Raw genomic sequence first — 52,355 nt, 5'->3', positions numbered from 1 at the left:
GGAAATCCCGGAATCTTCCGATATCCGGTTTCTCGGGAGCGATACGGCACGATCAGGATTTAATCCGGATCGGGCCGTGAGAGAATGGGCGCTGCAGGATTTGAACCCGCGGCAGCTTGGTCCGAAGCCAAGTACTCTGTCCAGGCTGAGCTAAGCGCCCGACGCGCGTCCCTACTCCGTACGACCTTTTAACTCCCGCGATCTCCGCCATCGGGGGTCGTGAGTCCGCGCCCTTTAACTCGCGGGGCCGGACATGGGCGTGCATGTCGTGGCGAAGTCGGGCTCGGGGGTTGCTCGAGCTGACCCGGCCGGGGAACGCGGTCGCGGCGGGCGTGCTCACGTTCACGGGGGCGTTCGTCGCGGGGGCGACGGTCGCGGACGCGGGGGCGGTCGCGGCCGCGGTGCTCGCGACGGCCTTCGCGACGGGGGCGGGCAACGCGGTCAACGACTACTTCGACCGGGAGATCGACGCGGTGAACCGACCGGACAGACCGATTCCGCGAGGTGCGGTGTCGGCGCGGGAGGCGCTGTGGTTCTCCGGCGCGCTGTTTGCGGGTGCGGTCGCGACGACTGCGGTCCTCCCGGTCACGGCGATCGCGATCGCGGTGTTCAACCTCCTGTTGCTGTTGGCGTACACGAAGCTGTTCAAGGGGCTGCCGGGGGTCGGCAACCTCGTCGTCGGCTTCCTCACCGGGTCGACGTTTCTGTTCGGCGGGGCCGCGGTCGGCGCGCCGCTCGGCGCGTGGGTGCTGTTCGTGCTGGCGGGGATCGCCACGCTCACCCGGGAGATCGTCAAGGACGTCGAGGACGTGGCCGGCGACCGCGAGGAGGGGCTCAACACGCTCCCGATCGCGATCGGCGAGCGACGGGCGCTGTGGGCGGGGGCGGTCGCGATGGCGGTCGCGGTCGTCGCGAGCGCCATCCCCTTCGTGAACGGAACGTTCGGGCCGGTCTATCTGGCGTTCGTCGTGCCCGCGGACGCGGTGATGCTCCGTGCGACCGCACGGTCGTTCTCGGCACCGGAGGTGGCACAGAGACACTTGAAGGCGGGCATGCTGATCGCGGTCGTTGGGTTTATCGCCGGGCGGGTCGTCGTACTGCTGTAACCGCGGGTCTCGGATAGGGCGATCAAAAAGAATATTATCCGCACAGAGCATGTTCACACCAGTTGATGACTCCCGGTAGGATGGTGCGTCCTTCGACCGTGCCTCGACAGGCCGCGGGTCCGACGGTGAGGCCCCTACATGTATGACCTCCGTCCGCGCCTCGACGCGGAGGTCGAACCGGGGACGAACCTGCTCCTGACCGGTCCTCCGCTGACTGGCAAGCGCAGCCTCGCGCTCGACCTGCTCGCCGAGGGAACCGAGGGCGGGGACGCCGCCATCGTCGTGACCACGAAGGACTCCGCCGACCGGATCCTCAAGGATTACGCCAAGCGCGTGAGCTACGAGGGCAAGCCCGTCGCGGTCGTCGACTGCGTCACGCGCCAGCAGGGGGTCAGCGACGTCCGCGACGACGACCGCATCAAGTACGCCTCCTCGCCGGTCGACATGACCGGGATCGGGATCAAGCTCTCGGAGTTCCTCGAGGCGTTCTACCGCAATCAGGGGATCGAGCGCAACCGCATCATGGTTCACTCGCTGTCGACGCTGTTGATGTACGCGGACCTCCAGACCGTGTTCCGGTTCCTGCACGTGTTCACCGGCCGCATCCAGAGCGTCGACGGGCTGGGGCTGTTCTGTATCGACTCGACCGCCCACGATGACCAGACGATGAACACGCTCAAGCAGCTGTTCGACGGCATCGTCGAGACCCAGGAGGACGGGGAACCGACGATCCGGCTGGCGCAGTCCTGATCGGCGCCGGACGGCGCGCGGAGCACCTTTTTGTCCACGTGCGCCGAACTCCAAGCCATGAGTACCAGCGACGACCCGACGGACGTGGCCGACGACACGATCCGCAAACTGCTGCGGGCGGACACTATCGCGGTCGTCGGCTGTTCGACGATCCCGGGAAAAGCGGCTCACGACGTGCCGAAGTATCTCCAGGAGCAGGGTTACCGGATCGTGCCGGTGAACCCCCACGCCGAGGAGGTACTGGGGGAAACGGCGTACGACCGCGTGAGTGACGTACCGGAGGACGTCTACATCGACGTTGTCGACGTGTTCCGGCCGAGCGAGGAGGTGTCGGGAATCGTCGACGACGCCCTCGCGCGACGGGACGCTGCGGGTGACGTTGACGGGCTCTGGCTCCAACTGGACATCGTCGACGACAAGGCGGCCGCGCGCGCGGCGGCCGAGGGAATCGCCGTCGTCCAGGACCGGTGTCTGAAGGTGGAACACGGGCGACTCGGGGACTGATACGGGACGAGAGACGGAGGGGTCTCCGAACGCGACGGCGGACCGGCTGCCGGCCCGAACGTCTTTCTCGCCAGCGTTCGTGGCTCCGGGCATGGTCGAGATCCGGACGCGCGACGACGTGGAACTGGAGTCGCCGACGCTCGTCGAGGGGCTGCCGGGCGTCGGCCTGGTGGGCAAGATCGCCGCCGACCACGTGGTGGACGAACTGGACATGGTCGAGTACGGCGAGATAACCAACGAGGGGCTTCCGCCGGTGGCGGTGTTCGAGAACGACGAGCGCGCGGTGAAGTCGCCGATGCGGCTGTTCGCGGCGCCCGAGGCGGATCTCGTCGTGTTACAGAGTGCGGTCCCCATCGAGGCGGTGCAGGCCGACGTACTGGTGGAGGCGTTCACCGACTGGGTCGTCGAGAACGACGCGACGCCGATCTACCTCGCGGGCGTCGCTGAGGAACGCGAGCCGGGCGAGGTACCCGACGTACACGGCATCGCTACCGGCGAGGCCGGGGCGCTCCTGGACGACGCGGAGGTTCCGCCGCCGGCACAGACGGGCATGGTGCAGGGGCCGGGCGGGGCGTTCCTTCAGGAGGCGAAGGAGCGCGACGTGGACGCCGTGGGGCTGCTCGTGCAGTCGGACCCGCGGTTCCCCGACCCGCAGGGGGCTCAGAAGCTGATCGACGCGGGGATCGAGCCGATCGCGGGCGCGTCGATCGACACCGACCGGCTGGTCGAGGAGGCCGAGGAGATCGTCGAGCAACGCGAGGCGCTGATGCAGCAGCTTCAGCAGGCGGCCGAGGAGGGCCAGCAGGTGTCGACACGGGGGATGTTCCAGTAGGCGGGCGCGCTACGCCTGTGCGGTGACGGCCTCGTAGGCGTCCTGCATGATCGCGATGGCCTCGCGGAGCTCCTCCTCGTCGGTCGCGTAGGAGATGCGCGCGTACCCCTCGCCGGCCTCGCCGAACGCCTCGCCGGGAACGATGACGACGCCGCGGTCGATGCACTCGTCGACGAACCCCTCGGGAACCTCCGGCATGGCGTAGAAGGCTCCGCGCGGCGTGGGGACGTGGATCCCGACCGCTTCCAGCCCGGAGACGAGCAGGTCCCGCCGGCGCTCGAACGACTCGGTCATCTCCGCGACGATGGACTGGTCGCCGGTCAGCGCCGCCTCCGCGGCGTACTGTGCGGGCGCGGAGGCACAGGCCTGCACGTACTGGTGGACGCGGAGCATGCGCTCGACGCGCTCGGAGGTCCCCGTCACCCAGCCGAGCCGCCAGCCGGTCATCGAGTAGAGCTTCGAGGAGGAGTTGACGATCACGGTGTTGCCGCCGTCGTCGAACTCCGCGGGCGAGCGGTGTTCGCCGTCGAAGACGGTGTACTCGTACACCTCGTCGGAGACACAGAGGATGTCGTGCTCGCGGGCGATGCGCGCGAACTCCCTGATGTCCTCGGGGGGCGACACCGCGCCGGTCGGGTTTCCGGGTGAGTTGACGACGAACGCGGCGGTGTCGTCGGTGATGGCCTCCTCGACGTCTGCGGGGTCGAGCGTGAGGTCGTCGCGGAGCGGGACCGGAACCGGCTCGGCGCCGGTCAGCTTCGTCAGCGCGTCGTAGGAGACGAAGCCGGGGTCGGGGATGATCACCTCGTCGCCGGGGTCGGCGTGCGCCTCCAGCGCGATGTGGAGCGCCTCGCTCCCCCCGGCGGTGGCGATCACGTCGTCGGGGTCGATGTCGATCCCCTGGTCGCGCTCGTGTTTGGCGGCGATGGCCTCTCGGAGCGGGAGGATTCCCTTATTACCCGTGTAGGCGTCCGTCTCCCCGGCGCGGATCGCCTCGACGGCGGCCTCGCGCGCGTGGTCGGGGGTCGGGAAGTCGGGCTGGCCCAGCCCGAGGTTGATCGCGTCCTCGCCGGCTGCCTCGAACACCTCGCGGATCCCGCTGATCGAGATCCGCTCGACGCGGTCGGAGAACTTCGGCATGGAAGAGAGACGGGCGGCCGGCGAGATAGTTCTTGCCACGTGCGGCCGCGGCCGGCGCGGTCCGCCGAGCGACCGTGTCGCCGACGACGCCCTTTTTACGCGGCCGCGGCGTACGGCTCGCGTATGAGCGGCAAGCCGACCGTCAGCGAGTACATGACGCGGGACGTGCAGACGGTCGCGCCGGACGACACCGTCGCCACGGTCTCCGAGCGGATCGTCGACAGCGACGGCCACAACGGCTTCCCCGTCACGGAGGGGCGGCAGGTCGAGGGGTTCGTCAGCGCCCGCGACCTGCTGTTGGCCGACGCCGACGCGCAGATCTTCACCGTGATGAGCGACGACCTCGTGGTCGCGCATCCGGCGATGGCGGTGACGGACGCGGCGCGCGTCATCCTGCGCTCGGGCATCCAGAAGCTCCCGGTCGTCGACGATGCGGGCAACCTCGTGGGGATCATCTCGAACACGGACGTGATCCGGTCGCAGATCGAGCGCGCGACGCCGGGGAAGGTCGGCAAGTTGATGCGGACGCTCGAGCAGATCCACGACGTCTCCCTCGACCAGAACCGGCGGACCGTCCGCCTGTCCGCGCTCACGCCGACGCAGGGACGCGTCTACGCCGACGAGCTGGAGGGACGGCAGTACGAGCTCGAGCGCGGACTCGCGGAGCCGCTAGTCGTCATCGACAACGGCGGCACGCTCTACCTCGCGGACGGCCACCATCGCGTGATGGCGGCCGCGGAGCTGGATATCGAGGAAATGGACGCGTACGTCATCGTCCTCGACGAGCCGGTCGACCTGGGAATGGCCAGAACCGCCGAGAAGGAGGGCCTCGACGAGCTCTCGGACGTGGAGGTCGTCGACTACGCGCGGCACCCGCTCGTGGAGCGGACGGAGCGGCTGCAGTAGTTCGCGGTCGACTCGGGCGCTCACACCGGCGAGGGCTTCGACAGCGCCGCCGGTCACGCTGGCTCGGCGAACGCCTCGCGCCACTCGGCGGCGAGGGCCTCCGCGCGGTCCTCGTCCGCGACCGACTCCCGGCGGTAATCGGGGCCGTCGGCCGCCTGTTCGAGCACGTCGATCCGGACGACGAATCCGGTTCCGCCGCCCTTCTCGCGGACCCGCACCGTCGCGAGTCCGTCGCCTCGTTCCCACTCGGTCACGCCGTCCCGGTCGCGGCTGACGCCCCAGTCCATGTCCGGCGGTCAGCCCGCCGGCGAGTAAAAGGGCGCGGTCCCCACCGGAGGCGCCGACGGCACCGGTGGTCCGCTCAGCGTGTATCGCCCCACTCGAAGGCGCCGTCGGCGGCCGGGAGCTCCGCGTCACGCTCGCCGCTTGACGGCGTCCACATCGGTGCCGAGGCCGGCGCGGTCGAGCGACTGCAGACGGGACAGACCGCGTAGCCGAGCGCGTCGTAGTCGATCCGGTCCGTGCTAGCGCGCGTTCCGCAGGCGAGACAGTCGAACGCCGGCGCGTCGGTGCTCATAGGTGTCGGTGACGCACGACTCCTACTTGGGTAATTGCCGCCTACCGGCCGTGAAACAGGGGTTCGATGGTGGTTCGAAACCGACCGAATTCCTCACCCCCGGCATCGTCGGAGCGATCGCCCGGCACCGTCGGAGATAAGCGCCGGCCGCCACAGCGACGACGTATGAACGAGACGGACGCGGACGACGGGACCGAGACGGACGCGGACGGCGAGACCGAGGCGGCACTCCGACGCCGGCGCATCGAGGACGCGCAGCGCGCGCTTCGGGCGGGCGCGGGCGACGCGCTGGTGCTGTTCCCGAGCCGGAACCTCCAGTACCTCACCGGCTTTGCGGAGTCGCCGGACGAGCGCCACCTGCTGTTCGTGGTCCCTGCGGACGGCGACCCGGCGTTTTTCGCCCCGGCCCTCTACGAGACGCAACTGCGTGAGGAGACCGCCGTCGCGGAGGTCCGGACGTGGAGCGACGGCGAGGATCCGGTCGCGGGCGTCCGCGACCTGCTCGCGGACCGGGCCGTGCGCGGCGGCCACCTGCTCGTCGACGACACGATGTGGGCGACGTTCACGCAGGACCTCCGCGCGGCGGCGCCCGCGGCGTCGTTCGGCCTCGCCAGCGAGGTGCTCTCGGAGCTGCGGGTCCGGAAGGACGCGGCCGAGCTGGACGCCATGCGCCGCGCGGCCGCGGTCGCGGACGCCGTCGTCGGCGACCTTCGGGACCTCGGCCCGGACGCGGTCGGGATGACGGAGGCGGAGCTTTCGGCGTTCATCGAGGACCGGCTCACCGAGCGGGGCGGGAGCGGCACCTCCTTCGAGACGATCGTCGGCTCGGGACCGAACGGCGCCAAGCCGCACCACGGCCACGGCGACCGCGAGATCCGCGCCGGCGAGCCGGTCGTCCTCGACTTCGGCACGCGCGTCGACGGCTACCCCTCCGACCAGACCCGGACGCTCGTCTTCGACGGCGAGCCCCCGGCGAGATACCGCGAGGTCCACGAGGTCGTTCGCGAGGCCCAGCAGGCCGGCGTCGAGGCCGTCGGTCCGGGCGTCCCCGCCGAGGCGGTCGACGCGGCCGCCCGCGCGGTGATCGAGGCGGCGGGCTACGGCGACGCGTTCTTTCACCGGACCGGCCACGGCGTCGGCCTCGACGTTCACGAGGAACCGTACGCGGTGGCCGGCAACGAGCGCGAGTTGGAGCCCGGGATGGTGCTCTCCGTCGAGCCCGGGATCTACCTGCCCGACGAGTTTGGCGTCCGCATCGAGGACCTGGTCGTCGTGACCGAGGACGGGTGCGAGCGTTTGAACGACACCGACCGCGACTGGCACTGCTGATCGCGATGGATGCGGTTGGACGGTCGAGACAACCCTCGCTACTACTGATCTGGATCTGTCTCCGCTGTTCCTGCTGATCTGGACAGTAACGCCCAGAAAGCCCCAGCCGGCTCGACCGGCCGTCGTGAGACGGTCCGGGCTGCCTGCAGTAGCGGGCTGCCGGGCCGCGACTCACGGGCTCCCGCTCGTTCCTCGCGGGAACGCGGCACACGCTGCGCTCCTCGCTCCCCGCACAGCTCGCTGCGGTGCTTACGGTGCCGGGGCCGGATCGAGCCGGCTGCCCCTTTCAGTCCCACCCCGCACCGCGACCGCACAGCAGCCTCTGACCTCCCCAACCTCGGCCGCGGGCCGGCCGCGAAACCGCACCGCAGGCGGCCGCCCCGCGACCTCCCTCGCGCGGTCGCGGCGACGCGCTTCGCGGTCGCCGCGGCGCGCGCCGACAGCACAGCACCGCGACCGCACCGCCGGCGGGTGAACGTTTTTCGCGGATCGGGCGGAACTCCCGCCGTGAGTGCAGCCTGATCGATCGTGGAAGAATACGCCATAGATCGCCGTGACACCGGGTTTAAACCGCCGCCCGACGAACGTCGACCGATGGGAACGCTCACAGACCTGTTCACGCCCGACCGGGTGGCGGTGGTGGGCGCGACCCCCCGCGAGGGGTCGATCGGTCGCGCGATCACCGAGAACCTGCTCGCCGACTTCGACGGCGAGACGGTCCCGGTCAACCCGAACTACGACGCGGTGCTGGGCGAACCGTGCGTGCCCGAGGTGGCCGACGCCGACGCGGACCTGGCCGTGGTCGTCGTCCCGCCGACGATCGTCCTCGACGCGGTGGAGGCCTGCGGCGAGGCCGGCGTCCGGAACGTCGTCGTCATCACCGCCGGCTTCGGCGAGACCGGCGGCGAGGGAGCCGCCCGCGAGAGCCGACTCGCGGAGTTGGCCGACGAGTACGACCTCAACGTCGTCGGGCCGAACTCGCTGGGGGTCATGTCCACGCCGTCGGGAATGAACGCCACCTTCGGACCGGAGAACGCCCTCCCCGGCGGACTCTCCTTCATGAGCCAGTCGGGCGCGTTCATCACCGCGGTGCTGGACTGGGCCAACGACCAGGGGATCGGCTTCAAGGACGTGGTCTCGCTGGGCAACAAGGCGGTCCTCGACGAGACCGACTTCGTCGAGCACTGGGGCGACGACGAGGAGACGGACGTGATCATCGGCTACCTCGAGGGGATCGAGGACGGCCGCGCGTTCATCGACGCCGCCCGCGAGGCGACCGCCGACACCCCCATCGTGCTCGTCAAGTCCGGGCGGACGAGCGCGGGCGCGCAGGCGGCCTCCTCGCACACCGGGACGCTCGCGGGCTCGGAGAAGGCCTACGAGGCCGGCCTCGACCAGGCGGGCGTCCTCCGCGCGGAGTCGACCGAGGAACTGTTCGACGCCGCGGGGATCCTCGGCAGCCAGCCCCTGCCCGAGACCGACCGCGTCGCCGTGATCACCAACGCCGGCGGGCCCGGCGTGATGGCGACGGACGCGGTCGGGGACGCCGAGTTGGAGATGGCCTCCTTCTCCGCGGAGACGACCGAGCGCCTCCGCGAAGCGATGCCCGAGGAGGCGAACGTCCACAACCCGGTCGACGTGATCGGCGACGCTGACCTCGACCGCTTCCGCGAGGCGATCGAGATCGTCCTCGACGACGAGAACGTCGGCGCTGCGCTGGTGCTGTCCGCGCCGACCGCGGTGCTCTCCTTCGAGGACCTCGCCGAGAGCCTCGCGGAGATACAGGCCGACGCCGCGGTCCCCGTCGCGGCCTGCCTGATGGGCGGCGACCGCACCCGCGAGCCGAAGCGCCGCCTGCAGGAGGTCGGCGTGCCGTGCTACTTCGACCCCGCGAGAGCGGTCCGGAGCCTCGACGCGCTCGTCCGCTACCGGAAGATCAGCGAGCGCGAGTACGCCGAGCCGACGACCTACGACGTGGACCGCGAGCGCGCGCTCTCGGTCCTCCAGCGCGTCCGCGAGCGGGACGACAACCGTCTCGGCGTCGAGGCGATGGACCTGCTGGACGCGTACGGAATCCCGACGCCCGACGGAGAGATCGTCGACTCCCCCGAGGACGCGGAGACGGTCGCGGAGGGAATCAGCGGCGACGCGGTCATGAAGATCGTCTCGCCGGACATCCTCCACAAGTCCGACATCGGCGGCGTGGAGGTCGGCGTGAGCGCCCGCGACGCCGCGGACACCTACGAGACGCTGATCACCCGCGCCCGGAACTATCAGCCGGACGCGACCATCCTCGGCGTGCAGGTCCAGGAGATGGTCGACCTCGAGGACGGCGTCGAGACCATCGTCGGCATGAACCGCGACCCGCAGTTCGGCCCCCTGCTGATGTTCGGCCTCGGCGGCATCTTCGTGGAGGTGATGGAGGACACCACCTTCCGTGTCGCGCCGGTCTCCGACCACGAGGCCCGAACGATGACCGAGGAGGTGCAGTCGGCGCCCCTGTTGCGCGGCGCTCGCGGCCGCGAGCCGGTGGACGTCGACGGCGTCGTGGAGACGATCGGCCGCCTCTCCCAGCTCGTCACCGACTTCCCGGCGATCGTTGAACTGGACGTGAACCCCCTCGTGGCGCTCCCCGCGGCGGACGCGGACGGCGACGCGGCCGGCAGCGCGAGCGCCGACGCCGCCGAGGGCGAATCGATCGACAGCGGTGCTGGCGGAGCGGCGAAACCGGCTGGCGGCGACCGCGGTGTCGCCGCCGTCGACGTTAGACTTACCGTCGACCCCGCGGAACTCCCCGACAATGACTGACACGACCCTCGTCACCTCGACCGGCGACGGCACCGGCAAGACGGCCATCACGCTCGCGCTCGCTCGGCTGGCGCGCGACCGCGGCGCGACGGTCGGCTACATGAAACCGAAGGGCACCCGCCTCCAGTCGAGCGTCGGCAAGACGCTTGACCGCGACCCGATGCTCGCGCGAGAGGTGCTCGGCCTCGACGCCGAGGTCCACGAGATGGAGCCGGTCGTCTACTCCCCGACGTTCGTGGAGGGCGCGGTACGGGGTACCGAGGACCCCGACGCGCTCCGCGACCGCGTCCGCGAGTCGTTCGACGCCCTCGCGGCCGACGCGGACGCGATGTTCGTCGAGGGCGGCGGTCGGTGGACGACCGGCGGCGTCGTCGACCTCACCGACGCCGACGTGGCCGAACTGCTCGACGCGCGCGTCGTGCTCGTGACCGACTACGACGAGCCGGGGGACCTCGACGAGGTGCTGGCGGCGGCGGACGCGCTGGGCGACCGGCTCGCGGGCGTCGTCTTCAACCGCGTCGCCGACGCCGCCTTCGACGGGCTGGAGGCGGACGCCGTCCCGTTCCTCGAGGGACGGGGCGTCCCCGTGCTGGGCGTCCTCCCCCGCGTCCGCGAACTGGCCGGCGTGACGGTCGGCGACCTCGCGGACGAGCTCGGCGCCGAGGTGCTCACCGACGCCCCGACCGACGGCTTCGTCGAGCGCTTCCTCGTCGGCGCGATGAGCGGCGAGGAGGCGCTGCGCCACTTCCGACGCGCCCGCGACGCCGCCGTGATCACCGGCGGGGACCGCGCGGACGTGCAGACCGCGGCGCTCGACGCCTCCGGCGTCCGGTGTCTGGTGCTCACCGGCGGTCAGCGCCCCTCGGGTGCGGTGCTCGGTAAGGCCGCGGAGGCGGGGGTCCCCGTCCTCGCGGTCAACGCCGACACCGCGACGACCATCGGGCGTGTGGAGTCGATCGTCCGGGGAGGCCGCACACGGGACGAACACACCGTGGAGACGATGGCCGACTTGCTGGCGGACCACGCGAACGTCGACGAGCTGGTGGGCTGACCCTCGGGTCCTCATTTTTGCGCTGCCTCGCCGACGCGGACCAGCGACTGTTATGTCGTTGGGCGAATACCTAGCGAGCGATGGACACGCGGCAGACGCTGCTCGCCGTGGGCACGGGCGAGCGTACCCGGCTGATTCACGAGGTTCTTCGGACACGACACGGGTACCGTCTCGAGTCGGTGAGCGGCCCGAGTGAAGGCCCCGAACGCCCGGAACTGTTGGGCGCTGTGACCGAGGGCGCGCCGACCGAGATGGCCGGCGTGCTCGTGGCGCCCGCGGCGGGCACGGCGGGCGTGCGTGCGGTTCGCGACCGCGCCCCCGACCTCCCGGTCGTCGCGCTCCACGAGGACCCGGGCGAGGTGGGCGCGACGCTGACGGCCGGCGCGACGCACGCGGTCCGGCTTCCGACCGGCGGAACGACGGACGTGACCGGAGACGCGCCCGCAACCCCTCTCCGCAACGCGGCGGACGAGGTCGCTTCCGCGTTCGACGCCCTCGCCGACGCACCTGGTTCCGACACGGGAGAGTCGGATACGGACGCTGTGCCGCGGGTCGAGGGATCGACGGCGGCGTTCGAGAACGGCGCGTCGACCGCGTTCGACGAGTTCCTTCCGGCGGCGGTCGACCGACTACCGGACCTGCTCTACGTCTACGACCCGGACGGCACATTGCTGTCGTGGAACGCCAGACTGGTCGAGGTGACGGGCTACGACCCGGACGAGATCGCCACGATGGCACCGACAGCGTTCATCGCACCGACGGACCGTGACCGCATCGAGGCGGCGGTCGACCGGACGGTCGAGACCGGGAGGACGCAGGCCACGGCCGACCTACTGACCGCAGACGGCAAGCGGATTCCCTACGAGTTCACCGGGGCGGCCCTGGAGACGGACGACGACCGAACCGTGATCGCCGGGATCGGCCGGGACATCACCGAGCGGCGCCGTCGCGAGCGCGTGCTGGAACGGCAGGCCGACCGCCTCGAGACGCTTAACCACATCAACGCGGTGATCCGCGAGGTGAACGAGGCGCTCGTCCGGACCGAGACGCGCGAGGGCATCGAGACCGCGGTCTGCGAGCGACTGGCCGACGCCGAGCCGTACCGGTTCGTCTGGATCGGCGAGTTCGATCGCGGCGGGAACGGCGTCGTCCCGCGCTCGCACGCGGGCGAGGGAGGGGAGTACCTCGCGGAGCGCGCCGAGGCCCCCTCGGAGTGGGCGACCGCCGCGGCGGCCATGCGCGACGGCGAGGTGAAGGTCGTCGATCGAATGACCGCCGACGCGGAGAACGCGCCGCGGCCTGCCGAAGCCGTCGAACACGGTCACCACTCAGCCGCGGGGGTCCCGATCACGTACCGCGGTCGAACCTACGGCGTGCTCTGTGTGTACGCGCCGCGTCCGGATGCGTTCGACGAGCGCGAGCGCGAGGTGCTCCGCGAGCTCGGCGAAACGATCGGGTACGCGATCAGCGCCGCGGAGCGGCGTCACGCGCTACTCACCGACGCAGTCACCGAAGTCGAACTCGCGCTCGAGGCCCCGGGAGCGACGTACGTGGACGCCTCAGCGGCGATCGACGACACCGTACGGCTGGACGGTGTCGTCAAGGGAGACGACGGACTCGTCGAGTTCCTCCGAATTCCCACCGGCCGCGTCGAAGACCTCCGGTCCCACGCCGCCGAAGTGGACCTCGCGGTTACGCCGGTGGTGGAGCGGGACGACGAGAGCGTTGTGCGGGTCCGCCTCGACGAGCGCTCGCTGGCGGCCGTCGTCGCCGACTACGGCGGCACGCTCACGGGTGGAACCGCCGAGTCCGGTCGCGGATCGGCGACCGTGGCCCTGCCGACCGGGACGAGTGCCCGCGGCCTCATCGACCGGATCGACGAGACGTACGACGGCCGGGTTTCCCTCCGAGCCCAACGGGAGGGCGAACCGGTTGGCGTCTCGGGACTGCGGTTCCGGGAGGGGCTCGACGAGTCGCTGACCGCCCGCCAGCGGGAAGCTGTCGAGACCTCCCATCACGCCGGCTTCTTCGAGTGGCCCCGCGTGTCGACCGCCGAAGAGGTGGCCGACTTACTCGACATCACCGCGCCGACGTTTCACGAGCACCTCCGACACGCACAACGAAAACTCGTCGCTGCCTACCTGAAGAGCGACGGAACCCAAACATCATAGGGCTGTCTCTTATTCGTGGTCCCTTCTACTCTGCTTCCGAGGGCGGTCATCAGAGGCACCCTCCTCCGCGCCGGACACCGGTGCCGTCGGTGTCCACGGACCGTTCCGGCTCTCAGACGCCATCGATCGCCGACAGCGCCGTGGCGACCGCATTTTTCCCGTCGGCGTCGAGCGTCGATAGCGGCGGCCGGACCGCGTCGTCCTCGAGGACGCCACGATCGACGAGGGCGGCCTTCGTCGCGGGCGCAAAGCCCCCGTCGAGGCAGGCGTCGAACAGCGTGCCGACAGCCTCGTGGAGAGCGACGGCCGTGTCTCCGCCCGCGTTCTCCGAAACCGCCTCCGAGGCGGTCGCGGCCGCGTAGAGGTCTACGAACGCTTCCGGGACCGCGTTCGAGAGCGCGTGGACGCCCCCATCAGCGCCGACCCGCAGCGAGGGGTACAGCAGGTTGTCGAACCCCTGCAACACCAGGAAGTCGTTGGGCGCTTCGCGAACCAGCCGACAGAAGCTCCCGAAGTCGCCCGAGGAGTCCTTCAGCCCGACGACGTTCGGGTGTTCCGCGAGCGCGAGCGCGGTCGCGGCCGGAATCGTCGTCCCGGTACAGGAGGGAATGTCGTAGAGGAACACCGGCAGCGGCGCCTCGTCGGCCACGGTTTCGAAGAACGACCGGAGGCCGTCCCCCCGGCTCGCCTCGGGCCCGCCGTTCGGCCCGTGGAAGTACGGCGGCGTGACGACGACCGCGTCCGCACCCGCGTCGGCCGCCCGGTCGGCGTGTGCGAGCACGTCCGCGACCGCGGTGTCGGCCACGCCGGCCAGCACCGGAACGTCCGCCGGCGCGGCCGCGGCCGTCGTCTCGACGACTGCGGCCCGCTCCGCGTCCGTGAGACTGGCAAACTCGCCGGTGGTGCCGTTCGGGAAGAGGCCGGCGACGCCGCCAGCGACCGCGTGCTCGACGAGCGCGGTCAGCGCGTCGTGGTCGACCGCACCGTTCGAGAAGGGAGTGACGAGCGGCGGGGTGACGCCGCGCAGTCGGTCGGTGAGCTCCATGCCCTTCGATCCGGTACCGGCGCCCTAACCGTTTGTGTTGCGGTGAATGACGCGGCTCTCAGAGGTCGTAGCGGGCGACGACCTCCTCCAGCTGCTCGCGACGCCCCTCGACCGCCTCCTCGCGGAGCGCCTCCTCGGCGGCCGTGGGACACTCCAGTTCCGGAACCGAGGCCGGCTCGCCTCGCTCGTCGAGCGCGACGAAGGTGAAGTAGGAGGTGGTCGTGCGCCGCTCGTCGCCGGTCCGCGGGTTCTCCGCGCGAACGTCGACTTTCACGTCGAGGCTGGTGTGTCCGGTGTTGAAGACGTACCCCTCCACGACGGCGACCTCGCCCATCTCGATGGGCGTGATGAAGTCGACGTGGTCCATCGATGCGGTGACCACCTGGCGGCTCGCGAAGCGCATTCCGGCGATCGCGCCGCAGATGTCCATCCAGTGAAGCACGGCGCCCCCCAGCGCCCGCCCGAGGTTGTTCGTGTCGTTCGGCAACAGCAGCTCCGTCATCTCCGTGTGTGAGTCGGACAGCGTCGCGGAGTCGGCCATGGGCGTCCTCGGCGCGGCCGGGGCAAGAATGTGGGCGATCGCCGCGGCGCTCAGCGACCGAAGGGGTCGTCGGGGTCGTTCCCGAACGCGGGATCGTCATCCTCGTCGCCGCCGAAGCCGTCGAGTTCGTCCTCAACGTCGAACCCGATCGCCTCGGGGGGACGCCCCGCCTCGTCGACGACTTCGTCGCTGACGACGATCTCGCACTCGCTCCGGACTGCGAGCGCCAGCGCATCCGAGGGGCGCGCGTCGAAGACGAACCGCTCGGCGCGCCCGTCGTCGTAGCGCTCCACGTCGACCTTCGCGAAGAACGTCCCCTCGGAGAGGTCGTCGATCCGAACCCGGTCGACCGCGCCGCCGAACTCCGTCAACACCTCCGTCAACAGGTCGTGGGTCAGCGGCCGGTCGAACGGTTCCCCGCGGAGCACCATGCCGATCGAGTGGGCCTGACTCGGCGTGACGAAGATGGGGAGGACCTCCTCGCGGACGGCGAGGACGACCGCCGGAACGCTGTCACCCTCCGCACTCTCGCCGGCGCCGATGGCGACGACCTCCGCGTCGTGGTTCATACCCTATTCTGTGACCGCAGACGGGTATAGTTACGCGTCACACCGCTTTGCTCATGGTTCGTGCACGGAGCGACGCGCCCCGCCTACGGCGCCCGTGGCAGGTCCCGGCGGTACCAGTAGGCCCACGCGAGCGTGAACACGAGCGCGGCCCCGAGGAAGAAGACGATGCCCGGTTCAAGCAGGGAGACGGCGTGTTCGGCGGCCAGCTCCGCCCGCTCGGCCGCGCTCCCGTCGAACACCACCTCGAACGTGCCGCCGTCGCCCGCGGTCGAGGCCTCCTCGGTCATGGCGGGCGTCTCCTCGGCGGAGATCCCCGCGTCGTCTCCCCCCGATCCGGCGTCGGCCGACTCCGCGCCGCCGTCCGTCGACCGAACGTCGTAGCCGTCGGCGCCGGCCTCGCCGCGGGGGACCGTCACGGAGAGCACCGACTGGGCGGCGAGCGCCGCGAGTCCGAGGATACCGTAGCCGCCGAGCAGGCGCTTGAGAGCGGTCTTGAGGCCGCCGGAATCCGTCGAGCGCCCCGCGAAAAGGACCAGGGGTTCGTCGGCCGGGGCGTAGACGCTCATCTCGCGGCCCTTCTCGGAGTAGACGGTGTCGACGACCTCCACGAGGTCGGCTTCGCGGAGGTTGCCGAGGTGGTACTGGACGTTCTGGAGCGAGGTGTCCAGCTCGTCGGCCAGCTCGGAGGTGGTCGCGGGCTGGTCGTGGAGGGCGGTCAGCGCGTTCCGGGCGGTCTCGGAGGAGAGGGCGGCGATGAGCTCGTCGGCGTCCTCGTCCTCGACGCCCACGACGCGGGGGTCGCGGTCGCCGAGCGAGAGGTCCGGCGGGGAGGGCAACAGCCGGGACATAACCGACTCTCGGTCGTGCACCGTAACAAATCTGTTGGACGGATGAGGGGGAGATTTCGGAGCGGTCGGCCGCCCGACCGCCCGCTCCCGACCGTGTCACCGGTTCGCGTCCGACTCACAACCCCTATACGCGGGGGAGCAGTAGCGGACGCCAATGACCGAGACGCCGGACGACCCGGGCGCGGACGGTCCGCCCCCCGGTCCGACCACGGACGCCGCCTCCGCGAACGCGGCCGCCGCGCGCGACGGGGACGGCTCCGTCACCGTCGTCGGCACGGCACACGTCTCCGCCGACTCCGTGACCGAGGTCGAGGAGGCCATCGAGCGGGAGCGCCCCGACGTGGTCGCCGTCGAACTCGACGAGGGGCGGTACAGACAGATGCAGGGCGAGACGCCGGAGGACCTCGACGCGAGCGACCTGCTCCGCGGGAACACCGTCTTCCAGTTCCTCGCCTACTGGATGCTCTCGTACGTGCAGGCACAGCTCGGTGAGCGGTTCGACATCGAGCCGGGCGCGGACATGCTGGCCGCGGTCGACACCGCGGAATCGCTCGGCATCGACGTGGCGCTCGTCGACCGCGACATCCAGACCACGATCCAGCGCTTCTGGGCTCGGATGACGATTCCCGAGAAGCTCCGCATGATCGGGGGGCTCGCCTTCGGGGTCACCGACCCCCGGATCGTCGGCGTGATGGCCGGGCTGTTCGTGGGTATCGCTCTCGGCCCCGCCATCGGCCTGTTCGGCGGCTACCTCGGCGTCACCGACGCCCTGCTGACCAGCGTCACGGCGGGAGTCGCCGCGGGCGTGCTCGTGGGAGTCGTCGTCGAGAAGGCCGGCGGAGTCGCGCTCGAACCGGACGCCCGCCTCTACGCCGGGGTCGGGGCGGGCCTCGCGACCGGGGGCGTCGTCGCCCTCTCGGGCGCCCTCGATCCCCTCGTCGCGGCGTATATCGGCGATTTCGCGATCCGTATCGTCGGGAGCCTCGGACTGGGGCTCGCCGGCGGGCTCACCATCGGCCTGCTCGCGGCCGGCCTGATCGGACTTGTGGGCACCGGGCCGGAGCCGACCGACGCGGGGGGCATCGAGGAGCTGGAGATGTCCGACCTCACCGACACCGACGTGGTGACGATGATGATGGAGGAGTTCCGGCAGTTCTCGCCCGGCGGCGCGGAGGCGCTGATCGACGAGCGGGACGCCTTCATCGCCCACCGCCTCGTGGCGCTCCGCGAACAGGGGTTCGACGTGCTTGCGGTCGTCGGCGCGGGCCACCGGCAGGGGATCGAGGGCTACCTCGCGGACCCGGCGAGTCTCCCACCGATGGACGACCTGGTGGGTGAAGAGACCGGCCGCGGCTTCCCGTGGGGGAAGGCGCTCGGCTACGCCATCGGCATCGCGTTCGTGACGTTCTTCGTCCTCCTGGCGATGGCGGGCGTGCAGGACGGCTTCCTGCTCCGGCTGTTCGGCGCGTGGTTCCTGATCAACGCCGTCTTCGCGTTCGGCTGTGCGAAACTCGCCGGCGCGCGCTGGCTCTCCGCCGGCGTCGGCGGCGCCGTCGCGTGGATGACCTCGATCAACCCGCTGCTCGCGCCCGGCTGGTTCGCGGGCTGGGTTGAGCTGCGTCACCTCCGGGTCAACGTCGGCGACATCGGGACGCTCAACGACCTGCTCAGCGACGAGACGCGGCCCGTCACCGAGATCCTCTCGGAGATGTTCGACGTGCCGCTGTTCCGGCTGATCATGGTCGTGGCGATGACGAACGTCGGGAGCATGGTGGCGAGCTTCCTGTTCGCCGTCTACGTCCTGCCCTTGTTCGGCGCGGAGCTGGGCGGCGTCGGGGCCGTCTCGCGGCTGATGGTCGAGGGGGCCAGAAACAGCGCGGACCTGATCTGGAGCGTGGTCGCGGGATGAGCACCCGATCCGGGCTCGAGGTCGCCGGACTCCGGTTCAGCGAGACCGAACTCCGCGACCTGCTGATCGCGTGGCTCGCGCTCGGCGTCGCCTTCGCCGTGTTCTTCGAGGGCGGCGGCGTCGCGGCCGTCACGGGCCTGCTGTCGCCGACCGGCGTCCTGCTGCTCGTCGTCAGCCTGCTCACCGCGGGCGTCGCGTTCCTGCTCCACGAGGTGGCACACAAGGTCGTTGCGGTCCGCTACGGGCAGATAGCGGAGTTCCGCGCCGACCGCGGGATGCTGTTCCTGGCCGTGATGTCCGCGATGATCGGCTTCATCTTCGCGGCCCCGGGTGCGGTCCACCACCGCGGTCGGCTCACCGCCGAGGAGCACGGCCACATCGCGCTGGCGGGGCCCGCGGTCAACGTCGCGCTCGGCGTCGTCTTCCTGCCGGCGTTCGCGGCGGGACTGGCGGTCTCGTCGCCGCTGCTTGCGCTGATCGGCGCCCGCGGCGTCGCGATCAACCTGTTCCTCGCGGCGTTCAACCTGATCCCCTACGGGCCGCTCGACGGGAAGACCGTGGTCGGGTGGAGCAAGCCGGTGTGGGCGGTCTCCTTCGCCGTCTCCGCGGCCGCGACCGTCGGGTTCCTGATGGCCGGCGGTGCGGCGTACGCGCTCTGAGGCGGAGTAGCCGTCCCGATCCAAGAACGTGCCTTTTCTGTCCTCGTCTAGGCGTAGACCTGTAGATATTCGTGCTGATACCGACGCGCTTTAGTCGCACGGCGGCAGCCTCACGGGCATGAGCGAAGGCGACGGGGAGACCGAAGAAGAGGAGGGGCTCACGTACGCGGAGTCGGGCGTCGACATCGAGGCGAGCGAGGCCGCGACGGCCGCGCTCGTGGGCGCGGTCGGTGCCGGAGACGGAGACGGCAGCGACTACGCCGGCCTGCTGGACATCGGCGACCGCTACCTCGCGCTGGCGACCGACGGCGTCGGGACCAAGCTGCTGGTCGCGGAGGCGCTGGGCGACTACTCGACGGTCGGGATCGACTGCATGGCGATGAACGTCAACGACCTCGTCGCCGCGGGCGTGCGCCCGGTGGCGTTCGTCGACTACCTCGCGGTCGAGGAGCCGGATGAGGCGTTCGCGGAGCAGGTCGGCGAGGGGCTCGACCGCGCGGCGGAGCTCGCGGACGTGGAACTCGTCGGCGGCGAGACCGCCGTGATGCCCGACGTGATCAAGGGCCTGGATCTGGCCGGCGCCTGCGCGGGGCTGGCCGCGAAGGACGGCGTCTTCGACGGCGCGGCGGAGCCGGGCGACGCGCTCGTCGGCTGGCGCTCCTCGGGCGTCCACTCGAACGGCCTCACGCTCGCCCGCGAAGCCGTGACGCGCGACCACGACTACGACGATCCGTGTCCCTTCGACGGCTACGACACGCTGGGCGAGGCGCTGCTGGAGCCGACGCGCATCTACACGGACCTCCTGACCCCGATGCGCGATCACGGCGTCCGCGGCGCCGCACACGTCACCGGCGGCGGCTGGACGAACCTCGAACGGCTCGGCGACCACCGATACGTCGTCGACGACCCCTTCGACGCGCAGCCGATCTTCGAGTTCGTCCAGTCCGAGGGGAACGTCTCCGACGAGGAGATGCACCGGACGTTCAACATGGGCACGGGGTTCGTGGCGGCGTCGGACCCCGAGGCGGCCGCGGCGCTCGCAGAGGCGACGGACGGCCGCGTGATCGGCCGCGTCGAGGACGGCGAGGGCGTGGCGATCCGCGGGCTGGAGCTGTAGGGCCGCGGACGGTACGCGGAGCCGCGGCTGGCGGTACGGATGGCGAACAGGCGGCGCGTGTCCTGGTCGTCGCGTCGGCGCGCCGCGCTCCCGCCGTGACCGACGCGGGCCGTTCTCAGACCACGCGCCGGGTGGCGCGCTTCCGTATTTAGGTGTCCGGGTGGCGCCGTCGAGGCGAATCGCCGGGAGGGCTTTCACCCCGGCGTTCCAACCGTCAGGTCATGAGCCCCCGCGACGACGCCGACGGTCCGCAGGACGCCGGCGACGATTCCGACCGACAGCCCACGGAGGCGGAGTTGGCGGCGCGCCTCGACGAGTTGGAGGCGACGCTCCGCGACCTCCGGGCGGAACTCCGCGATGTGGAGGGGGAGCCACGACGTGACCACGACCGACGCGGCCCGCCCACCACAAGCCCCCTCCCACGCCCCCCGAGGCCGCCGGGGATACCGCGTCCGCCTCGGCTCTCCGAGCTCCTGCGGTTCACCGAACAGTACACCATCCCGACGCTGATCGCGACCCTTGAGGCGACGATCAAGTCGCTGGAACTGCTTCGGGCGACGCTCAGACTGGTCGACCCCGAACGCGACCTCCGCGAGTCGGGGGACGACGCGCGCTCGACCGGCGGCGTGCTCGGACGAGCGGCCACGGACGCGACGCGCGAGGGGCTCGCGGACGTGCGCTCGGAGGCCGAACGCGGGTTGGCGCGGTCGCTCGCCGAACTGCGGCGCGCGCTCGAGGAGACGGACTTGCCGGAGGACGAGGCTTCACGGACGATCTTGGACGACGCCCGCGACCTCTCCGCCGAGATCGAGGCGCGGGTTCGGGAGGAACGAGAGCGGGGGAGCGGACGCGGACCCGAGGATGACCGCGGCGGAAGCGGTGGTCTCCGCGACACCGGCCCGGTGACCATCGACGTCCGCGACCCCGACGAGGCAGGCGACGAGAGGAACGAAAGTGAGGACGCGGCCGAGGACGCTGAGGCGGACGACAGACCGGCGGTCGATGTCGAGTCCGAACTGGAGTCGATAAAGGACGAACTCGACCGCCGGAAGAGGGACCGCGAGGACGGGACGGTCGGCGGGGCGGACGGAGGTGACAGAAACGGCGATGCTGACGAGGGTGACAGAAACGGCGATGCTGACGAGGGTGACAGAAACGGCGATGCTGACGAGGGTGACAGAAACGGCGATGCTGATGAGGGTGACAGAAACGGCGATGCTGACGACGCGGACCCGGGCGCCTGACCCGCGCTACTCGACCGGCTCGAACCGGAAACCGTCCCAGTCCTGACTCGCCGGCTCGCGGATGCCGGCGCCCGGTTCGCGCAGTTCTTCCGCGTAGGTCGGGGTGACCGCATCGCCGATCTCCACGCCTTCGCCCTCGACGACCTGGCCGAGCGCGCGCACCGGCGGGCCGTCGTAGTCGTCGCCCATCTCGAACTCGACGATGGCGAGCGTGTTCGGCTGGCGGACGCCCGGCGGTGTTGCGGTCGACTCCGTCCACGTGATCACGGTCGCCTCGCGGTCCGAGAGGTCCACGGTCCCGACGCGCTCGGTACCCTCGGGCCCGACCGGATGCGGCGGGTACGACACCGCGCCGCTGGCGTACTCGGCGGCCTCGAAGACGGGGTCGTCGCTCATCGGTGCCCCTCCATCACCGCGGTGGTGACGCAGTTGCCGAACCCGCCCACGTTACACGCCAGCCCCACGTCGGCCTCGACCTGTCTGTCGCCCGCCTGCCCGGTGAGCTGGGCGAATATCTCGTACACCTGCGCGACGCCCGAGGCGCCGAGGGGGTGACCCTTCGACTTCAGGCCGCCGGAGGTGTTGATCGGGAGGTCGCCGTCGCGGTCGGTGACGCCCTCCTCGACCGCCTTCCACCCCTTCCCCTTCTCGAAGAAGCCGAGGTCCTCGCTCTGGAGGAACTCCAGGATTGTGAACATGTCGTGCAGTTCCGCCACGTCCACGTCGTCCGGACCGAGGCCGGCCATCTCGTAGGCGTCGTCCGAGGAGTCGGCGACGCCGCCCATCGTCGTCGGGTCCGCGCGCTCGTGGACGACGTGGGTGTCCGTCGCGCCCCCGATCCCCTCGATCGTCACGTAGTCGTCTTTCGGGACGTACTCCTCGGCCACGTCCGCCGGACAGAAGAGGAGCGCCGCGGAGCCGTCCGTGATCGGACAGAAGTCGTAGAGTCGGAGGGGGTCGGCCACGATCGGCGACTCCAGCACCGTCTCGAGGTCGACCTCCTTCCGGAACTGCGCGTGGGGGTTGTCCACGCCGTTCCTGTGGTTCTTCACCGCGACCTTCCCGAGGCTCTCGCGCGGGGCGTCGTAGGTGTCGAGGTAGAGCCGCGCGGTCATGCCCGCGAAGGAGGGGAGCGTGACGCCGTGTTTGTACTCCGCCGGGTGCGTCAGCGAGGCGATCACGTCGGTCGCCTCGGCGGTCGTCCGGTGGGTCATCTTCTCGCCGCCGACGAGCATCGTCAGGTCGGACGCGCCGGAGGCGACCGACTGCCACGCGGCGTAGACGCCGGCGCCGCCCGACGAGGAGGTCTGGTCGATCCGGGCGGTGTACGCCGGCATCGCGTTCAGATCGTGTGCGAGCGCGTTCGGGACCCCGGTCTGGCCCTCGAACTCGCCGCTCGCCATGTTCGAGACGTAGAGGTGGTCGAGGTCGGAGCCGGCGACGCCCGCGTCCCGCAGGCAGGCTTCCCCCGCCTCCGCGAGGAGGTCGCGGACCCAGCCGTCCCGCTCGCCGAAGCGCGTCATCGACGCGCCGATGATCGCTACTCGTTCCATGTCCCGGCGTTCCGAGGCGGTCGCCTAAAGCGTACCCTTCCGGCGAGGAGCCGACGCCCGTGTCGGCGGCGACAGACCGATACTGCTCGGGGCCGAACGCCGGGCATGTTCGGCAGCGGCTGGAACGAGACGGACGTGCCCGACCTCGACGGCGTCACCGCGGTCGTGACCGGTGCGAACAGCGGCATCGGCTACGAGGCGACCCGGACCCTCGCGGACCACGGCGCGACGGTGGTGATGGGCTGTCGGAGCGTGAGCCGCGGCGCGGACGCGGTCTCGTCGATCCGCGACGCGACGCCGTCCGGCACGCTGGACGTGCGCGAGCTGGATCTCGCGGACCTCGACTCAGTCGCCTCGTTCGCGACCGTCGTCAACGAGGCGTACGACGGCCTCGACCTACTCGTGAACAACGCGGGCGTGATGGCGATCCCCTACGAGGAGACGGCAGACGGCTTCGAGTACCAAGTCGGGGTGAACCACGTCGGCCACTTCGCGCTGACGGGGCGACTACTGGAGGGCCTTCGCGCGGGGGCGGGCGTCCCCGGATCGGCGGCAGACGCGCGAGGTCCGAGCCGCGTCGTCACGGTCTCCAGCGCTCTCCACGAGCGCGGCGACACGGACTTCGACGCGGTCGAGGGTGGCGACGGTGTGGCGAACGACTACGACCGCTGGACCGCGTACGGCCGAAGCAAGCTCGCGAACCTGTTTTTCGCCTACGAGCTCGACCGCCGACTCGCGACCGCGGGCGCGTCCGTCCGAAGCTTCGCCTGTCACCCCGGCTACGCGGACACGAACCTCCAAGCCCGCGGACCCGAGGCGGACGGGTCCCGCGTGAAGCGGCTGGCGATGCGGGCCGCCAACGCGCTGTTCGCCCAGCCCGCCGCCGCCGGCGCGCTCCCCACCGTCTACGCGGCGACCGCGCCCGACCTGTCCGGCGGCGAGTTCGTCGGTCCGGGCGGCCTGTTCGGCATGCGCGGCGCGCCCGAGGTCACCGAGTCGAACGAGCTCTCGCTCGACCGCGAGGCCGCGACGGAGCTGTGGGAGCGGTCCGAGGCGTGGACCGGCGTGGCGTACGACCTTCCCGAAGCACGCTGATTCTCTCCCGACTCAAGCCCACGGCAGTTCCGAGAACTCCCCATCCTCGATCTCGCGTTCGATCTCCGCGAGGGTGTCGTCGTCGACGCTCACGAGGTGGCAGAGGGGATGCCCCGGCGCGGCGACCGGGTTCTGTAACACGCCGACCAGCAGGCCGGTGAACGGGGCGCGGACCGTCTTCTCCCGTGTCGAGAAGTGGTCCGAGACGGTACAGATCGCGTCGCCCTCGTAGACGAGAGGGTGTTCGTACTCCATCTCCACGAGCCCGCCGGCGTCCGCGCGCACCCACGTCTTGTCGGCGGCCGCGTCGATCGTCTTGAACCAGCCGGGCCACGCTACCGGCTCGTCCGGGAGCACGTTCACCTCCGCGAGCACTGACTCGACGCCGTCGAGCGCGCGCTCGATCAGGGGGAGCTGGAACCGGTGTGCCTTCCCCATCTCGACGGTGATCGTCGGGATCCCGTTCGCGGTCGCGGCCCCCCGCAGGCTCCCCGGGTCCGACTCGCCGGAGAGCACGAGGTTCGCGCCGAACGCCCGCGCGATGCGTTCCACTTCCGGGTTCCCCATGTCGGCGCGCACGTGGTACATCGTCGTCCGGTTGCGCGTCGAGGTGTGGAAGTCGAGGCCGTAGTCGCACTGCGAGATGAATCGGGAAAATATCTCGTTGGCCATCCGCTCGGCCGTGTTCGACCGCGCGCGTCCCGGGAACGACCGGTTGAGGTCCTGGTCGTAGATCGGGAGATACCGCTGCTGTGCGAGGTACCCCGGCACGTTCGCCACGTGGATCAACACGAGCGTGCCGTGGATCGCCGCGGGGTCGTACTGCGCCGCGACCTCTTGGAGCACCTTCACGCCGTTGAGTTCGTCGCCGTGGATCGCCGCGGTCATGAACACCGTCGGACCGCCGCGTTCGCCGTTGACGACCGTCACGGGGATCTCGACGGGGTCGCCGAGGTACGTCTCGGACACCTCGTACCTGAGGTGCCGCTTCTCCCCCGGGTCGATGTCCCGGTCGAACCGGAATGGTTCGGGGCCGTCGCCTCCGTCCGGTCCTCGCGGACCGCCGCTCCCGCCCCTTCGTTCGCCGCCGTCGTCGCTCATACCCGTGAGACCACCGGCATCCGGTTAACCGTTGCCCGGTTGCCCGGCGGTCGACTCGCGGACCCCCGACCGGCGGCCACCCGGCCGCCGCCCGGCGGCTATCCGACGACGCCCGAACCCTCAAACCGGATGCCGACGTACGGCCGGGCATGGCGAACGGAGCCGACTGTCCGGTCGAGGAGTGCGGGTTCTCCGACGTTCCCTCGCTCGTGGCCGCACACGTCAACGGCACGGACGACGACGCACACGACTGGGACCGGCTCCCCTACGCCGGACCGGGGGCGTTTCTGTCAGCGGTCCGATCGGGCGAGACCGAGGCGCGGAGCGGGCCGTCGGGCGTCGTCGACGCGCCCGACGGGGTTGAACACGACGCCGATGAGGGGGAAGACGACGCCGACGAGGACGAGGCGGACGGCTCCGCGTCCGGATCGACCCCCGACCGCGTGCGCTGTCCGGTCGAGGGGTGCTCGTACGCCGGCCCGCCGAAATCGGTCGCGGCACACGTGAGCGGCAAGCGCGACGACGACCACGACATGCGCCGGCTCGAGTACCCGAACGCCGCGGCGTTCCCGCCGGCGCCCGGAGCGGAAGATGGGACCGACGCCGTCGGCGGGGGCGAACCGGACCACCCGTTCGACCCCGAACCGGCGTTCCGCGCGGCCGCGGTCGCCGAGGGGCGTGCCGAGGGGGTCGAGTCGCTCGACGGCCTCGGGACCGAGGACCTGGTCGACCTGTTCGTGGCCTTCTCGGTGCTGTCGAGCCGTGCGAGCAGCGTCCGAAGCGACGTGCGGGCCGCGATCATCGACCGCGTCGAGGAGGAGGCGGAACTAGAGGGCGACCTCGGGAGCGTCGACCGGTCGACGGGGACGCGGCGCTCGCTCCGTGACGACGGGACGGTTCGGCGCGCGCTCGCCCGGGCGGGAGTCGACCCACACGAGGCGGAGGCGTTCGACCCGGACCGCGTGGCCGACCTGGCCGAGGCGGCCGACCTCGAACCGGAGGCGGTCTTCGACCTAACCGACTCCGACCACGTCCGTCGAGCGAGCGTCGACGAGGCGGCGTTCGACGCCCTGCTCGGCGAGGAGTAGCGATCCCCGCGAGGAGCGCCGACGCGACCGCCGTCTCCGGGACGTTTATTGTGCGAGCCCCCGGAGGTGGCGTCGTGAAGCGTCTGCTCTCGTCCGACCTGGGCGTCTACCTCCTCTCGGGGGCGTTCAGCTTCGTTGTCTTCGTCGTCGGACTGATCGTCTTGGACGCGACGCTGCCCGACGGGCTCGACCGCGGTCGCCTCGTGGGGATCGTCACCGGCTACCTGCTGTTCCTCGCGGTGTACGTGGTCGCGATCTGGATCTACCGGGGGATCGAGTCGAGAGAGGGGAACGTCCGCGAAAAGGGAAACCAGTAGACCCGGCGAAGCGAACGGTCCGCACCGCGGCGGGTAACCGGTCCGCGCCGCGATCCGCAACCTTTTGAGCGCCGCCGGAGAGTCGGGGACCATGCCCGGCGTGACAATTGCCGACATCGAACGCGCAGCCGAGCGGGCGGCGGATGCGGAGATCGTCCAGCGCACGTCGACGGAGCGGAGCCGGTCGCTGAGCGAGCGGTGCGGCGCCGAGGTCGTCCTGAAGATGGAACACCTCCAGCGCACGGGGTCGTTCAAGACGCGCGGGGCGTACAACGCCGTCTCGCGGCTGGTCGACGGGCGGAGCACCGAAGACGGCGAAACCGACGGTGCGGCGGAGCCGCCGGTCGAACGCGTCGTCGCCGCGAGCGCGGGCAACCACGCGCAGGGGGTCGCCATCGCGGCGCGGGAGGCCGGCATCGACGCGACCATCGTCATGCCCGAGTCCGCGCCGGGGACGAAGATCGAGGCCACGCGCGGCTACGGCGCCGAGGTCGTCCTCCACGGGAGCGCGTTCCCGGCCGCGATGAGTCACGCGCGGACGCTCGCTGACGACCCGGCGGTGCGGTTCATCCACGCCTTCGACGACCCCGACATCGTCGCCGGACAGGGGACGCTCGGGCTGGAGATCCTCGAGCAGGTGCCGGACGCCGACACCGTCATCGCGCCCATCGGCGGCGGCGGGCTGATCGGCGGCATCGCGACCGCGGTGAAGGCTCGGAACCCCGACGTGCGCGTGGTCGGCGTCCAGACGGAGGGCGCCTCGACCGTCGCGGCGAGTCTGGAGAAGGGCGAGCCGGTCTCCCTCGCGGAGCCGGACACGATAGCGGACGGCATCGCGACCGGCGGCGTGAGCGAACTGACGCTCGGCCTCATTCGAGAACACGTCGACGAGGTGGTCGAGGTGTCCGACGACGACGTGGCCGCCGCGATCCTGCTGCTGCTCGAACGCGCCAAGCAGATGGTCGAGGGCGCGGGCGCCGTGAGCGTCGCGGCGCTGCTGTCGGACGCCCTCGACGTGGAGGGAGAGACGGTCGTCCCGGTGCTGTGCGGCGGGAACATCGACATCACGTCGCTGCAGGAGGTGTTGACCCACGCGCTGGTCGACCGCCGCCAGCTCGCGGAGGTCACCGTCCGGATCGACGAAGGGCCGGGGAAGATGGGCGAGATATCGACGGTCATCGGGGCCGAACGCGCCAACATCAGGACGGTGCGTCACGAGCGGAGCCGTCCGGACCTCCCGGTCGGCGACGCCGACCTCGTCTTCGAGGTGGAGACGAACGGCCCCGCCCACACCGAACGCGTGCTCGCGGCGCTTCGGAGCGAGGGGTTCGACGTGCGCCACACGACGGCGGAGGAGGAGAGCGTCCGGTAGCGCAGGGCGAGTCCCGCCTCCGCCCCCGCGATCCGACGCTTTCAAAGTTCGCGGGCGGGTACGCTCCGGCGATGACCCTGTCCGTGACCAACACCCTGACGGGCGACCGCGAGGAGTTTTCGGCCGACGACGAGGTTCTGCTGTACGTCTGTGGGCTGACGGTCTCGGACGACCCGCACCTGGGCCACGCCCGGCTGTGGTTCCACGCGGACGTGCTGCACCGCTGGCTCGCCTACCGGGGCTACGACGTGCGCCACGTCGAGAACGTCACCGACGTGAACGAGAAGATCACCGCCCGCGTCGGCGAGCGCGAGGCGTGGACCGGCGAGGCGGACGTGGCCGAGACGTTCACCGCGGAGGTGTTCGAGTCGATGCGCGGACTCAACCTCCTCCGCGCGGAGGTGTACCCGCGCGTCTCCGAGCACGTCCCGGAGATCGTGGAACTGGTCGAGCGGCTGGTGGAGGCCGGCTACGCCTACGAGTCGAACGGCTCCGTCTACTTCGACGTGACCGAGTTCCCGGAGTACGGCAAGCTCTCCAACCAGGACGTCGAGGAGCTGGAAGCGCAGGGCGAGCCGGACGAGCGCTCCGAGAAGCGCAACCCGGCGGACTTCGCGCTCTGGAAGGCGGACGGCGTGAGCGAGACCGCCGTCCGCGAACACGCCAAACACGACCACGGCGCGGAGACGCCGAAGGGACAGACGTGGGACTCCCCGTGGGGCGAGGGGCGGCCGGGCTGGCACGTCGAGTGCTCGGCGATGTCGACCACGCACCTCGGTGAGACGCTGGACATCCACATGGGCGGCCGCGACCTCGTCTTCCCCCACCACGAGAACGAGATCGCGCAGTCGGAGGCCGCCTCGGGCGAGACGTTCGCGCGCTACTGGCTCCACTGCGGCCTGCTCTCGATGGAGGGGGAGAAGATGTCCTCCTCGATCGGTAACTTCTGGACCGTCCCGGACGCGCTGGAGGAACTCGGCGTCAATGTCCTCCGCACCTTCTACGCGGGCGCCGCCTACCGGTCCGAGCAGGCGCTGACCGACGAGACGGTCGCGGAGGCCGAGGAGCGCTGGGACCGGCTCTCGCGCACCTACGACCGCGCGGTCGCGGCGGTCGACTCGGTCGACGCCCGCGCGAAGGTGACCGACGAGGACCTCCGCGAGGCGGTCGCTGCGACCCGCGAGGAGTTCGAGCGGGCCATGGACGACGACCTCAACCTCCGGGAGGCGACCGCGGCGCTTCTGGACCTGACCGACGCCGTGAACAGACACGTCGACGCGGTGGAGACGGCCGACGAGGCGGAGGGGGCGGACGACGCGGACGCCCTCTCCGGCTACGACTACCGCGGCCTTCGCGAGGCCGTCGAGGCGTTCGAGAAACTCGGCGGCGACGTGCTCGGGCTGCAGTTCGGCGCGGCCGGCGCCGAGGCTGGCGGCGAGGTCGAACTGGCCGAGGAGCTGGTCGAGCTGGTACTCGACCTTCGCGAATCGGCCCGAGAGGCGGGCGAGTACGAGCGCGCGGACGAGCTCCGGGACGCGCTGGAGGCGGTCGGCGTGACCGTCGAGGACTCCTCCGAGGGACCGACGTACCGCTTCGAGTAGCGGGGCGCGTCCCGTCTCCTCCCGGCCGGACGAACTGTCGGCGTCGACAGCTACTTGAGGTGAGCCGGGCTATCGGACGACAATGATTCGGGCGCGTCTCGCTCGCTGGTGGGCGCAGCTCCGGCGCCGGCTCGATCGATGGGCCGAGCGGATCCGGACGGAGCTCCGACGCGCCTTCGCGGACGAGTACTCTTCGGTTGAGGTCTCGCGGAGCTTCGCGCTCGGCGTCTTCATCACGATGTTGCCGACGCTCGGGACGGGCGTGCTCCTGTTCTTCCTCATCGCGTGGCTCTTCGAGCGCGTCTCGAAGATCGCGCTGTTCGCCTCGGTGCTGGTGTTCAACCCCGCGGTGAAGTGGGGCGTCTACGGCGCGAGCTTCACCCTCGGCACCGTCCTGCTCGGGCCGGTCGAGGGAGCGACGCCGACCGCGCCGACCCTCTCGGCGGCCAACGACGTGGTGATCCGGCTGGTGGTCGGCAACGTCATCCTCGCGGTCGTCGCCGCGGTGCCGAGCTACTTCGTCTGCCACCGCGTCGTGAAGGCGTTCCGCGCCGCGGACCTCGCCATCGTCGAGAGCGTCGAGGGGATCGTCGAGGGCGACGAGGACGCCGCAGAGGAGTAACGGCGGGGTCGAACGTCTGGCGGTTCCTGATCAGGTCGTGAACAGCTCGGTGTCCTCGGGCACCTCGAACAGCCCCATCCGGACGCCGGCGTCGAGCCAGCCGTAGCCGTACGAGTACGACGCCAGCGCGTTCACGGGGTCGTCGGCCTCGCGGAAATGCCGGCCGTCCGCGAGGTAGGACTCGGCCATCTCCGCGCAGTCCGCGGCCGCCCGCCCGAGGTGCGTGTCGGCAGGGGGACGCGGCTCGGCGGCGTCGAGCGCGTCGGCCAACATCCGCTCGTAGCGGTCCGTCTTCTCTTCCAGGTCGGCGCTCATGCCCGTTCGTGCGGCGGCGGAGGGAAAAAGCGCCGCGGTCGCCGCGGCGTGAGACTACGGCGCGATTTCTGTTCCGGTTGCTGCGGGGCGATTTCTGTTCCGGTCGCTGTGGAGAAATTTCTGTTCCGATTGCGACGGGGCGGCTCCCGTTCCGCGCTCAACAGACCGGCTTCGGGTCCACGCCGAGCGACTCGAGCGCCTCGACGTGGGCCTCGTAGGCCGCTTCGACGGCCTCGACCGCGGCGGCCTCGGCGCGCTCCCAGTCCGCCTCGGTCTCGCAGACCGCGTCCAGCAGGTCGAGCGCGCGTTCGCGTTGTCCTTCGAGGTCGCCGCGGAGATCGCGGAAGACGGCGGCGCTCTGCGGGTCCGCGTCGCCCACGAAGTAGCCGACGTACTGCGACTTCGACTCGTCCGCGACCAGCACGCGACCGAGGAATCCCCCGGCGCGTGCGACCGTGTCGTCGAGGCCGCGGAGGTGGGCCGCCAGTGCGGGTACCCCCTCCTCGTCGGACGCGCCGGCAGCCTCTCCGGCCGCGTCCCCGTCGAGCTCCTCGCGGACGCGCTCGGCGTGCTCGCGCTCCTCCGCCGCGGTCTCACGGTATGCGGCCGCGGCCGTCTCGTTCGCCTCCGCGTCGGCCCACGCCTCGAACGTCTCCGCGGCGGCGCGCTCGGCGGTCTCGGCGGCGCGGAACACCGTCTCGGCGTCGAGGTCTCCCCCGGTGTCGGCGTACAGCGCCTTCGAGGAGCCGAGTCTGGACAGCTCCGTCGCGGTCGCCTCGCGAACTCCTTCGAGCAGCGCGTCAGCGTTCATAAATGGACTCACGGCGCGGTCGCTCCTAAGTCCGGCGGGGGCGCCAGAAGGTGGCGGGAACGACCGATGGGACCGCGGAAATGCCGGGGGATCGGCAGGGCCGACGGTCAGAGCGACCCGCTTACGCGCCGTCGCCCGTCTCGATGGGCGCGTCGACGAGGTTGCCCCACTCGGTCCAGGAACCGTCGTAGTTGACGGCGTCGTAACCGAGCAGTTCGTGGAGCGCGAACCACGCGACCGAGGAGCGCTCGCCGATGCGGCAGTAGGCGACGGTGGTCTCCTCGCCCTCGATGCCCTCCGCGGCGTACAGCTCCGCGAGCTCGTCGCGGCCCTTGAACAGGCCGTCGTCGTCGGTCACGTCCGCCCACGAGATGTTCTTCGCGCCGGGGATGTGGCCGCCGCGCTGGGCGGTCTCGTTGAGTCCCGGCGGGGCGAGCACCTCGCCGCGGTACTCCTCGGGCGAGCGCACGTCGACGAGCGGCACGCCGCGTCGGATCGCCTTCTCCACGTCGTCGCGGTACGCGCGGATGCTCTCGTGGGGGCCGGCGGCGTCGTACTCGACCGCGGAGAACTCGGGCGCCTCGTCGGTCGTCGGGTAGTCGTTCTCGACCCAGTACTCGCGGCCGCCGTCCAGCAGGCGCACGTCGTCGTGGCCGTAGTACTTGAACTGCCAGTAGGCGTACGCCGCGAACCAGTTGGCGTTGTCGCCGTACAGCACGACCGTCGACTCCTCGGAGATGCCGTGGGAGCCGAGCAGCTCCTCGAAGTCGTCCTTCTCGAGGATGTCGCGCTGCGTCTGGTCCTGGAGCTGGGTCTCCCAGTTGAACCCGACCGCGCCGGGCGCGTGGGCCTCGTCGTAGGACTCGGTGTCCACGTCGACCTCCACCAGTCGCAGGGCGGGGTCGTCGCTCTCGAACTCGTCGAGACGCGCCTCGACCCAGTCGGCGGACACGAGCACGTCGTTCGCGTATGAATCGTCGACCATACGCGTCGATGTACGGGTCGCGTTGGGTAAAGTGTACCCTGTGCAGGAGAAAGCCGCCTCTCGTCCGATCAATCGGAGGTTTTTGCCAGATCGTCGGAGCGGTCGGTGGTCTCGGACGCGGCGTCCTCGACCGCGGCAGGCCGTGTCGGGAGCCGAGGAGTCTAACCCCTCGCGGCCGTGGCACCGGCATGGACGAGATCATCGTCGACGCGTCGTGGCTCGCGGGGCGGCTCGACGACCCCGACGTTCGCGTCGTCGACGTGCGCGACGCCTGGGAGTACGACGCGCTCGGCCACGTCCCCGGCGCGGTGAACGTCCCCTTCGACGCGTTCCGGAGCGACGGCGACGCCGACGCCGGCCACCTCCCCGGCGCCGAGGCGTTCGCCGACCTGCTGGGGGAGGCCGGCCTGTCCCGGGACCGGACCCTCGTCGCGTACGACGACACGAACGGCGTCTTCGCCGCCCGGTTTCTGGTCACCGCCCTCGTGTACGGCTACGAGGACGTGCGCCTGCTGAACGGCGACTTCAGCTCGTGGAAGCGCGAGCACGAGGTCAGCGACGAGGGCGTCTCGCCGGATCCGGTCGCGGTGGTGCCGGAGCGCGTGACGGGCCGCGACTCTCCCCTGGTCGACGCCGAGCGCGTGCGCGCCGCGGTCGCTGGCGACGGCGTGCTCGTGGACACCCGCGACCGCGAGGAGTACGAGGCAGGTCACCTGCCCGGCGCCGTGCGGTTCGACTGGACCGAGGCGGTCGACCCCGGGACGCGCGGCGTGAAGGACCGCGAGACGCTGCGGGAACTGTTCGCGGACCGGGGAGTCACCCCGGACCACCCCGTGATCCTCTACTGCAACACCGCCCGCCGGCTGAGCCACACCTACGTCGTGTTGCGGTGGCTGGGGTTCCGCGACGTGGGGATCTACGAGGGGAGCCTCACGGAGTGGCGCGCCAGGGACGGCGAGCTGGTGACCGGTCCGGCCCCGCGCGGCGGGACCGGCGAGGACGAGTGAGCGGCCGCCCGGCCGATCGGCCGACCGACGGTCGCTACGAGGGTCCGGGCCCCGTCTCCGCGGTGATGACCCGCACCGCGGGGAACAGCAGGACCGCGATGGCGAGTTCGAGCCCGCCGACGACCAGGAACGCCGTCAGGTAGTCGAACCCCTCGGTGACGGTGCCGCCGACGAGAAATCCGGTGAGGAACCCGAGCGACCCGAACACGTTGAACAGCCCCATCGCCGCCCCTCGCTCGCTCGGCGCCACGATGTCGGTCACGAGCGCCATCGTTGCGGGCGCCACGAGCGCGCCGCAGACCCCGACGAGCACCATCAACAGCGCGGCGACCGGGTAGGTCGGCGCCAGGCCGACGCCCGCGATGACCGCGCCGTACGCGAGCGACCCGGCGACGACCGGGTAGAAGCGGCCGATCCGGTCCGAGAGCACACCCATCGGGTACTGCAGCAGCGCGAACGGGAGGAAGAACAGCGCGAGCGTGAGCCCCGCGCCGAACGCCGAGAGGCCGAACACCGCCGGGTCCTGGAAGTAGTAGACGCCGACGAGCGCGAAGAATCCGGCCGTCAACCGGTCGATGAAGCCGAACGCGAAGGGGACCAGCAGGCCGGGCATCGCGCGCATCCGCCGGGCGATCTCCCGGAATCCGGGCCGGTCGTCGTCGGTCGGCGCCGCCGCTCCGCCCGCACCCGCGGTCGTCGCTTCCGTCCGGTCAGACACGGTCGACGCCAGAAGCGCCGCGCCCAGCAGGACCGCGCCGCCGGCGTAGAGCGGGTAGAACGGGTCGGCGTCCGCGAGCCGACCGCCGACGACGGAGCCGACCGCCGCGCCGAAGCCGATGGCGATGCCGGCCGCGCCCATGTTCCGACCGTGGCCGCCGCGGAGGTCCATCAGCATCGTGATGCCGAGCGAGAAGGCGCCGATGGTGAACGCCCCGCCGACGACGCGCATGAGGAGCACGCCGCCGAAGCCGACGCCGAGGCCGGGCAAGAGGGGTACCGCGAGGTAGGTCAGGCCGCCGCCGACGGCCCCGACCACGACGAGCGCCACGCGCCGGCCGGTGGCGTCGCTCATCGCGCCCCAGACGCCGGCGAACGCCACGAACGCCGCGAACTCGGCGACGAGGAACCACATGCCGGCGTCGATGCCGGCGCTCGGCGCGCCCAGCGCGTCCACGAGCGTCGGGACTCCGGGATAGAGGAACACCTGCGAGACGAGGACGGCCCAGACGACGACCGCGAGGCGGCGGCGGTCGCTCCGATGCGCCACGTCGCTCATGGGATCGGCTTACAGCGCGTTCTCGATCGCCTCGGAAACGGCGTCGGCGGTCGGCTCGACGCTCTCGCCGTTGACGAACACCGTCGGCGTCCCGCCCACGCCGCGCTCCTCACCCTCCGAGCGATTTCCGGAGATGACCGCCTCGTACGGCTCGTGCTCGGCGTCGGCGATGGCCGCGCACGGGTCGGCGTCGGCCGCCTCGGCCGCGGTGCCGACGGCGTCGAGGGAGTGCTCGTCCTGCAGTTCGTAGGCCCGCTTGGCGAACGCGAAGAACGCCTCGTCGCCGGCGCGCTCCTGCACGCCGCGGCCGGCGTTGGCGACCGGCGTCGACCAGTCGGTGACCGGGATCGGGAAGTCCCAGTGCTCGAACCGGATCTCGCCCGGATCGACGTACTCCGACTCGATGGTCGGGTACTCCTCCAGCACCCACGTCGCGCAGTGGGGGCAGCCGAAGTCCTCGAAGGCGGCCACCACCACGTCCGCATCCGGGTCGCCGGCGACCGGCTGCGGGAGCTCGGCGACCGGTTCCGGTTCGGCGGTGTCGCAGTCGTACTCGGAGGGACCGTCGTCGGAGCCGCCGCCGAGACAGCCGGCGACGCCGGTCGCGCCCGCAGCGGCCGCGCTCGACAGAAAGACCCGTCGGGAGGTTCGCATGGTCGCATTCGGCGCCACGCGCACTTAGGCCCACCGAGACCGACTGCCGCGTCTATTTCTGAACCTCCGCGGTCACAGATCGGCGCCGAGGATCCGGTTCGCGGCGAGTACGGTCAGTCCGAGCGCCATCACGCCCGTCAGCAGCCCGAACGCGACCCCCCAACCGGCCGAATCGGAGAGCGCGCCGACGACGACGCTCCCGCTGGCGCCCATCACCATGTAGACGGTCCGGACGAGACCGAACCCGGCTCCGCGCTCGGCCGCGCCGAGGTTGTCCATGAACCGGGACTGGACCGGCGCGCCCCACGACATCGCCAGGCCGACCAACGTCGTCGCGCCGGCGAGCGCGAGCGTCGAGGCGCCGACCGTCGTCGCCAGCACCAGCCCGCCGTAGCCGAGGACGCCGGCGCTCATCGTCACCATCGCCGCCGCGTCGCGGTCGAGCCGGTCCGAGAGCGTCCCCATCAGCGGCTGCGTGACCCCGTGGACGACGAAGTACAGCGAGAACAGCAGGCCGGCGGTCCCGGGGTCCAACTCCCCCGCCACCAGCAGGAACGTGTAGAGGAACGACGCGGTCGCCTGCCACGAGAAGGCGCCCATCGTCGCCAAGGCGGTCGTGTACCCGATGGAGGGGCGTGAGAGCAGTTCGACCAGGGGGTCGAGCGCGAACCGCTCGCGGACGGGCTGGTCCGGGCGCGCCGCCGGCGTGGGGCGGATCCGCCACGCGAACAGCAAAAACACCGGCACGGCGACGACGGCGCCCGACAGCAGCGCGACGCGCCAGCCGTACCGCGCGCCGATCAGCGCCGCGACCGGCGGCGCGATCAGTCCGGCAAGCGGCCCGCCCGCGACGTGGAACCCGATGGCGCGACCGATGTCGTCGAACTGCCGGGCGAGGAACGTCGTCGCCACCGAGTAGTGGAGGCCGGCCCCGCCGCCGAGCACGACCGTGAACGCGAAGAAGGCGACGACGGAGGGGGAGGCGGCCAGCAGCACGCTCGCCACCGCGGTCGCGCCGACCGCGATCAGGATCACCGTTCGCTCGCCGAGCCGGTCGCCGAGCACTCCCGAGGGGAACTGCGCGAGCGCGTAGGCGGCCCACATGCCCGACAGCGCGAGCCCGATCGTTCCGTTCGTCACGCCGAAATCCGCGGTGATGAGGGGAACGACCGGGCTGATCGCCAGTCTGGCGACCATCGTCGCGAAGAACGCGAGGGTGCAGAGCGTCAGGGCGGTGTCGGCATAGCGCCAGCGCACGACCCCGCTTCGCGGCGTCGGGAAAAGCGGCTTGCGGTCGCGGCACGGCGTGCGATGCGTTCTCGGTCCGAGGGGATGAAGAGCGCTTACTCGACGACCAGCTCGACCGGGTAGTCGGTGAGGTTCTCGTAGCCGTCCTCGGTGACGACGACGAGATCCTCGATGCGGACGCCGCCCACCTCGGGGTCGTAGAGGCCCGGCTCGACCGTGATCACGTGGCCGGGCCGGAGCTCCTCGCCGCCGCTTGCGAGCCGGGGACGCTCGTGGACGTCGAGGCCGATGCCGTGTCCAGTCGAGTGGATGAAGCCGGTCTCCGTCTCCGGGTCCGTGCGGAACGTCGGCTCGCCGGCGTCCTCGTACACCTCGCAGGCGGCGGCGTGGACCTCCTCGCCGGTCGCGCCCGGCTCCACCGCGTCGAGGGCGGCCTCGAGGGCGCGCTCGGTCAGCTCGAACCACTCGCGGACCGTCTCGCTCGGCTCGCCCTTCGAGAAGGTCCGCGTCATGTCGGCGTTGTAGTGCGACGACTTGCTCCGGGGGAAGATGTCGAGGATGATCGCCTCGTTCGCCCGGAGGGGCCCGGAGCCGCGGTTGTGGGGGTCCGCGGCCTGCGCGCCGCCCGCGACGATGGTCTGGTCGAGCGAGCAGCCGTGTCGCAGCAGCGTCACCTCGATCTCCTCTTTCACGCGCTCGCTCGTCAGCGGTTCGCCCTCGAACAGCAGGACGCCCGCCTCGGCCTCGTCGCCCTCCCCGGCCACGTCCGCGGCGGCGATCAGGTCCTCGGCGGCGGCCATCGCGGCCTCGTTGGCGCGCTGGGCCTCGCGGACGTGCTCGACCTCCGCGTCGGTCTTCGTGGCTCGGATCTCCGTGAGCACGTCCTCGGCGTCGACGCACACGTCGAGCCCGCGGTCCCGGAGGCCGTCTGCGGTCCCGACCGGGCCGCGCTCGGGCATCACCGCGGCCTCGACGCCCTTGTCGGCGACGAAGTCGGCGTACATGTCGAGCCGCTCGTCGCGGCCGCCGTACTCGAAGCCGTAGTCGGCGTGTCGCTCGACGGTGTCGGCGCGCGCCTCATCCCGCGCGCGGCCGTACTCCAGCCCGGAGACGAGCAGGTGCGTCTCGCCGTCCGCATAGAGGGTGAGAAACGGGTCCGGCCCGGTGAACCCGGAGAGGTAGAGCTGGTTCGAGTCGTCCTGGTCGGCGTCGATCAGGTAGCCGTCCGCGCCGACGCCGTCGAGGTAGTCGTCGAGCCGCGTGAGGTCGGGGTCCATGCCCACGCGTCCGCGGGCCGGACAAAAAGCGGTTCGCCTCCCGGAACCTCGGGCCGGCGGCAGCCCCGACGCAACTGTTAAATATTCGTCCGGGGTGAGATGACCTTCACACCGAGTTCGCCGCGGATCTTTCACGGTCCCTCATCAACCCGGCGCAGTCTGCCATTTTTCTCGCTCCTGCAGATCGGAAATCGCCAGCAGGTTTAAGTATCTTCGAACCTTTTGTTGGAGCGAGGAACACGGAACCCAGACCCATCTGTCGGTCCCCATCCCATACACAATGAGCGACAACGTCCGAACGTACGCTGGCGAGCACGCCGACGAAACCGAGCAGGAAACGACCGACGACGAGGAGGAGCGGCTCGTCTGTCCTGAGTGTGGCGGCCAGCTCGCCACGGACACGGAGCACGGCGAGACCGTCTGTGCGGACTGCGGGCTCGTCGTCGAGGAGGGCGAGATCGACCGCGGGCCGGAGTGGCGCGCGTTCGACGCCTCCGAGAAGGACGAGAAGTCGCGCGTCGGCGCCCCGACGACGAACATGATGCACGACAAGGGGCTCTCGACGAACATCGGCTGGCAGGACAAGGACGCCTACGGCAACTCCCTGTCGAGCCGCCAGCGCGAGAAGATGCAGCGCCTGCGCACGTGGAATGAGCGGTTCCGCACCCGCGACTCGAAGGAGCGCAACCTGAAGCAGGCGCTCGGCGAGATCGACCGGATGGCCTCCGCGCTCGGCCTCCCGGACAACGTCCGCGAGACCGCCTCCGTCATCTACCGCCGCGCGCTCGACGAGGACCTCCTCCCCGGGCGGTCTATCGAGGGCGTCTCCACCTCCTCGCTGTACGCGGCCGCGCGGCAGGCCGGGACCCCGCGAAGCCTCGACGAGATCGCGAACGTCTCCCGCGTGGAGAAGGACGAGATCGCGCGGACCTACCGCTACATCGTCCGCGAGCTCAAACTGGAGATCAAGCCGGCCGACCCCGAGAGCTACGTCCCCCGGTTCGCCTCCGACCTCGACCTCTCGGAGGAGGCCGAGCGCCGCGCCCGACAGCTCCTCTCGACCGCGAAGGAGCAGGGCGTCCACTCCGGCAAATCGCCGGTCGGCCTCGCGGCGGCCGCGGTGTACGCCGCCTCGCTTTTGACCAACGAGAAGGTCACCCAGAGCGAGGTGAGCGAGGTCGCGAACATCAGCGAGGTCACCATCCGCAACCGCTACCACGAGCTCCTCGAGGCCGAAGAGGAGATCGCGATGCCGTAACCCCGGCGGCTCGGACAGTTCTCTGACGACCGGTCGCGGCTCCCTTCTCGAGTTTTCTCACGACCCAGAGCGGTCGCGCTACCCGCCTCGGACGCGTCGTCGGTCGCGCCGTCGGCCGCGGCCGGTGACGGCGAACGGGTCGTCCCTCGCCGCAGTCGGAACCGCTAACCCGGTGGCGACCGGCCCGCCCGTATGGTCGACGTAGGCGACGACGCCCCCGTTTTCGAGGCATCGATCGCGACCGACGAGGTGGCACCGTTCGATCTGGCCGACCATCTCGGCGACGGCGTCGTGGTGCTCGCGTTCTTTCCGGCGGCGTTCACCGGCACCTGCACGGCGGAGCTGTGCACGTTCCGGGACCGCCTAAGCCGGTTCGAGGAACTCGACGCGACGGTGTTCGGCGTCAGCACCGACCTGCCGTTCGCGCTCCGGGAGTTCCGTGCACAGGAGGCCCTCCCCTTCGGCCTCGTGGGGGACCCGGACCACGACGCGGTCGCGGCCTACGACGTGGCCGACGACTCCTTCGAGGGCACCGGCGTCGAGACCGTCGCGCGCCGGTCCGTCTTCGTCGTCGGCCCCGAAGAGGAGGTGCAGTACCGCTGGCTCGCGGACGACCCGGGACAGGAACCTCCCTACGAGACGGTCGAGGAAGCGGTCGCGTCCGCGACCGTGGACGCCGCCTGAGTCGCCGGTCGGGGGCGACCCGGCTGACAGCGCTGCAGCCATTTTTACGCCTCCGGTGCGTCGATAGAACGGAATGAGCGACGCCGACGAACTGCCCAACGGCAGCAAGCGAGGGAAGTACGACCCGGACGCGGAGCACGCGTATCCGGACGAGCGCCTGAACGAGGTGCTGGCCGCGATACACGAGGACCCCGAGATCAATACGTACCTGAAGGCGCAGAACGTCAACGCCGTCACGCGGAAGGGATACAACGACCACGGGGCGAAACACATCGAGATCGTTCGGAACCGCGCGCTACGGCTGTACGACCTGTTGAAGCGCGGCGGCGTGGCGTTCAACGGTGCCGCCGACCAGGGGCTCGAGGAGGCCGACGAGGCGGTGATCGTCGCGCTCGCCGCGACGCTACACGACATCGGTCACGTCGTCCACCGAGACGACCACTCCTACTACTCCATCCCGCTGGCCGCGGACCTGCTCGACCGGTTCCTCCCGCAGTTCTACGACACGTCCGAGACGGTGCGCGTGAAAGCGGAGGTGTTACACGCCATCCTCTGTCACCACACCGAGGAGGAACCGCTGACGAAGGAGGCAGGGGTCATCCGCATCGCGGACGGGCTCGACATGGAGCGCGGCCGGTCGCGGATCCCCTACGAGAAGGGCGGCCGCGGGATCAACACCATCTCCTCGCAGGCCATCGAGCGCGTGACGCTCCACGCCGGCGAGACCAAGCCCGTCGAGGTGGAGATCCGGATGAACAACGCCGCCGGCGTCTACCAGGTCGACTCGCTGTTGAAGAGCAAGCTGGAGCGGTCGACGCTGGAAGAACAGGTCCGGATCGTCGCGGTCAACACGAAGGACGACGCCGAGGACGTGCTGGTCGAGCGTATCGAGCTCTGAGCGGCCGCCCGCCGTGCGCGGACGGCAGGATCACCCGGCGGCCGCGGCCGGATTCGAGAGCCTTTTGCGGCACCGGCGTGGCGTTTCGAACCGAAAGGGGAATCCTCCGTGGCACGGATCGGCAACTCGGTCGCGCTCCTGAAGGACAAGGAGTTCGCGGCGCTGGCGGGCACGGCGTTCGCGCGCAGTCAGGCGTACTCGACCATCCTGATCGCGCTGGCGCTGTACGCCGATCTGTTCGGTACCACGGGGTTCGTCGAGGGGCTGTTCGGCACCGCGTTCGCGCTCGTTCAACTGGTCATCGTCCTCCCGCTCGGGCGGAAGGTCGATACGGGGAACGCGAAGCGCTACCTGCTGGCGGGCTTCCTGATCAACGTCGTCGTCTTCCTCGGGTTCATCGCGGTGTCGAACCCGGTCCACGTCATCCTGATCCGGATGGTCCAGGGGCTCGGCGCGAGCGTGCTCTGGATCACCGGCGCGACGATCATCGGCGAGATCAGCCCCGACGGCGAGCGCGGGCGCTGGCTCGGCTCCTACAACCAGTTCGCCTCCTTCTCCTCGCTGGCGGGCGACCTGGTCGGCGGCTACCTGCTGTACGCGTACGACTTCACGACCACCTACGTCGTCCTGACAGTCGTCACGCTGGCGGCGTTCGCACTCGTGTTCGCGTTCCTGCGCGACAATCCCGGCGGCCGGAAGGACCCCGAGGAGTCGGGCGGGATCGAGACGTTCCGCTCGCTGATCGGGCTCCCCCTGCTTCGCTCGCTCGTCACCTTCCGGTTCACCTTCAGCGTGGGGAAGATGGCGGTGATCATCTTCCTCCCCATCTACGCGCGCACCGAGTTCGGCATCTCCGCGTTCGCCATCGGCTGGATCATGGCGGGCGGAAAGCTGACGAAGGCGCTCACGCAGGGGTACGTCGGCGACCTCACCGACCGCTTCGGCGGGAAGCACCGCTTCGTCGCGCTCGGTGCGCTGCTGTACGGCGTCGGCACGGCGATGGTGCCGCTCGCCGCGCTCGCGGAGGGGACGCTTGCCCCCGTCACTGTCTCCTACCTGGGAGACACCCAGACCCTCGGCGGGGCCTTCTTCGCGCTGTTCGCCGCCTACTCGCTGCTGGGCGTCGCCGACTCCATCCGGCTGCCCGCGAGCATGGCGCTGTTCGTTGAGGAGGGCGAGGCGTACGACTCGGTCGCGAGCGCCATGTCGCTGCGCTCCATCTCGTGGAAAGTCGGGCAGGTCGCGGGTCCCGTCGCGGTCGGGTCCATCATGGACGTGTTCTCGACGGAGGTCGGGTTCCTCGTCGCGGCGGGCTTTATCGCGTTCGCGACGACCGCCTTCTGGTGGCAGGCGAGCAGGGCGGCCGCGGTGCGGGAGGATCCGACCGATCCGGCTCCCTCGGAGTCGTGACGGCGTCGTCAGAGCACGCCTGCGAGCACGAGGAGGTTGTGACCGGCGGCCCCCAGCGACAGCAGGCCGACGCCCGCCAGCATGACCGCGAGCGCCGTCCGGCGGTCGAAGCGGGCGGCCGCGACCGGCACCGCCACGACCGCCATCCCGACCACCTTCGTGAGCAGCATGCCGGGGACGAGTCCGAACCGAGTGATGAGCCGGCGGCCGACCGGCGACGCCTCGACGTACGGGCCCGCGGTGAGCGCGACGTACGTCGTCGCCATGTCCGCGACGATGCCGACGCAAAACAGCGCGGCGCACGCGAGGAGGCGAGCGTCCATCGCGTCGAGAAATGCTCCCGGGGGTTAAAAATCCGGGTACCGCGGACGGTCGGATCGGTGGCCGGATCGGGTGATCGGATCGGTGACCGGATCGCGCGAACGGATCGAGCGGTCGCCTACTCGCTCCGGTCCGGCGTCGCGACCACGCCGAGGTGGTCCTCGTGGTACGGCTCCAGTCGCGCCGTCTCCAGCACCTCGTAGGCGTCCGTGAGGGTCCCGAGCACGTCCTCGAACACGTCCGCCGGGTCGGCGGTCACGTCCTCGCTGCGGGCCTTCACTGCGAGCAGGAGGCGGCCGTCGTCCGCCAGGAACTGGGCGTTCCGCACCGCCACGTCGGCCTGTCCGCGCGTCGCAACGTCCTGCACGACGGCGTCCACGTCCGACTCGACGACGTGCGCGTAGGTGTCGGGCTTGCGAGCGTCCTTCAGCAGCGGGAACAGCCGGTCGCGGTCCGCGGCTGCGTCCAGCAGGTCCCGGACCGGACGCGGCGCGAACTCCACCGCGTACGTCGGCCCCGCGAAGTCGGCGACGTGGCTGACGGTCGTCCCCGACGCCGCGCCGAGGTACAGCACCGTCTCGCCGCCGGAGAGTCCCACGTCCATCCCCGAGGCGATCATCGCGCCGAGCTTGGACCGCCCGGCGTCCCACGCGCGCCACGCGCCGTCGGTCGGCTCGCCGTACACCGGCTTCCCGCGCGTGGCCAGTCGGCGCTCGCCGTCGAACGTCCGCCGCTCGACGCCCGCGGGAAGCGCGCCGTCGCCCGATTCCTCACTCATCGTCGCCTCCCTCGGCGTTCTCGGTCCCGTCATCTGCCCTGGCGCGGATAGCCGCCATGCGCTCGCGGAGCTCCTCGTGGAGGTCCGGCCGGTAGTCGCCCGAGTAGTGGTCGATCCGGGCCGCGATGGCGAGCTTGCCGGCGAACGCCCGCGCGGCGGAGCCGCGGTCCTCCGGCCGCGTCCCGCGGACGTAGTCGTGCGTGTAGATGATGCCGTGCTTCGGCGAGGGGGCGCGCCCGGCGAGGTGCGCGAACAGCGCGTCCTCGGCGCCGAGCACTTGCACCGTCCCCGAGGGCTTCCGCGCGAGGGGCTTGAGGCCGCCCGCGAGGGCCATCAGTCGCGACGCGAGGACCGGTCCGGCCATCTCGGCGAGGTTCGGCGCGACCGCCGGCGCGGTCTCCTCGATGAACCGCTCAAGCTCCTCGGTCTCGTCGGCCAGGTCGACGACGCGCTCGGCCAGCGAGACGGCGCGGCGCTCCGCGGCGGTGTCGGGGTCGCGCTCGGCCACGGCGCGGGCGCCGTCGACGCCGCTGCCGGCCTCGTCGAACAGCGCCCCCGCCCACTCGGCGGCGCGCTCCGCGAGCTCGTTGGCGGTGCGCTCGCAGTCGTCCATCGCGCGCACCGCGTGGACGAGCTGCTGGTCGTCGGCGCGCTCGCGCTCCGTCACCGCGGCGCGGGTCGCCGCCAGCGTCGCCTCGCGGAGCCGGTCGTAGTAGTCCGCCTCGTCGTCGGCGAAACCGGACTCAACCGCCAGTCCGGGCCAGTCGGCCGGTTCCGGCGCGGACCCCTCCCGGATCCGCCGGGCCGCGGCGTCGCCGTCGCCGGGGTCGAGGCCGGCGAACCATCCGTCGTTCATGGTCCCCCTTCGTGGGGCCGGCGACAGGAACCTGTCGGTCCCCGACCGCGCCGAGGCGGCCGGGGGCGCCCTACCGAGCCGTGCCGTCCCGACGGGTCTTTCGGCGCGCGAGCCGACGGACCGAACATGGACGAGGGCGGCACGTACACCCTGCTGATCACGCTTCCCGAGGCGACCCGGATCGGGGTCGGCGCGCTTGGCGACCACGCGTTCCCCGCGGGCGCGTACGCCTACACCGGCAGCGCGCTCGGTAGCGGCGGCTTCGCCCGCGTGGACAGACACCGACGCCTCGCGCGCGGCGAGTCCGACGCGCGCCACTGGCACGTCGACTACCTGATCGGGCACCCCGACGCGACCCTCCGCGAGGTCGTCACCTCGCCCGGCGCGGACGCGGAGTGCGCGGTCGCAGAGCGCCTGAACGAGGGGCCGGTCCCCGGCTTCGGCGCGTCGGACTGCGACTGTCCGTCGCACCTCGCACACGAGACCACGCTCGAAAGGCTCCGCGAGATGGTCGAAAACGCACACGAGGCCGTGACGGGACCGGACGACTCCTGATTTCCCCGTGGCGGTGCGGACGCGGTGCCGTTGTGTTCCCACCGAATCCTGGTGCTAATGCGGTCGGCGCGCGCGAGGAACGCGCGCGAGGGAGGCGGCGGCGCGGCCGCCTGCTGTGCGGTTTCGCAGCCGCGCCGCCGCCGAGGCTGGGGAGGTGTGAGGCTGCGGTGCAGGGCGGTCGCGGTGCGGAGTGGGGCGGGGCTGTGGGTGGGACTGAAAGGGGCAGTCGGCTCGATCCGGCCCCGACGACGTAAGCACCGCAGCGAGCTGTGCGGGGAGCGAGGAGCGCAGCGAGGCGCGGCCGGTCGAGCCGACTGGGGCTTTCTGGGTGTTGCTGTCCCGATCAGCAGGATCTGCAACCCAGTCAAAACTAGAACAGCAGCAGGGAGAGCCGACTGGGGCTTTCTGGGTGTTGCTGTCCCGATCAGCAGGATTCACAGCAGATCCGGATCAGTAACGGAAAGTGCCGAATAGCGATCCCCGGATCGCGACGTTCCAAGCAGCAAGATCCGCGACCGAGACAGAAACACCACCACAGCCCCAAGAACCCGAGAAACCGTACAGATAGCCGCCCGAGACCTAGATCAGGTCCGCGTCGACCAGCCGCTCAACCGCCTCGCGCAGGCGGTCCTCGCTCGCGGCGTAGGAGATGCGGGCGTAGCCGGGCGCGTTGAACGCGCTGCCGGGAACCGTCGCGACGTTCGCCCGCTCGATGGCTGCCTCACACCACGCCTCGTCGTCCGCGTCGACGGGGAGCATCATGTAGAACGCGCCGTCGGGGACCGCCACGTCGACGCCGTGCTCCTCGAACAGGTCGATCAGGAGGTCCCGCCGGCCCCGGAACGCCTCGCGCATCTCCGCGACCGCCTCCTCGGTGTTCTCCAGCGCCTCGATCCCGGCGCGCTGGACGAAGTTCGTCGCACAGGAGACGGAGTGGGAGTGGAGCTTGCCCGCCTCGCTCACGAACTCCTCGGTCGCGTGGAGGTAGCCGAGCCGCCAGCCCGTCATCGAGTAGGCCTTCGAGAAGCCGTTGACCGTGACCGTGCGGTCGGCCATCCCGTCGAGCGACGCCAGCGAGGTCGGCTCCACGCCGTAGCTGATGCGCTCGTAGATCTCGTCGGAGATGACTGCCACGTCGTGTTCGACCGCGAGGTCGCGGACGCCCTCCAGCGCGGCGTCGGTGTAGACCGCGCCCGTGGGGTTCGACGGCGAGTTGACGATCAGCAGCTCGGTGTCGTCGGAGACCGCGGCCGCCAGGTCGTCGAGGGCGGGCTCCAGCTGGAAGTCGTGCGGTGCCAGGTCGACGCGGTTGAGGCTCCCGCCCGCGAGCTTGACCTGCGCCTCGTAGGAGACCCACGCGGGGTCCAGCAGGACGACCTCGTCGCCCTCGTCGACGAGCGTCTGGACGATCTCGTAGAGCGCCTGCTTGGCACCGGGGGTGACGATCACCTCGTCCGCCTCGGCGTCGACGCCGCCGTCGCGGAGCTTGTCGGCGATCGCTTCCTTGAGACCGGGGACGCCGTTCGTCGACGTGTAGCCGGTGTGGCCGGCGTCCATCGCCGCCTTGCCCGCCTCGGTGACGTTCTCGGGGGTCGGGAAGTCGGGCGCGCCGACCGACAGGTCGACCACGTCCGCGCCCTCGGCCTCCTTCTCGGCGGCGAGGTTGGAGATGGCAAGCGTCGCGCTCGGTTCGACTCGCTGGATGCGGTCTGAAAAGTCGTAGCTCATGGGAGTTCCTCCGCCAGGTCGAGTGCGGCGTCGACGGCCGCTGCGCCCTTGTCCGTGCGCTCGCGGGCCTCCGCGCCGGACATCCCCGGCCCGCTCACGCCGAACGTGACGGGGGTGTCGCGGTCGAGGCTCACCTCTGTGAGCGCTTCCGCCGTCGCCTCCGCGATCACGCGGTCATGGTCGGTGTCGCCCGTGACGATGGCGCCGACGACCGCGATGGCGTCGACATCCTCGCGGCGGGCCAGCCGGTCCGCGGCGAGCGGCGCGTCGTACGCCCCCGGCACGGGCACCTCCGCGGCGATCTCGGCGTCGCGGGCGTCGGCCGCCTCGCGGGCCGCCTCGGCCATCGGTCCCGTCACGGAGTCGTTGAACTGCGCCACGACCAGTCCCAGCGTAACCATACTCCGGGGATACCCCGGCGCGGCCTAATGTCTACCGTTCGCGCGCGATGTTGCAGACCGACCGCGGTCGGTGGCCGCTCACCGGCCACCTCGCCGACGCCGACGCGTCTATACGCCGGGAGCACCTACCTTCGCGCATGAGCGAGACAGAAACCGCGACGCTCGGCGGCGGGTGCTTCTGGTGCGTCGAGGCGGCTTTCGAGGAGGTCCCCGGCGTCGAGTCGGTCACCTCAGGTTACGCGGGCGGACACGTCGAGGACCCGACCTACCGGGCAGTCTGTACCGGCGAGACGGGCCACGCCGAGGTCGTGCAGGTCGAGTACGACCCGGAGGAACTCTCCTACGCCGACGTGCTGAAGGTGTTCTTCACCGTCCACGACCCGACGCAGCTCAACCGACAGGGGCCCGACGTGGGGAGCCAGTACCGGTCGATAATCCTCACGCACGACGAGGAACAGGCGCGCGCGGCCGCGGAGTACGTCCGCGGGCTGGAGGCGGAGGACGTCTACGACGACGAGATCGTCACGGAGATCGAGCCGCTCGAGACCTTCTACGAGGCCGAGGAGAAACACCAGAACTACTACGAGAAGAACCCCGGCGACGCCTACTGCACCTTCCACGCGGACCCGAAGATCGAGAAGGTTCGGAAACTGGTCGCGGACGGCGCCGACGCGGCGACCGCGGAGTGACCGCGAACGACCGCGAACCCGGCTGTCTCTCCCCTATTCTCTCCTCTCAGCCGAGGAAGTACCGCGCCCAGGGGTACCGCTCGACGAGCGGTTGGCCGTCGATCTCGTACGCCTCGATGTAGGCGTCGAGGCCGAGGATCCGGCCGGCGCCGAACGCCGCGACCGAGAGGAACACCAGCATGTACGCGAAGTCGCCGTTGATGTAGCCGTGGGAGATGTCCCAGTTGCCGAGGTAGAACAGCAGCATCATGAACGCGCCCCAGAAGGCCGCCAGTCGGGTGAGCGCGCCGAAGAGGAGTCCGAGTCCGATCAGGACCTCTCCCCACGGGACCGCGATGTTAACGAAGTCGACGAACGCGGCGTTGCTCCCCATCGCCACGAACAGGTCCGCGACCGGGCTCCCGTTGCTCGGCGGCGCGTTCTGGAGGTAGCCCGCGGCGTCGAAACTCCCCGAGAGCACCTTCCCGAACCCGCTCTGGAAGAAGGCGATCCCCATCATCAGTCGCAGCGCGAGGATGAACCAGACGCTCAGAGTGTGCAGTTTGCCGGTTGCGGTGAACCCGCCGATCGTGCTTCGTAGCTCGACTTCGGTGGATGACATACGTGATCCAGCTTCGACAGGGTAACATTTAAAATTACGCACAGAATCCCCATAAAGTGTTCGCACTGACACAGGTCAGGAGCGGCGACGAACCGGTGACGTTCAGTAGCGATTCCACCGCACAGTTGGCGAACTCGCCGCACATTTCTCACCGTTCGTCGTGCAGGAATTGTCGATGAACTCCATTTATTGTGTCGTGACAGCATACCCACGATATGACGACGGCTCCATTGAGTGAAATCCCTCCATTCGATGCGGGGCATCGAGACATGTCGGTGCTTCTCGTCGACGACGACGAATCGTTCGTGGACATGTCCGCGGCGTTTCTGGAGCGGGAGATCGACGGGATCGAGACGACGACGATCTGTGACCCGGAAGCGACGCTCGCGACCCTCGAGGAAGACGAATACGACTGCATCGTGAGCGACTTCGACATGCCGAAGCTGGATGGGCTGGAACTTCTCAACAGGCTTCGCAACGAGGGGGTCGACCTTCCGTTCGTGCTCTTCACCGGCAAGGGCAGCGAGGAGATCGCGAGCCGGGCGATCACGGCGGGCGTCGACGAGTACCTCCAGAAGGGCGGCACCGAGGAGTATCCCGTCCTCGCGAACAAGATCGAGAACCTCGTGGAGAAGTACTGGGCCGAAGCCCAGGTTCGACGCGGGTTCTTGGCGATCGAATCCGCCGAAGAGGGGATCGGGATCATCGACGACGACGGCGTCTACCAGTACATGAATGAGGCGTACGCGGCCGTCTATAACCGAGACCGTGCCGAACTGATCGGAGAGCATTGGGACGTACTGTACCCGCCGGAGGAAGCCGAGCGGTTCCACGACGAGATCCTTCCCGAACTCGAAACCGAGGGAACGTGGCGCGGCGCGTCGACCGGAGTCACGAAGCAGGGCGAGCCGGTCCCGGAGCGGCTCGTTCTCACGCAGATGGACAACGGCGGTCACGTGTGCATCGTACAGGAGATCGACCGGTGGGACGAACTCGAAGCCGAACTCGCGTTGAAGAACCGAGCGCTCGACGCAGCGACGCTCGGGATCGTCATCACCGACGCGACGCGAGAGGACAACCCGATCGTCTATCTCAACGACGGGTTCGAAAAGCTGACCGGCTACGACGAAGCGGACGTACTGGGCCGGAACTGCCGGTTCTTACAGGGAGAAGACACCGATCCCAAGGCCGTCGACGAGATACGGGCGGCTGTCGACGCCGGCGACCCGATCTCGCTGGACATCCTCAACTACGACGCGGACGGGGACCCGTTCTGGAACCTCCTCGACATCTCGCCGATCGAGAACGAAGACGGGGAGGTCACGAACTTCATCGGGTTCCAGCGCGAGATAACCGAGCGACGGGCGCACACGTCCGAGATCGAATCGCAACTCGGCTGGATAAGCGAGTTCGGAAACGTTCTTTCACACGACCTGAAAACGCCGCTCAACATCATTCAGGGAAACATCGAACTCGCGAAGGAACTCGACGACACGAGCCGATTGGACGACGCGGCGGCCGCCGCGGAACGGCTGGAAGAGCTCGTCGACGACCTCGCGACCGTGATGCAGCGAGGGGATCTGGTGAGCGACGTGGCGCCGGTCGAACTCGGGGACGCGTTCCGGTCGTGGGACACCTTCGAAACGGAACCGGAATCGCTGGCGGTCGTCGACTCGAAGCCGATCCTGGCCGATAGCGACGCGCTGATCCGGCTCGCCGACAATCTCGTGAAAAATACGGTCGAGCACACCGGGACGGGGACGGCGATGCGAGTCGGAACGCTTCCCGACGGCTTCTACTACGAGGACGACGGGCCCGGAATCTCCAAACGGGAGCGTCAAGATGTCTTCAAGCCCGGATTCACGACGAAGGAGGACGGAACCGGATTCGGGATGGTGAGCATCAAACAGATCGCACTGGCTCACGGGTGGGAGGTCTCGATCGAAGAGGGCTCCACCGGCGGTGCCAGGTTCGAATTCACGGGAGTCGCCGAACCACGGTAGCGGTCACTCGGCACCGGAGGGGTACGTCCGGATTCGTCGCCCGTCCGACGGTCGCTGCGGAACCTACTCGTCCGTATCCACGGTGTCATCCGCGGTGTCGTCCTCGTCGGGCGCCTCGCCGTCCTCGAACTCCCTGAACATCCGCTCGAAGTCCTCGTGTTCCTCGAGGGAGCTCACGGCCGTGTCGAGTTCCGACTGCAGCTCCACGATCCGGTCGGAGAGCTCCTGGTATTCGTCGCTGTCCGCGAGCGCGCTCTGTCCTTTCTCGGTCTCCAGCAGGGCCTTCTTGGAGCTGAGCGCGAACAGCTCCTGGACGCCGGCGTCGTACTGGCTTCGTTCCAGCAGGTCGTCGACGGTCTCCCGGAGGGTCTCCTTCGTCACCGGCTTGACGAGGTAGTCGTCGAAGCCCATCGCGACGATGTCGAAGTCGGGCTCGACCGCGGTCACCATCGCGACGCGGCAGTCGATGTCGCGGTCGCGGACGGTGACGAGCACCTCGTCGCCGGACAGCCCCGGCATCCGCCGGTCCAGAAGGACTACGTCCACCTCGTCGTCGAGCTGGTCCAGCGCCTCTCGGCCGCCGTAGGCGGTTCGAACCCGGTAGTCGCTGCCGAGCCACGCTGCATAGAGGTCTGCCAGGTCGGGTTCGTCCTCGACGACGAGCACGAGTGGGGGTTCATCGCTCATTGGTCCTCGGTCCTGCAACGTCCGCTCACACGATTCATCGCACGCCCCGCTATATCAAAATGTCCCTTGTGTCGCCGGGGTCGGAGATCGGTCACGCCAGGTTGGCCTCCTCGATGCGCTCGCCGTCCGGACGCTCGACCGCGGTGACGGAGATCCGCGTCAGCTCGATATCCTCGATGTTGGCGCCCCAGCCGCCGACGGACCACTCGCGGTCGCCGTCGTCGACGTACGCGGTCACGCGGCCGGCCAGCTGTGAGAGCGGTACCGGGCCGGCAGGTTGATCGGGCCCGTCGTCGCGTTCCTCGCTCGCACTCCGGGACTCTCCCGCGTAGACGAACTCGGTCACGACGCCGTCGACCGTGACCGGCTCGCCGTTCGCGCGGTCCGTGCCACGGACGCGGACCTCGACGTGGCCGCCGGCGCACACGACCGGCTCCACCTCGCGGAGGAACCGCCTGATGTCGACGTAGTCGGCCGCGAGCCGCCCGGCGCGTTCGTCGTACACCTCGTCCCACACCTCCCACAGACAGGTGCTGAAGTACCAGTGGAAGACGTACGTGAGCGAGAAATCGTCCACGAGAACGCCGTACTCGTTGAGCGAATCCCGATGCGGGGCGAAACAGGTCACCGTGCGGTCGACCAGCGCGAGGAACGGTGCCGGGAGCGGTCGGTGCCGCACCTCGGTCGCCACGCCCTCGAACGCCGACGCTACGGGGAGGTCCTCGGCGTCCTCGGCGACCAGCGTCACTTTGACCACGGCGCCGTTCTCGTAGGCCGTCGCGAGAGCGTCGCGGAAGCGGTCGAACTCCGCCGGACTCACCGCGAGCGCGACCTCGTTTTCGGCGTTCGCGACGGCCTCCACCGCTCGGTCCGTCACCGTCTCGAACCGCTTGACGATGTCGACGCGGTGCCGGTCCGGCGCGGGCGCCTCCCAGCGGGACTCCGCCTCCTCGGCCGCCGAAACGAGCCTGTCGGCGCGGTCACGCAGGTCGTCGAGGGCCTTCCGCGGATCGCGAGCGCGGGCCCGCAACGCGTCGCCCTCGTACGTCTCGACGTATCCCCGCTCCTCGAGGTCCCGCAACACGTCGTAGATCCGTGCGCTCGGGACCCCGCTGGCGTCCGCCAGCTCCGTGGCCGACGCGGAGCCGAGCTCCAGCAGGCTCACGTACGCGTCCGCCTGGTACTGTGAGAGCCCGGCGTCCTCCAGCGTGCGGCGCACCTCCGCGATGTCCATGTGTAACCACACGGACACGCTCGTCTTAACCCCTGTGCTGTCGGAAGCTGCCTCGCGTGACGGGTCGAGAAAACGAGAACTGCCGCCCGAGAAGGCGTTTCTCGGCCTACTCGTTGGGGGAGTAGTTGGGCGCTTCGTCCGTGATCATCACGTCGTGCGGGTGACCCTCGGTCTGGCCGGCCGCGGAGACGCGGACGAACTCCGCGCGCTCTTTCACCCCGGGGATCGTCTCGGCGCCGACGTAGCCCATGCCGGAGCGCATACCGCCGACGAGCTGGTACAGTTCCGAGGAGAGCGTCCCCTTGTAGGGGGTCGCCGCCTCGACGCCCTCGGGGACGAACTCCTCGTCCTCGTCGGCGTCCTTCAGGTAGCGGTCGCCGCCGCCGGACTTCATGGCGCCGACCGAGCCCATCCCGCGGTACTGCTTGTACTTCTTGCCGTTCATCGTGATGACGCGACCGGGCGCCTCCTCGGTGCCCGCGAAGTAGGAGCCGAGCATCACCGCGTCCGCGCCGGCCGCGATGGCCTTGATCGCGTCGCCGGAGTACCGGATGCCGCCGTCGGCGATGACCGGCACGTCGTGTTGACTGGCCACGTCCGCGACCTCGGCGACGGCGGTTATCTGCGGCATCCCCGCGCCGGAGACGACCCGCGTGGTACAGATCGACCCCGGGCCGATACCGACCTTCAGCCCGTCCGCGAAGTCGACCGCGGCCTCGGCGGCCTCTCGCGTGCCGACGTTGCCGACGACCACGTCCGCGTCGACCGTCTCCTTGATGGCGCGTGCGGACTCCAGCACGTTGAGGTTGTGCGCGTGTGCGCAG

53 protein-coding genes, 1 tRNA gene and 1 pseudogene are annotated in these 52,355 nt (G+C 70.3%); 28 read left to right on the top strand and 27 right to left on the bottom strand.

The window, feature by feature from the left end:
* Nucleotides 1-85: 85 nt before the first annotated feature.
* A tRNA-Arg gene (locus AN233_RS00975) sits at nt 86-160 on the bottom strand.
* A 103-nt stretch (nt 161-263) separates the two neighbouring features.
* Here AN233_RS00975 and AN233_RS00970 point away from each other — a divergent pair.
* The 4 genes from AN233_RS00970 (at nt 264) to AN233_RS00955 (ending at nt 3,192) form a co-directional block, all read left to right on the top strand.
* The gene (locus AN233_RS00970; protein ID WP_058365012.1) at nt 264-1,106 is read left to right on the top strand and encodes a geranylgeranylglycerol-phosphate geranylgeranyltransferase; all 843 of its coding nucleotides are present in this window, start codon (nt 264-266) and stop codon (nt 1,104-1,106) included.
* 138 nt (nt 1,107-1,244) lie between these two features.
* Nucleotides 1,245-1,856: an RAD55 family ATPase gene (locus AN233_RS00965; protein WP_058365011.1), complete on the top strand. Its 612-nt coding sequence runs from the start codon at nt 1,245-1,247 to the stop codon at nt 1,854-1,856.
* Nucleotides 1,857-1,913: 57 nt separating this feature from the next.
* Complete coding sequence (locus AN233_RS00960) at nt 1,914-2,360, top strand: CoA-binding protein (RefSeq protein ID WP_058365010.1); 447 nt, start codon at nt 1,914-1,916, stop codon at nt 2,358-2,360.
* A gap of 91 nt (nt 2,361-2,451) precedes the next feature.
* Nucleotides 2,452-3,192: a proteasome assembly chaperone family protein gene (locus AN233_RS00955; protein ID WP_058365009.1), complete on the top strand. Its 741-nt coding sequence runs from the start codon at nt 2,452-2,454 to the stop codon at nt 3,190-3,192.
* Between the two features lie 9 nt (nt 3,193-3,201).
* Here AN233_RS00955 and AN233_RS00950 read toward each other — a convergent pair whose 3' ends face one another.
* Nucleotides 3,202-4,332 (bottom strand): pyridoxal phosphate-dependent aminotransferase, encoded by a 1,131-nt coding sequence (locus AN233_RS00950; RefSeq protein ID WP_058365008.1) that lies wholly within the window; start codon nt 4,330-4,332, stop codon nt 3,202-3,204.
* Nucleotides 4,333-4,455: 123 nt separating this feature from the next.
* Here AN233_RS00950 and AN233_RS00945 point away from each other — a divergent pair, with 123 nt between their 5' ends.
* Nucleotides 4,456-5,238, top strand: coding sequence for a CBS domain-containing protein (locus AN233_RS00945; protein WP_058365007.1), 783 nt, complete (start codon nt 4,456-4,458; stop codon nt 5,236-5,238).
* A gap of 53 nt (nt 5,239-5,291) precedes the next feature.
* On the opposite strand, the gene AN233_RS00940 is transcribed toward AN233_RS00945, so the two are convergent.
* Nucleotides 5,292-5,525 (bottom strand): DUF7543 family protein, encoded by a 234-nt coding sequence (locus tag AN233_RS00940; protein WP_058365006.1) that lies wholly within the window; start codon nt 5,523-5,525, stop codon nt 5,292-5,294.
* Nucleotides 5,526-5,599: 74 nt separating this feature from the next.
* Nucleotides 5,600-5,815: a hypothetical protein gene (locus tag AN233_RS00935; RefSeq protein ID WP_058365005.1), complete on the bottom strand. Its 216-nt coding sequence runs from the start codon at nt 5,813-5,815 to the stop codon at nt 5,600-5,602.
* 165 nt (nt 5,816-5,980) lie between these two features.
* Between AN233_RS00935 and AN233_RS00930 the strand changes: the two genes are divergently transcribed.
* The 4 genes from AN233_RS00930 (at nt 5,981) to AN233_RS00915 (ending at nt 13,174) form a co-directional block, all read left to right on the top strand.
* Nucleotides 5,981-7,144 carry a M24 family metallopeptidase gene (locus AN233_RS00930; RefSeq protein WP_080508267.1) on the top strand — a complete coding sequence of 388 codons (1,164 nt, stop codon included), beginning with the start codon at nt 5,981-5,983 and terminating at the stop codon, nt 7,142-7,144.
* Nucleotides 7,145-7,738: 594 nt separating this feature from the next.
* Nucleotides 7,739-9,952: an acetate--CoA ligase family protein gene (locus tag AN233_RS00925; RefSeq protein ID WP_058365004.1), complete on the top strand. Its 2,214-nt coding sequence runs from the start codon at nt 7,739-7,741 to the stop codon at nt 9,950-9,952.
* Nucleotides 9,945-11,003 carry a phosphotransacetylase family protein gene (locus AN233_RS00920; protein ID WP_058365003.1) on the top strand — a complete coding sequence of 353 codons (1,059 nt, stop codon included), beginning with the start codon at nt 9,945-9,947 and terminating at the stop codon, nt 11,001-11,003. The genes AN233_RS00925 and AN233_RS00920 overlap by 8 nt, the downstream gene beginning before the upstream one ends.
* Before the next feature lie 80 nt (nt 11,004-11,083).
* On the top strand, nt 11,084-13,174 hold the full coding sequence (locus AN233_RS00915; protein ID WP_058365002.1) for a bacterio-opsin activator domain-containing protein: 2,091 nt from the start codon (nt 11,084-11,086) through the stop codon (nt 13,172-13,174).
* A 112-nt stretch (nt 13,175-13,286) separates the two neighbouring features.
* Here AN233_RS00915 and AN233_RS00910 read toward each other — a convergent pair whose 3' ends face one another.
* The 4 genes from AN233_RS00910 to AN233_RS00895 all read right to left on the bottom strand — a co-directional run bounded on the left by AN233_RS00910 (nt 13,287) and on the right by AN233_RS00895 (nt 16,177).
* Nucleotides 13,287-14,219 (bottom strand): dihydrodipicolinate synthase family protein, encoded by a 933-nt coding sequence (locus AN233_RS00910; protein WP_058365001.1) that lies wholly within the window; start codon nt 14,217-14,219, stop codon nt 13,287-13,289.
* Nucleotides 14,220-14,277: 58 nt separating this feature from the next.
* Complete coding sequence (locus AN233_RS00905; RefSeq protein WP_058365000.1) at nt 14,278-14,760, bottom strand: acyl-CoA thioesterase; 483 nt, start codon at nt 14,758-14,760, stop codon at nt 14,278-14,280.
* Between the two features lie 50 nt (nt 14,761-14,810).
* Nucleotides 14,811-15,329, bottom strand: a complete 519-nt coding sequence (locus tag AN233_RS00900; protein ID WP_058364999.1) for a bifunctional nuclease family protein — start codon at nt 15,327-15,329, stop codon at nt 14,811-14,813.
* Nucleotides 15,330-15,412: 83 nt separating this feature from the next.
* On the bottom strand, nt 15,413-16,177 hold the full coding sequence (locus AN233_RS00895; RefSeq protein WP_058364998.1) for an ArsR/SmtB family transcription factor: 765 nt from the start codon (nt 16,175-16,177) through the stop codon (nt 15,413-15,415).
* A gap of 154 nt (nt 16,178-16,331) precedes the next feature.
* Here AN233_RS00895 and AN233_RS00890 point away from each other — a divergent pair, with 154 nt between their 5' ends.
* The 4 genes from AN233_RS00890 (at nt 16,332) to AN233_RS00875 (ending at nt 21,106) form a co-directional block, all read left to right on the top strand.
* Entirely contained in the window at nt 16,332-18,086 is a 1,755-nt protein-coding gene (locus AN233_RS00890) for a TraB/GumN family protein (RefSeq protein WP_058364997.1), read from the top strand.
* On the top strand, nt 18,083-18,745 hold the full coding sequence (locus AN233_RS00885) for a Zn-dependent protease (RefSeq protein ID WP_058364996.1): 663 nt from the start codon (nt 18,083-18,085) through the stop codon (nt 18,743-18,745). Before AN233_RS00890 ends, AN233_RS00885 begins: the two co-directional genes overlap by 4 nt.
* A gap of 118 nt (nt 18,746-18,863) precedes the next feature.
* Entirely contained in the window at nt 18,864-19,862 is a 999-nt protein-coding gene (gene purM / locus AN233_RS00880) for a phosphoribosylformylglycinamidine cyclo-ligase (protein ID WP_058364995.1), read from the top strand.
* 221 nt (nt 19,863-20,083) lie between these two features.
* On the top strand, nt 20,084-21,106 hold the full coding sequence (locus AN233_RS00875) for a DUF7547 family protein (RefSeq protein WP_058364994.1): 1,023 nt from the start codon (nt 20,084-20,086) through the stop codon (nt 21,104-21,106).
* Between the two features lie 6 nt (nt 21,107-21,112).
* Here AN233_RS00875 and AN233_RS00870 read toward each other — a convergent pair whose 3' ends face one another.
* Nucleotides 21,113-21,502 carry a hypothetical protein gene (locus tag AN233_RS00870; RefSeq protein WP_058364993.1) on the bottom strand — a complete coding sequence of 130 codons (390 nt, stop codon included), beginning with the start codon at nt 21,500-21,502 and terminating at the stop codon, nt 21,113-21,115.
* Nucleotides 21,499-22,659, bottom strand: coding sequence for a thiolase family protein (locus tag AN233_RS00865; protein WP_058364992.1), 1,161 nt, complete (start codon nt 22,657-22,659; stop codon nt 21,499-21,501). The genes AN233_RS00870 and AN233_RS00865 overlap by 4 nt, the downstream gene beginning before the upstream one ends.
* A 105-nt stretch (nt 22,660-22,764) precedes the next feature.
* Here AN233_RS00865 and AN233_RS00860 point away from each other — a divergent pair, with 105 nt between their 5' ends.
* The gene (locus AN233_RS00860; protein WP_058364991.1) at nt 22,765-23,754 is read left to right on the top strand and encodes an oxidoreductase; all 990 of its coding nucleotides are present in this window, start codon (nt 22,765-22,767) and stop codon (nt 23,752-23,754) included.
* Nucleotides 23,755-23,766: 12 nt separating this feature from the next.
* Here AN233_RS00860 and AN233_RS00855 read toward each other — a convergent pair whose 3' ends face one another.
* Nucleotides 23,767-24,855 (bottom strand): succinylglutamate desuccinylase/aspartoacylase family protein, encoded by a 1,089-nt coding sequence (locus AN233_RS00855; protein ID WP_080508266.1) that lies wholly within the window; start codon nt 24,853-24,855, stop codon nt 23,767-23,769.
* A 149-nt stretch (nt 24,856-25,004) separates the two neighbouring features.
* Between AN233_RS00855 and AN233_RS00850 the strand changes: the two genes are divergently transcribed.
* The 5 genes from AN233_RS00850 to AN233_RS00830 all read left to right on the top strand — a co-directional run bounded on the left by AN233_RS00850 (nt 25,005) and on the right by AN233_RS00830 (nt 29,855).
* Nucleotides 25,005-25,943, top strand: a complete 939-nt coding sequence (locus AN233_RS00850; protein ID WP_058364990.1) for a hypothetical protein — start codon at nt 25,005-25,007, stop codon at nt 25,941-25,943.
* Nucleotides 25,944-26,017: 74 nt separating this feature from the next.
* The gene (locus tag AN233_RS00845; RefSeq protein WP_058364989.1) at nt 26,018-26,260 is read left to right on the top strand and encodes a hypothetical protein; all 243 of its coding nucleotides are present in this window, start codon (nt 26,018-26,020) and stop codon (nt 26,258-26,260) included.
* Between the two features lie 91 nt (nt 26,261-26,351).
* Complete coding sequence (ilvA, locus tag AN233_RS00840) at nt 26,352-27,632, top strand: threonine ammonia-lyase (protein WP_058364988.1); 1,281 nt, start codon at nt 26,352-26,354, stop codon at nt 27,630-27,632.
* Between the two features lie 71 nt (nt 27,633-27,703).
* On the top strand, nt 27,704-29,233 hold the full coding sequence (gene cysS, locus AN233_RS00835; RefSeq protein ID WP_058364987.1) for a cysteine--tRNA ligase: 1,530 nt from the start codon (nt 27,704-27,706) through the stop codon (nt 29,231-29,233).
* 82 nt (nt 29,234-29,315) lie between these two features.
* Nucleotides 29,316-29,855, top strand: coding sequence for a DUF2062 domain-containing protein (locus AN233_RS00830; RefSeq protein WP_058364986.1), 540 nt, complete (start codon nt 29,316-29,318; stop codon nt 29,853-29,855).
* Nucleotides 29,856-29,885: 30 nt separating this feature from the next.
* Here the strand turns inward: AN233_RS00830 and AN233_RS00825 are convergent, their stop codons facing one another.
* The 3 genes from AN233_RS00825 to AN233_RS00815 all read right to left on the bottom strand — a co-directional run bounded on the left by AN233_RS00825 (nt 29,886) and on the right by AN233_RS00815 (nt 31,966).
* A complete protein-coding gene (locus tag AN233_RS00825; protein ID WP_058364985.1) occupies nt 29,886-30,170 on the bottom strand; it encodes a DUF357 domain-containing protein in 285 nt (94 codons plus the stop codon).
* Between the two features lie 157 nt (nt 30,171-30,327).
* Nucleotides 30,328-30,981, bottom strand: a complete 654-nt coding sequence (locus AN233_RS00820) for a hypothetical protein (protein ID WP_058364984.1) — start codon at nt 30,979-30,981, stop codon at nt 30,328-30,330.
* A gap of 121 nt (nt 30,982-31,102) precedes the next feature.
* A complete protein-coding gene (locus AN233_RS00815; RefSeq protein WP_058364983.1) occupies nt 31,103-31,966 on the bottom strand; it encodes a sulfurtransferase in 864 nt (287 codons plus the stop codon).
* A 188-nt stretch (nt 31,967-32,154) separates the two neighbouring features.
* Here AN233_RS00815 and AN233_RS00810 point away from each other — a divergent pair, with 188 nt between their 5' ends.
* Nucleotides 32,155-32,973: a sulfurtransferase gene (locus tag AN233_RS00810; protein WP_058364982.1), complete on the top strand. Its 819-nt coding sequence runs from the start codon at nt 32,155-32,157 to the stop codon at nt 32,971-32,973.
* A gap of 34 nt (nt 32,974-33,007) precedes the next feature.
* Here AN233_RS00810 and AN233_RS00805 read toward each other — a convergent pair whose 3' ends face one another.
* The 4 genes from AN233_RS00805 to AN233_RS00790 all read right to left on the bottom strand — a co-directional run bounded on the left by AN233_RS00805 (nt 33,008) and on the right by AN233_RS00790 (nt 37,428).
* Nucleotides 33,008-34,249 (bottom strand): MFS transporter, encoded by a 1,242-nt coding sequence (locus AN233_RS00805; protein WP_058364981.1) that lies wholly within the window; start codon nt 34,247-34,249, stop codon nt 33,008-33,010.
* A 9-nt stretch (nt 34,250-34,258) separates the two neighbouring features.
* Entirely contained in the window at nt 34,259-34,903 is a 645-nt protein-coding gene (locus tag AN233_RS00800) for a thioredoxin domain-containing protein (RefSeq protein WP_058364980.1), read from the bottom strand.
* A 72-nt stretch (nt 34,904-34,975) separates the two neighbouring features.
* Nucleotides 34,976-36,160: an MFS transporter gene (locus AN233_RS00795; RefSeq protein ID WP_058364979.1), complete on the bottom strand. Its 1,185-nt coding sequence runs from the start codon at nt 36,158-36,160 to the stop codon at nt 34,976-34,978.
* An 86-nt stretch (nt 36,161-36,246) separates the two neighbouring features.
* Entirely contained in the window at nt 36,247-37,428 is a 1,182-nt protein-coding gene (locus AN233_RS00790; RefSeq protein WP_058364978.1) for a M24 family metallopeptidase, read from the bottom strand.
* A 280-nt stretch (nt 37,429-37,708) separates the two neighbouring features.
* Here AN233_RS00790 and AN233_RS00785 point away from each other — a divergent pair, with 280 nt between their 5' ends.
* The 4 genes from AN233_RS00785 (at nt 37,709) to AN233_RS00770 (ending at nt 41,678) form a co-directional block, all read left to right on the top strand.
* Nucleotides 37,709-38,686, top strand: a complete 978-nt coding sequence (locus AN233_RS00785; RefSeq protein WP_058364977.1) for a transcription initiation factor IIB — start codon at nt 37,709-37,711, stop codon at nt 38,684-38,686.
* A gap of 192 nt (nt 38,687-38,878) precedes the next feature.
* Nucleotides 38,879-39,370: a redoxin domain-containing protein gene (locus tag AN233_RS00780; protein ID WP_058364976.1), complete on the top strand. Its 492-nt coding sequence runs from the start codon at nt 38,879-38,881 to the stop codon at nt 39,368-39,370.
* 73 nt (nt 39,371-39,443) lie between these two features.
* The gene (locus tag AN233_RS00775) at nt 39,444-40,268 is read left to right on the top strand and encodes an HD domain-containing protein (protein WP_058364975.1); all 825 of its coding nucleotides are present in this window, start codon (nt 39,444-39,446) and stop codon (nt 40,266-40,268) included.
* A gap of 108 nt (nt 40,269-40,376) precedes the next feature.
* On the top strand, nt 40,377-41,678 hold the full coding sequence (locus AN233_RS00770) for an MFS transporter (protein ID WP_058364974.1): 1,302 nt from the start codon (nt 40,377-40,379) through the stop codon (nt 41,676-41,678).
* 8 nt (nt 41,679-41,686) lie between these two features.
* Here the strand turns inward: AN233_RS00770 and AN233_RS00765 are convergent, their stop codons facing one another.
* The 3 genes from AN233_RS00765 to AN233_RS00755 all read right to left on the bottom strand — a co-directional run bounded on the left by AN233_RS00765 (nt 41,687) and on the right by AN233_RS00755 (nt 43,633).
* Nucleotides 41,687-42,001 (bottom strand): hypothetical protein, encoded by a 315-nt coding sequence (locus tag AN233_RS00765; RefSeq protein ID WP_058364973.1) that lies wholly within the window; start codon nt 41,999-42,001, stop codon nt 41,687-41,689.
* 116 nt (nt 42,002-42,117) lie between these two features.
* Complete coding sequence (locus AN233_RS00760) at nt 42,118-42,777, bottom strand: fibrillarin-like rRNA/tRNA 2'-O-methyltransferase (protein ID WP_058364972.1); 660 nt, start codon at nt 42,775-42,777, stop codon at nt 42,118-42,120.
* Complete coding sequence (locus AN233_RS00755; RefSeq protein WP_058364971.1) at nt 42,770-43,633, bottom strand: NOP5/NOP56 family protein; 864 nt, start codon at nt 43,631-43,633, stop codon at nt 42,770-42,772. The genes AN233_RS00760 and AN233_RS00755 overlap by 8 nt, the downstream gene beginning before the upstream one ends.
* A gap of 126 nt (nt 43,634-43,759) precedes the next feature.
* On the opposite strand from AN233_RS00755, the gene AN233_RS00750 reads away from it, so the two are divergent.
* The gene (locus AN233_RS00750; RefSeq protein ID WP_058364970.1) at nt 43,760-44,188 is read left to right on the top strand and encodes a GIY-YIG nuclease family protein; all 429 of its coding nucleotides are present in this window, start codon (nt 43,760-43,762) and stop codon (nt 44,186-44,188) included.
* Between the two features lie 579 nt (nt 44,189-44,767).
* Here AN233_RS00750 and AN233_RS00745 read toward each other — a convergent pair.
* Together AN233_RS00745 and ribH are read right to left on the bottom strand one after the other, a co-directional pair.
* Entirely contained in the window at nt 44,768-45,916 is a 1,149-nt protein-coding gene (locus AN233_RS00745; RefSeq protein ID WP_058364969.1) for a pyridoxal phosphate-dependent aminotransferase, read from the bottom strand.
* Nucleotides 45,913-46,317 (bottom strand): 6,7-dimethyl-8-ribityllumazine synthase, encoded by a 405-nt coding sequence (gene ribH, locus AN233_RS00740; RefSeq protein ID WP_058364968.1) that lies wholly within the window; start codon nt 46,315-46,317, stop codon nt 45,913-45,915. The genes AN233_RS00745 and ribH overlap by 4 nt, the downstream gene beginning before the upstream one ends.
* A 137-nt stretch (nt 46,318-46,454) precedes the next feature.
* Here ribH and msrA point away from each other — a divergent pair, with 137 nt between their 5' ends.
* The gene (gene msrA, locus AN233_RS00735) at nt 46,455-47,006 is read left to right on the top strand and encodes a peptide-methionine (S)-S-oxide reductase MsrA (protein WP_058364967.1); all 552 of its coding nucleotides are present in this window, start codon (nt 46,455-46,457) and stop codon (nt 47,004-47,006) included.
* Between the two features lie 46 nt (nt 47,007-47,052).
* Here msrA and AN233_RS00730 read toward each other — a convergent pair whose 3' ends face one another.
* A complete protein-coding gene (locus tag AN233_RS00730) occupies nt 47,053-47,607 on the bottom strand; it encodes a DoxX family protein (RefSeq protein ID WP_058364966.1) in 555 nt (184 codons plus the stop codon).
* A gap of 215 nt (nt 47,608-47,822) precedes the next feature.
* Here AN233_RS00730 and AN233_RS17815 point away from each other — a divergent pair.
* Together AN233_RS17815 and AN233_RS17810 are read left to right on the top strand one after the other, a co-directional pair.
* Nucleotides 47,823-48,962: pseudogene (locus AN233_RS17815) on the top strand (PAS domain-containing protein); the annotation flags it as partial.
* Nucleotides 48,939-49,610 carry a sensor histidine kinase gene (locus tag AN233_RS17810; RefSeq protein WP_281176506.1) on the top strand — a complete coding sequence of 224 codons (672 nt, stop codon included), beginning with the start codon at nt 48,939-48,941 and terminating at the stop codon, nt 49,608-49,610. The pseudogene AN233_RS17815 and the gene AN233_RS17810, both read left to right, overlap by 24 nt.
* 63 nt (nt 49,611-49,673) lie before the next feature.
* Here AN233_RS17810 and AN233_RS00720 read toward each other — a convergent pair whose 3' ends face one another.
* The 3 genes from AN233_RS00720 to guaB all read right to left on the bottom strand — a co-directional run.
* Entirely contained in the window at nt 49,674-50,297 is a 624-nt protein-coding gene (locus AN233_RS00720; RefSeq protein ID WP_058364964.1) for a HalX domain-containing protein, read from the bottom strand.
* Between the two features lie 91 nt (nt 50,298-50,388).
* The gene (locus tag AN233_RS00715) at nt 50,389-51,531 is read right to left on the bottom strand and encodes a TrmB family transcriptional regulator (RefSeq protein ID WP_058364963.1); all 1,143 of its coding nucleotides are present in this window, start codon (nt 51,529-51,531) and stop codon (nt 50,389-50,391) included.
* Nucleotides 51,532-51,637: 106 nt separating this feature from the next.
* The coding region (gene guaB, locus AN233_RS17805; protein WP_245625928.1) for an IMP dehydrogenase at nt 51,638-52,355 on the bottom strand (718 nt) is incomplete at its 5' end.

Origin of the sequence: Haloparvum sedimenti (assembly GCF_001462205.1) — an archaeon.
Taxonomy (GTDB): domain Archaea; phylum Halobacteriota; class Halobacteria; order Halobacteriales; family Haloferacaceae; genus Haloparvum; species Haloparvum sedimenti.
This window is presented reverse-complemented; position numbering and strand designations above follow the sequence as displayed.

Bases quoted from the DNA above. Each gene is read 5' to 3' on its own strand.
- AN233_RS00855 (WP_080508266.1), bottom strand. From the start codon at position 24,855: ATGAGCGACGACGGCGGCGAACGAAGGGGCGGGAGCGGCGGTCCGCGA.
- AN233_RS00900 (WP_058364999.1), bottom strand. From the start codon at position 15,329: ATGAACCACGACGCGGAGGTCGTCGCCATCGGCGCCGGCGAGAGTGCG.
- purM (WP_058364995.1), top strand. From the start codon at position 18,864: ATGAGCGAAGGCGACGGGGAGACCGAAGAAGAGGAGGGGCTCACGTAC.
- AN233_RS00940 (WP_058365006.1), bottom strand. From the start codon at position 5,525: ATGGACTGGGGCGTCAGCCGCGACCGGGACGGCGTGACCGAGTGGGAA.
- AN233_RS00755 (WP_058364971.1), bottom strand. From the start codon at position 43,633: ATGAACGACGGATGGTTCGCCGGCCTCGACCCCGGCGACGGCGACGCC.
- AN233_RS00805 (WP_058364981.1), bottom strand. From the start codon at position 34,249: ATGAGCGACGTGGCGCATCGGAGCGACCGCCGCCGCCTCGCGGTCGTC.
- ilvA (WP_058364988.1), top strand. From the start codon at position 26,352: ATGCCCGGCGTGACAATTGCCGACATCGAACGCGCAGCCGAGCGGGCG.
- AN233_RS00930 (WP_080508267.1), top strand. From the start codon at position 5,981: ATGAACGAGACGGACGCGGACGACGGGACCGAGACGGACGCGGACGGC.
- cysS (WP_058364987.1), top strand. From the start codon at position 27,704: ATGACCCTGTCCGTGACCAACACCCTGACGGGCGACCGCGAGGAGTTT.
- AN233_RS00960 (WP_058365010.1), top strand. From the start codon at position 1,914: ATGAGTACCAGCGACGACCCGACGGACGTGGCCGACGACACGATCCGC.
- AN233_RS00915 (WP_058365002.1), top strand. From the start codon at position 11,084: ATGGACACGCGGCAGACGCTGCTCGCCGTGGGCACGGGCGAGCGTACC.
- AN233_RS00920 (WP_058365003.1), top strand. From the start codon at position 9,945: ATGACTGACACGACCCTCGTCACCTCGACCGGCGACGGCACCGGCAAG.
- AN233_RS00830 (WP_058364986.1), top strand. From the start codon at position 29,316: ATGATTCGGGCGCGTCTCGCTCGCTGGTGGGCGCAGCTCCGGCGCCGG.
- AN233_RS00875 (WP_058364994.1), top strand. From the start codon at position 20,084: ATGAGCCCCCGCGACGACGCCGACGGTCCGCAGGACGCCGGCGACGAT.
- AN233_RS00945 (WP_058365007.1), top strand. From the start codon at position 4,456: ATGAGCGGCAAGCCGACCGTCAGCGAGTACATGACGCGGGACGTGCAG.
- AN233_RS00885 (WP_058364996.1), top strand. From the start codon at position 18,083: ATGAGCACCCGATCCGGGCTCGAGGTCGCCGGACTCCGGTTCAGCGAG.
- AN233_RS00780 (WP_058364976.1), top strand. From the start codon at position 38,879: ATGGTCGACGTAGGCGACGACGCCCCCGTTTTCGAGGCATCGATCGCG.
- AN233_RS00970 (WP_058365012.1), top strand. From the start codon at position 264: ATGTCGTGGCGAAGTCGGGCTCGGGGGTTGCTCGAGCTGACCCGGCCG.
- AN233_RS00720 (WP_058364964.1), bottom strand. From the start codon at position 50,297: ATGAGCGATGAACCCCCACTCGTGCTCGTCGTCGAGGACGAACCCGAC.
- AN233_RS00965 (WP_058365011.1), top strand. From the start codon at position 1,245: ATGTATGACCTCCGTCCGCGCCTCGACGCGGAGGTCGAACCGGGGACG.
- AN233_RS00760 (WP_058364972.1), bottom strand. From the start codon at position 42,777: ATGAGTGAGGAATCGGGCGACGGCGCGCTTCCCGCGGGCGTCGAGCGG.
- AN233_RS00730 (WP_058364966.1), bottom strand. From the start codon at position 47,607: ATGTCATCCACCGAAGTCGAGCTACGAAGCACGATCGGCGGGTTCACC.
- AN233_RS00750 (WP_058364970.1), top strand. From the start codon at position 43,760: ATGGACGAGGGCGGCACGTACACCCTGCTGATCACGCTTCCCGAGGCG.
- AN233_RS00785 (WP_058364977.1), top strand. From the start codon at position 37,709: ATGAGCGACAACGTCCGAACGTACGCTGGCGAGCACGCCGACGAAACC.
- AN233_RS00800 (WP_058364980.1), bottom strand. From the start codon at position 34,903: ATGCGAACCTCCCGACGGGTCTTTCTGTCGAGCGCGGCCGCTGCGGGC.
- AN233_RS00810 (WP_058364982.1), top strand. From the start codon at position 32,155: ATGGACGAGATCATCGTCGACGCGTCGTGGCTCGCGGGGCGGCTCGAC.
- AN233_RS00865 (WP_058364992.1), bottom strand. From the start codon at position 22,659: ATGGAACGAGTAGCGATCATCGGCGCGTCGATGACGCGCTTCGGCGAG.
- AN233_RS00910 (WP_058365001.1), bottom strand. From the start codon at position 14,219: ATGGAGCTCACCGACCGACTGCGCGGCGTCACCCCGCCGCTCGTCACT.
- AN233_RS00715 (WP_058364963.1), bottom strand. From the start codon at position 51,531: ATGGACATCGCGGAGGTGCGCCGCACGCTGGAGGACGCCGGGCTCTCA.
- AN233_RS00765 (WP_058364973.1), bottom strand. From the start codon at position 42,001: ATGGACGCTCGCCTCCTCGCGTGCGCCGCGCTGTTTTGCGTCGGCATC.
- AN233_RS00850 (WP_058364990.1), top strand. From the start codon at position 25,005: ATGGCGAACGGAGCCGACTGTCCGGTCGAGGAGTGCGGGTTCTCCGAC.
- msrA (WP_058364967.1), top strand. From the start codon at position 46,455: ATGAGCGAGACAGAAACCGCGACGCTCGGCGGCGGGTGCTTCTGGTGC.
- AN233_RS00745 (WP_058364969.1), bottom strand. From the start codon at position 45,916: ATGAGCTACGACTTTTCAGACCGCATCCAGCGAGTCGAACCGAGCGCG.
- AN233_RS00815 (WP_058364983.1), bottom strand. From the start codon at position 31,966: ATGGTCGACGATTCATACGCGAACGACGTGCTCGTGTCCGCCGACTGG.
- AN233_RS00890 (WP_058364997.1), top strand. From the start codon at position 16,332: ATGACCGAGACGCCGGACGACCCGGGCGCGGACGGTCCGCCCCCCGGT.
- AN233_RS00950 (WP_058365008.1), bottom strand. From the start codon at position 4,332: ATGCCGAAGTTCTCCGACCGCGTCGAGCGGATCTCGATCAGCGGGATC.
- AN233_RS00955 (WP_058365009.1), top strand. From the start codon at position 2,452: ATGGTCGAGATCCGGACGCGCGACGACGTGGAACTGGAGTCGCCGACG.
- AN233_RS00905 (WP_058365000.1), bottom strand. From the start codon at position 14,760: ATGGCCGACTCCGCGACGCTGTCCGACTCACACACGGAGATGACGGAG.
- AN233_RS00870 (WP_058364993.1), bottom strand. From the start codon at position 21,502: ATGAGCGACGACCCCGTCTTCGAGGCCGCCGAGTACGCCAGCGGCGCG.
- AN233_RS00895 (WP_058364998.1), bottom strand. From the start codon at position 16,177: ATGTCCCGGCTGTTGCCCTCCCCGCCGGACCTCTCGCTCGGCGACCGC.
- AN233_RS00820 (WP_058364984.1), bottom strand. From the start codon at position 30,981: ATGAACGCTGACGCGCTGCTCGAAGGAGTTCGCGAGGCGACCGCGACG.
- AN233_RS00935 (WP_058365005.1), bottom strand. From the start codon at position 5,815: ATGAGCACCGACGCGCCGGCGTTCGACTGTCTCGCCTGCGGAACGCGC.
- AN233_RS00825 (WP_058364985.1), bottom strand. From the start codon at position 30,170: ATGAGCGCCGACCTGGAAGAGAAGACGGACCGCTACGAGCGGATGTTG.
- AN233_RS00860 (WP_058364991.1), top strand. From the start codon at position 22,765: ATGTTCGGCAGCGGCTGGAACGAGACGGACGTGCCCGACCTCGACGGC.
- AN233_RS00925 (WP_058365004.1), top strand. From the start codon at position 7,739: ATGGGAACGCTCACAGACCTGTTCACGCCCGACCGGGTGGCGGTGGTG.
- AN233_RS00775 (WP_058364975.1), top strand. From the start codon at position 39,444: ATGAGCGACGCCGACGAACTGCCCAACGGCAGCAAGCGAGGGAAGTAC.
- AN233_RS00790 (WP_058364978.1), bottom strand. From the start codon at position 37,428: ATGGACCCCGACCTCACGCGGCTCGACGACTACCTCGACGGCGTCGGC.
- ribH (WP_058364968.1), bottom strand. From the start codon at position 46,317: ATGGTTACGCTGGGACTGGTCGTGGCGCAGTTCAACGACTCCGTGACG.